The organism is Leisingera sp. G5_S3_59_S7 (genome assembly GCF_054968485.1).
This window is the reverse complement of the sequence record NZ_JBQKUH010000037.1, coordinates 1-44,063: the sequence shown is the minus strand read 5'-3', so window position 1 is coordinate 44,063 and position 44,063 is coordinate 1. Positions and strand designations below refer to the sequence as shown.

The window sequence follows — 44,063 nt, the reverse complement described above, 5'->3', positions numbered from 1 at the left end:
TGCTGCTTTATACCCCGATCACCGCCTGCACCGCGCGCTGCCAGCGGGCATATGCTGCCTCGCGCGCAGCGGGCTGCATCAGCGGCGCGAACTGGCGGTCGAGCTTCCAGGTGTCGGCAAAGCCGGTTTGATCCGGATAGATCCCGGCCCGCATCCCCGCCAGCCAGGCGGCGCCCAGCGCGGTGGTTTCCTGCATCACCGGGCGGTCGACGGCTGCGCCCAGCAGGTCCGACAGGCTTTGCATCGTCCAGTCGCTGGCGCTCATGCCGCCGTCGACGCGCAGGGTCACGGTGTGGTGGCTGTCGTCCTCCCAGTCGGAGCGCATCGCCTCGTACAGATCGCGGGTCTGGTAGGCAACGCTTTGCAGCGCGGCGCGGGCGAATTCCGCGGGGCCGGAGTTGCGGGTGAGGCCGAACATGCCGCCGCGGCATTCCGGCTCCCAATAGGGTGCGCCGAGGCCGGTGAAGGCGGGCACCAGGATCACGTCCTGGCCCGGGTCGGCGCGCAGGGCCAGTTCGCCGGACTCAGCAGCCTGTTCGATGATGCCCAGCCCGTCGCGCAGCCATTGCACCGCAGCGCCGGCGATGAAGATCGAGCCTTCCAGCGCATAGGTGGGCTTGCCGTCCAGCTGATAGGCGATGGTGGTCAGCATCCGGTTCTTGGACACAACCGGCTGATCGCCGGTATTCAACAGGGCAAAGCAGCCCGTGCCATAGGTGGATTTCATCATTCCCGGCTGGAAACAGGCCTGGCCGATGGTGGCCGCCTGCTGGTCGCCCGCCACGCCAAGGATCGGCACAGCGCCGCCCAGGATTTCCGGGTCGGTGGTGCCGAAGTCCGCGGCGCTGTCCTTCACCTCCGGCAGCATCTGCTGCGGCACGTCCAGAAGATCGCTGATGGTGCGGCTCCAGCGACCCTTGCGGATGTCATACATCAGCGTGCGCGCGGCATTGGTGGCGTCTGTCACGTGGGAGGCGCCGCCGGTCAGGCGCCAGATCAGAAAGCTGTCGACGGTGCCGAACAGCAGATCCCCCGCCGAGGCCCGGTCCCGCGCGCCCGGAACCGTGTCGAGGATCCATTTCACCTTGGTGCCGGAGAAATAAGGGTCCAGCAGCAGACCGGTGCGGTCAGCCACCATGTCAGCATGGCCCGCTGCGCGCAGTTCCTCGCAGATGGCGGCGGTGCGGCGGTCCTGCCAGACGATGGCGTTGTGGATGGCCTTGCCGCTGGATTTGTCCCAGACCACGGTGGTTTCGCGCTGGTTGGTGATGCCGATGCCGGCAATCTCCTTGGCCGAAACATCCAGGTCCGCCATCACCTTGCGGCAGACCGCGACGGTGGTCTCCCAGATCTCCTCCGGGTCATGCTCCACCCAGCCCGCCTGCGGGTAATGCTGGGTGAATTCCTGCTGTGCGGTGCCCGCGACCTGCATTCCCGCATCAAACAGGATTGCCCGGGTCGACGTGGTGCCCTGATCAATTGCCAGAATATAGGTCATCGGCTGCCCTCCAGTCTCCTCTGACCGGAGAGCATAAACGTAAAAGTGTTACCGCTGCCAGCCCCTACTAAGAATTTAGTTGAGGAACCGCGATATTGTCGATGAGACGGATGCCATCCAGCCAGGCGGCGGCCAGAAGACGGGCAGGACGGGAGGGGGTCTCCAGTGCCTCCAGCGTTTCGGCGCAGCGCAGGTCGAAGTATTCCACGTCGCCGAACCCTGCCTCAGCCAGCGCTTGGCGCGCGGCGGCTTCCAGCGGTTCCCAGGGTTCGCCGGCGGTGGCCTTGGCGGCCGCCTCGCGCATGGCCGCGTTCAGGGCCGCGGCCTTGGCCAGCGCCTCTTCCGGCAGCAGCAGGTTGCGCGAGGACATGGCAAGGCCCGACGGCTCGCGCACGGTCTCGCAGCCGATCACCTCGATCGGGATATCCAGATCGCGGGCCATGCGGGTCACCACCATCAGCTGCTGATAGTCCTTCTGGCCGAAAAACGCCTTGTCCGCGCTGGTCTGCAGGAACAGCTTGGCCACTACCGTCGCAACCCCGTCGAAATGGCCGGGGCGGAAGGGGCCCTCCATCACCGCGGTGATGCTGCCGCCGACGGAGACATTGGTGGCATAGCCATCGGGGTAGATCTGATCCGGGTCCGGCACATAGATCAGATCAACGCCATAGGGCGCGAGCTTTTCCGCATCTTCGTTTTCGGTGCGCGGGTAATTCGCCAGATCCTCGGCGTTGTTGAACTGCTTGGGGTTCACAAAGATGGTCACGATCACCCGGTCGCAGGCCTGTTTGGCGGCCTCCACCAGCGACAGGTGGCCTGCGTGCAGCGCCCCCATCGTCGGCACCAGGCCGATGGTTTCACCAGCGCGGCGCCAGTCCGCCGTCTTGGCGCGCAGATCAGCCAGGCGGCGCAGGATCGGGGCAGTCATGTCAGCAGTCATCCTTTGGAGGGCGCCTGATCGGCAAAGACGTGCTCTGCCGCGGGGAAGGTCCGCGCCCGCACTTCGGCGGCGTATTCGGAGATGCCGGCCTCTGCCAGCGGGCCAAGGTCGGCGTAGCGTTTCACGAACTTCGGCTTGAAGGCGGTGAAGAAGCCCAGCATGTCATCAACCACCAGGATCTGCCCGTCGCAGCCGGCGCTGGCGCCGATACCAATGGTGGGGATCGCGACCTCTGCGGTGATCTTGTCGGCCAGTTTCTGCGGCACCTTTTCCAGCACAACTGAGAAGGCCCCGGCGTCGGCGACCGCGCGGGCATCGGCCAGCACTGCCTCTGCCTGCGCGTCACGGCCCTGCACCTTGTAGCCGCCCAGGGTGTTGATCGACTGCGGCGTCAGGCCGATGTGGGCCATCACCGGGATGCCGCGTTTGACCAGGAAGCGGATGGTTTCGGCCATCTCCACGCCGCCTTCCAGCTTGACCGCGGCGCAGCCGGTTTCCGCCATCAGCCGGGCAGCGTTGCGGAACGCCTGCTGCGGGCCTTCCTCGTAACTGCCGAAGGGCATGTCGATCACCAGCATCGCCTGGCTGAGCCCCCGCGCGACCGCCTGGCCGTGCAGGATCATCATCTCCATCGTCACGCCCAGAGTGGAGGTGAGCCCATGCAGCACCATGCCGACGCTGTCGCCGACCAGCACGAAGTCGCAGTGCTTGTCCATCAGCCGCGCCATCGGCGTGGTGTAGGCCGTCAGGCTCACCAAAGGGGTTCCGCCCTTGCGGGCCCGGATGTCTTCGGCGTTGGGCGCCTGTTTCTTGGCTGTTGCGCTCATGGCTTCCTGTCCGCGGTTCAAGAGTGGGCACGGATTATCAATTTACGCCGCGTGCTTCCAGTGGGCGAAATGTCCCCCACCCTTGATTACGCTTGGGAAACAGGGAAACTCGTTTCCAATAGGCGCCGAACACGGCCCGCAGATTGTACACGGGGAGTTTTCCAATGGCATTGAAATCACTTGTTTTTGCGGCCGGTTCCGCATTGGCCCTGGCGGCGGGCGGCGCCTGGGCCAAGGACAGCGTCACCATCGCCATGCAGCTGGAGCCGCCGCATCTGGACCCGACCAGTGCTGCCGCGCAGGCCATCGACTCGGTTGTCTACAGCAACATTTTCGAGGGGCTGACCCGGTTCATGGGCGATGGCTCCGTGGTGCCGGGGCTGGCGGAAAGCTGGGAAATTTCCGGGGACGGCACCGTCTATACGTTCCGCTTGCGGGAGGGGGTGACCTTCCACGACGGCAGCGCGATGGATGCGGAAGACGTGAAATTCTCGCTCGACCGCGCCCGGGCCGAGGACAGCACCAATGCGCAGAAGGCGCTGTTTGAGGGGATTACAGCGGTCGAGGCGGTAGACCCGCAGACGGTGCGGATCACGCTAGAGGCGCCGAACGGCAGCCTGCTCTTCAACCTTGCCTGGGGCGACGCGGTGATCGTGGCACCCGAAAGCGTTGAGGACATCAAGACCAATCCGGTCGGCACCGGCGCCTTTACGTTCCAGGAATGGGTGCAGGGCGACCGTATCACGCTGGCGCGCAACCCGGACTATTGGGGGGAGCAGCCCGCGCTGGCCTCGGCCAAGTTCAAGTTCATCTCGGACCCGACCGCTGCGTTCGCCGCAATGATGGCGGAGGATATCGACGCCTTCGACAACTTCCCGGCGCCGGAGAATCTGCCGCAGTTCGAGGCCGATCCGCGGTTCCAGGTGCTGGTCGGCTCGACCGAGGGTGAGACGATCCTGTCGACCAACAACAAGCAGCCGCCGTTTGACGACATCCGGGTGCGCCAGGCGCTGGCCCATGCCATCGACCGGCAGGCGATCATCGACGGCGCCATGTTTGGTTACGGCACCCCGATCGGCACCCATTTTGCGCCGCACCATCCGGCCTACAAGGATTTGACCGGCATGTCCGCCTATGACCCGGAGCAGGCCAAGGCGCTGCTGGCGGAGGCCGGTTTCACGGAGGGGTTCGAGACCACCCTGCACCTGCCGCCGCCCTCCTATGCGCGGCGCGGCGGAGAGATCATCGCAGCACAGCTGGCTGCGGTGGGGATCAAGGCCGAGATCATCAACGTCGAATGGGCGCAATGGCTGGAGACCGTGTTCCGCGGCAAGACCTTTGGCCTCACCATCGTTAGCCATACCGAGCCGATGGACATCGGGATCTATGCCCGGCCCGAGTATTACTTTCAGTATGACAGCAAGGCGGTTCAGGAACTGATGGCCAAGCTGAACGCGACCACCGACCCGGACAGCCGCACCGCGCTGCTGCAGGAGGCGCAGGAGATGATCGCGGCGGATTATGTGAACGGCTACCTGTTCCAGCTGGCGAAACTGGGCGTGGCCAAAGCCGGACTGCAGGGGCTGTGGGAGAACGCGCCGACAGCGGCCATTGACCTGACGGCGATCAGCTGGGCGGAGTAGCGATCGCCCCTGTTCACGAAGGGCAGCGCCCGTCCCGGCGGGGTGGGAAGCGAAGCGCCCGCCCCGTGGGGGGCGGGACGGGCGCTGCCCGGCCTGCGGCCAGGCGGTGCTAACTTTGAAGCCTGCGTCTTGTTCGCAAGAACTGCACGCGTTCCCGGATTTCCTGCCGCACCTCTCCACCCCGCGGCTGATCGCGCAATGTAGTAAACCAATGCTCCGGCGGGTTGCGGCCCAGGCGGTTGCCGTTGAACTCCAGCCCGCGCAGGATCGCCTCGCCCGCCGCCGGCAGCCTTTTGGGCACCTCGAAGCCGTTCAGCGCGGCCCAGACCCCGGCCCAGAGCCGCCCGACCGACCACGGGTTATAGCCGCCGCCGCCCAGCACCAGATAGCGCGGCGCCATGCCCATCAGCGCCCGCACCACCGCCCAATGGGCGTTGTTCGAGAGGTCCAGATGCGGCAGCGGATCTTCGGTAACGGCATCCGCCCCGCATTGCAGCACGATGGCATCCGGCCGGAACGCCTCTACCGCCGGCAGGATCAGTGCATCGCGGATATGGGCCATCTCGTCGTCATTGAAACCGCGCGGCACTGGCAGGTTCAGGGCGGAACCGCCCGCGTCCTCCTCCAGCGTGCCGGTCTTCGGCCAGAGGTTTTCCTCATGCACCGAGATCATCAGCACATCCGCGTCGCCGGCAAAGCCGTGCTCCACCCCGTCGGAATGGTGCGCGTCGATGTCCACATAGGCGATCCGCTGCGCGCCGTGATGGCGCAGCGACAGCATCGCCAGAACCGGGTCGTTCAGATAGCAAAAGCCGTTGGCCCGGTCCGGCATCCCATGATGGGTGCCGCCCGCGGGGTTATAGACGATGCCGCCCTGCGCCAGCAGCTCCCCCGCCAGGATCGACCCGCCCGCAGCCGTGGCCGGGCGGCGGAAGATTTCCGGGAACACCGGGTTGGAGATGGTGCCAAGATGATGCCGCGCGCGCACCGCTTCGCTCACCGCCTGCGCCGCTTCTGCTGCCTGCAGTGCTGCGACGTAGTCCGGCGTATGCCAGACCGTCAGCGCCGCGGGCTTGGCGCGGGGTGAGTTCACATAGACCGCATCCGGCAGCCAGCCCAGCGCACGCGAGAGGTCCATCACGGTAGACACCCGAGGCACCCGCAAGGGATGGGTACGGCCATAGGACGAGGTGCGGTAGATTTCCGAACCGATGAACAGGGGGCGGGACAGCATGGCACAGTGATAGCCTGCTCCTGCCTGCATGCGGAAGCCCTGCTTGCCGCCATACCGCCCCGCACCGGCAGTTCCGCCCCAACCCTTTGACGCTGCGCCTTTATTACACTCCGCGGCTGTTTTGCCGCCGCGCCCCTCTGGACCGCACCGCCGCGCGCTCCTAACGTGGCGGCTATGCTGCGTTACGCCCTGAAACGCCTGTTATCGCTGATCCTCAGCCTGGCTGTTGCCTCGCTGGTGATTTTCCTTGTGGTGGAGGTGGCGCCCGGCGACCCCGCATCGTTCATGCTGGGCGTCAATGCGCAGGCGGACACGGTGGCGGCCCTGAGGGCGGAGCTGGGTCTGGATCAAAGCAAAGCCGCCCGTTACCTCAGTTGGGTGGCAGGGATGCTGGGCGGCGATTTCGGCACCTCTTACACCTACCGGACGCCGGTTGCGGGGATGATCGCCGACCGGCTGTGGGTGTCGCTGCCGCTGGCGCTTTTTGCGCTGACGCTGTCGACGCTGATCGCCTTTCCCGCGGGCATTTACGCCGCCGCCCGCCGCGGCAAGCCGGGCGACATGGCGGTGATGGGCGCGACCCAGCTGGGGGTGGCAGTCCCGAACTTCTGGTTTGCGATGATGCTGGTGCTGATCTTTGCCATCAACCTGCGCTGGTTCGGGGCCGGCGGGTTTCCGGGCTGGGAGGCGGGGATTTGGGCCGGGCTGCATGCCCTTACCCTGCCCGCCATTGCGCTGGCCCTGCCGCAGGCGGCGATTCTCACCCGCGTCATGCGCTCGGCGCTGCTGGATATCCTGGGTGAGGATTTCATGCGCACCGCCCGCGCCAAGGGTCTGACCCGGCGCCAAGCGCTGTGGCGGCACGGGGTGCGCAACGCCCTGATCCCGGTGCTGACGATCATCGGCCTGCAATTCTCCTTCCTGCTGGCGGGCGCCATCATCATCGAGCAGGTGTTCTTTCTGCCCGGCCTTGGACGGCTGGTGTTCCAGGCGATTTCCGCGCGCGATCTGATCGTGGTGGAATCGGTTGTGATGCTGCTGGTTTTTGCCGTCATCACGGTGAACTTCCTGGTCGATCTCGCCTATGCGCTGGTGGACCCGCGGCTGAGGAGCCGGGCATGACCCGCAACCTGATCCTTGGCGCTGTTCTCTCCTCGCTGGTGCTGCTGGCGGCGCTGGTGTCGTTTGTCTGGACGCCGTTTGACCACACTGCGATGAACATCCCGGCCAAGCTGCAAACCCCAAACGCGCAGCACTGGCTGGGCACCGATCATTTCGGGCGGGACCTGATGTCGATGATCATGGTGGGCGCGCGCACCTCCATCGCCGTCGCCCTGGTCGCGGTTGGCATCGGCATGGGCGCTGGCGTGCCGCTGGGGCTGACAGCGGCGGCGCGCAAAGGCTCCTGGCTGGATGAGATGATCATGCGCGGCAATGACTTGGTCTTTGCCTTCCCCTCGCTGGTGATTGCGATCCTGATCACTGCTGTTTTGGGGGCTGGCGCCATCAACGCAATTATCGCCATCGGGATCTTCAACATCCCCGTCTTTGCCCGCATCACCCGCGGCGCGGCACTAAGCCTTTGGGAGCGGGAATTCATCCTGGCCGCCCGCGTTGCCGGGAAAAGCGCGGCGCGGATCTCAGCGGAGCATATCCTGCCCAACGTCACTAATCTGCTGATCGTGCAGGGCACAATTCAGTTCTCGCTTGGCATTCTGGCCGAGGCGGGCCTGTCCTATGTCGGCTTGGGCGCGCAGCCGCCAACCCCCAGCTGGGGGCGGATGCTGGCCGATGCGCAGACCATGGTCAGCTTTGCGCCGCATCTGGCGCTGGTGCCGGGCACCGCGATCATCTTGACGGTGATGGGGCTGAACCTGCTGGGCGACGGGCTGCGCGACCATTTGGACCCGAAACTGCGGGTGGCGCGGACATGACCCTGCTGGATGTAACCCATCTGTCACTCGACATCGGCTGCTATCCGGTGCTGAAGGATGTCTCATTCCACATCGAGCCGGGCGAAATCGTCGCTGTCACCGGCGAAAGCGGCTCTGGCAAGTCGATGACCGCGCTGGCGGTGATGCAACTGCTGCCTGAGCGGGCCCGGGCCAAGGGCTATGTCACGCTGAACGGCACGCAGTTGCTGGACCAGTCCGAGACGCAGATGTGCGTCCTGCGCGGCCAGTCCATCGGCATGGTGTTTCAGGAGCCGATGACGGCGCTCAATCCGGTCAAGACCATCGGTGCGCAGGTGATGGAAACCATCCTGATCCACAAGGCGATGCCGCGCGAGCAAGCCGAGGCCCGCGCCCGCGAAGTGCTGGAGCGGGTCGGGCTGCCGGAGGACCGCTTCCCGCTCAGCCGTTATCCGCATGAGCTGTCGGGCGGCCAGCGCCAGCGGGTGGTGATCGCCATGGCTATCGCCCTGCGCCCCAAGCTGCTGATCGCGGATGAGCCGACGACGGCGCTGGACGTGACCACACAGGCGCAGATCCTCGGCCTGTTGAAGGATCTGGTGCAGGACTATGGCATGGGGCTGTTGATTATCACCCACGATCTGGCGGTGGTCGCGGATCTGGCCGACCGGATCGTCGTCATGCGCCATGGCGAGGTGGTGGAGACCGGCCACACCGGCTGGCTGCTGCGCAATATGCGCCACCCCTACACGCGGATGCTGTTCGCGGCCTCGAACCACAAGGTGGCCTTGCCCGATCCGCCCGCCCCGGCCCCGCTGCTGGAGGTCAAAGGGGCTGTCCGCGACTACAAAACCCCGCGCCCGTCGCTGTTTGCCAAACCCGGCACGTTCCGGGCGGTGAATGATGTCTCCTTTACCCTGAACCGCGGTGAACGGCTGGGACTGGTGGGTGAGTCCGGCTGCGGCAAGTCGACACTAACACGGGCAATTCTGGGTCTGGAGCCGCTGCAGGACGGGGAGATCCGGCTGGATGGCGCACCTGTGACGACTCAGCTGGATCCCGCGATCCGGCGCAAGATGCAGGTGGTGTTTCAGGATCCTTACGGCAGCTTCAACCCGCGCCACCGGGTGGACCGGCTGATCACCGAACCCTTCCATATGCTGCCCGATCCGCCCTCTGGCGCCGCGCGCAGGGATCTGATCGCCGAAACCCTGACTGCCGTCGGGATGAAACCGGAGGATGCCGGCAAATACATCCACCAGTTCTCCGGCGGGCAGCGCCAGCGCATCGCCATTGCCCGCGCCCTGATCACAAGGCCGGAGCTGATCATCTTTGACGAGGCGGTCTCGGCACTGGACGTCTCGGTGCGCGCCCGCATCCTCGACCTGCTGGCAGAGCTGTGCGCGGCCTACAGCCTCACCTATCTGTTCATCAGCCACGACCTGAGCGTGGTGCGCACGATCACAGACCGCTGCCTGGTGATGCAAAAGGGCGAAATCGTCGAACAGGGCGGGACTGAAGAGGTGTTTTCCAATCCCCAGCACCCCTACACGCGCCAATTGATCGCCGCCGCGCCGGTGCTGCCGGATCTGGATCAGGGGGCCGCATGAGCCTGGCGTTGTCGCTGATCGTGCCGCGGGAGCAGGCGCTGCTGGCAGCGGCGCTGGCGCCCTATTTTGCAGAGGTGGCGCCCGATGCCGCCATCGACCCGACGGTCCGCGCAGGCCAGATGCTGAACCGCAAGGACGTGACCGCCTTCTGGATCCGCAAGGACACCCAGCGCATCGGCTTTGCCATCGTGCTGAACCTGCCCGACGACCGGCGCGAGCTGTCGGAATTCTGCATCCTGCCGCAGCACCGCCGCCTGGGCTGGGGCCAGCAGGCTGCCCGGATCATCCTGCGCGAGTTTCCGGGCCGCTGGCGCATGGGGCTTTCGAAACACTCGCGTGAGGCGGTGGCCTTCTGGGGCACCAGCCTCAGCGCCATGCCCGGCATCCGGGACTTGCGCGAAGGCGCACCCTTCACCGAACATCAGATTAAAAGCTACAGCTTCGACATCGCAGGAGCGCATGATGACTGACACTTCCCCGCTATGGTTCGACCCCGCACTCTGCCTGATTGGCGGCAAGTGGATGCCCGCGGCCAGCGGCGGCACCCTGCCGCTGGTGAACCCTTCGGACGGCAGCGAAATCTGCCACATCGCCCGCGGCGGCGCGGCGGATATCGAGGCCGCGGTGCAGGAGGCACAGGCGGCGCTGGACGGCGGATGGGGCCGCATGACCGCGCTGGAGCGGGGCCGCATCCTGAACCGGATCGGCCAGTTCGTGCTGGAGCGGGTGGAGCTGCTGGCTGCGCTGGAGGCAATGGATGTGGGCAAGCCGCTGACCCAGGCCCGCGCCGATGCGGTGGCGCTGGCGCGCTACTGCGAGTTCTACGGCGGCGCGGCGGACAAGGTGATGGGGGAGACCATCCCCTATCTGGACGGCTACACCGTCTATACCCTGCGCGAGCCGCATGGGGCCACAGGCCATATCGTGCCCTGGAACTATCCGATGCAGATCATCGGCCGGTCCGTCGGCGCGGCCCTGGCGATGGGCAATGCCTGCGTGCTGAAACCGGCAGAGGAAGCCTGCCTGACCGCCTTGGCATTCGCCCATATCGCCATGGAGGCCGGGCTGCCCGCGGGTGCTCTGAACGTGGTGCCGGGATTGGGGGCTGAGGCCGGGGCGGCGCTGGCCGGGCATCCCGGCGTGCATCACATCTCATTCACCGGGTCGGTGCGCACAGGGGCGCTGGTGCAGCAGGCGGCGGGGGCCAATGTGGTGCCGGTCACGCTGGAGCTGGGCGGTAAATCCCCGCAGCTCGTGTTTGACGACGCCGATCTGGACGCTGCGCTGCCGTTCCTGGTCAATGCAGGCATCCAGAACGCGGGCCAGACCTGTTCGGCCTCCTCGCGCATTCTGGTCCAGCGCGGGGTGTATGAGGAGGTGAAGACGCGCATGGCGGAGGCCTATGGCGCGCTGACCGTGGGTCCGGCGGCAGAGGATCTGCGGGTCGGGCCGCTGATCTCTGCCCGGCAGAAGCAGATTGTCGAAGGGTATCTGAAACAGGGGGCAGACCTGCCCGTGGCGGCACAGGGGCAAATTGTGAGCCAGGCGCCGGAAAGCGGCGCCTATGTGCGCCCTACCCTGTTTGCGGACGTGCCGGAGGATCATGCGCTGGCGCGGGAGGAGATCTTTGGCCCGGTGCAGGTGCTGATCCCGTTCGACACAGAAGAGGACGCGCTGCGGGTTGCCAATGCCACTGACTACGGGCTGGTCGCCAGCGTCTGGACCCGCGACGGGGCGCGGCAGATGCGGCTGGCGAAGAAATTGCGGGCGGGCCAGGTCTTCCTCAACAACTACGGGGCCGGCGGCGGGGTGGAGCTGCCCTTTGGCGGGGTCGGGAAGTCCGGACACGGGCGCGAGAAAGGCTTTGAGGCGCTCTACGGGTTTTCGCAGCTCAAGACCGTGGCGGCGCATCACGGCTGAGGACACGCGCCTCTTTCATCTTTCCCAAGTACTCCGGGGGTGAGGCCGCCAGGCCGAGGGGGCAGCGCCCCCTCCTGTGCCCTCAGACGATAACGTCCTGCCGCTCCTGCTCTCCGACACCGAACACGCGCTTGTAGCGCGCGATTTCCTCCGGCGGGCCCATCGCCTTTTCCGGGTTGTCGGACAGTTTCACCGTCGGCCGGCCATTGGCGGCAACCGCCTTGCAGACCAGCGAGAAAGGCGCCAGCGCATCGTCCGGAACCAGGCCGCGGAAGTCGTTCGTCAGCAACGTGCCCCAGCCGAAAGAGACCTTGGTGCGGCCCGAAAACTGCGCGTGCAGGTCCTGGATCTGCGGCACGTCGAGGCCGTCGGAGAAGATCACCCGCTTTTCCGCCGGATCCTCGCCGCGCTCCTTCCACCAGTTGATCGCCACCTCGGCGCCCTTGGCCGGGTCGCCGCTGTCGATGCGGATGCCGGTCCAGCCCGCCAGCCAGTCCGGAGCGCGGTCCAGGAAGCCTTGGGTGCCATAGGTATCGGGCAGGATGATGCGCAGGTTGCCCTCGTGCTCATCATGCCAGTCGGACAGCACGTCATAGGGGGCCTGCGCCAGGTCCGCGTCGCTGTCCGCCAGCGCCGAATAAACCATCGGCAGCTCATGGGCATTGGTGCCGATCGCCTCCACCTCGCGGCGCATGGCGATGAGGCAGTTGGAGGTGCCGGTGAACTTCTCTCCCAGCCCCTCGATCATGGCCTGCACGCACCAGTCCTGCCACAGAAAGGAGTGGCGGCGGCGGGTGCCGAAATCGGCAATCGTCAAGCCGTCAATCTCGCGCAGGCGCTCAATCTTTTCCCAGACGCGGGTCATGGCGCGGGCATAGAGCACCTGCAGCTCAAACCGGCCCATCTTGTCCAGAACCGCGCGCGAGCGCAGCTCCATCAGCACCGCAAGCGCCGGGATTTCCCACAGCATGACCTCGTGCCATTTGCCCTCGAACGTCAGCTCATACTGATCGCCCTTGCGCTCCAGATGGTAGGGCGGCAGGCGCAGGCCCTCAAACCACTCCATGAAATCCGGGCGGAACATCTGGCGTTTGCCATAGAAGGTATTGCCGCGCAGCCAGGTGCTTTCGCCGCGGCTGAGCGACAGCGAGCGGATGTGGTCCAGCTGTTCGCGCAGCTCGCCCTCGTCTATCAGCCGGGCCAGCGGCACATGGGTGGAGCGGTTGATCAGCGAGAAAGTCACCGTGGTGTCCGGCTTGTTGCGGAACACCGACTGGCACATCAGCAGCTTGTAGAAATCGGTGTCGATCAGCGACCGGATGATCGGGTCGATCTTCCATTTGTGATTATAGACGCGGGTTGCAATATCCACCGGCGGCCTCGTGCTTAGGGAGTCATTGTTTGATAGGATAGCGCGCCTGCGGGGGCAAAGGAAATCAGCCCGCGCGGCGGGACTGCGCCTGCGGCGCCAATTGCACCAGCAGGTCCAGAAGCTTGCCGCGGTTGACGGGTTTGCTCATGAATTCGTCCATGCCGGCGGTCAGGCAGGCCTCGCGGTCGGAGTCGAAGGCGTTTGCCGTCAGCGCAACAATTGCGGGCTGCGGCCGCGCCAAGGCACGGATCGCGCGGGTGGCTTCCAGCCCGTCCATCTCCGGCATCGACATGTCCATCAGGATGATATCCGGGGCAAACGCCTCGAACTGCGCAACCGCTTCGCGCCCGTTTTCGGCGAAGACCACCTCCGCCGGGGTGGGCTGCAGAAATTTCTCCATCAGCACCCGGTTCACTGCGTTATCTTCCGCCACCAGTACCCGCAGCCCTTCCAGAGCGGCCATGCCGCCCGCCTGCGGCGCAGCGGCGGGCACTGCTGCCAGCTCTGCCCGGGGCGGATCCAATTGCAGCCGCACGGTAAAACAGGACCCCAGCCCCACTTCGGAATTCACCGTAATGCTGCCGCCCATCGCCTCTGCCAGACGGCGTGAAATGGCGAGCCCGAGACCAGTGCCGCCAAAGCGGCGGCTGATGGCGGCATCCGCCTGGGAGAAGCGTTCGAACACCTTGGAGAGCATATCCTTGGGGATACCGATCCCGGTGTCAGCAACGGAAAACACCAGATCGAAGCCCTGCTCTGCCGGTTCGGCATCCAGCGTCACCAGCACGCGGCCGTGTTCGGTGAACTTGATCGCGTTTCCGGCAAGGTTCAGCAGGATCTGGCGGATCCGCCGGTCATCGCCGTGCAGCTGTGCCGGCACGCGCTCCTTGATGTCCAGCAGAAGATCCAGCCCCTTGGCTTCCGCCTCAGCACCCAGCAGGCGCATGGTTTGCTCGAAACAGGCGCGCGGGTCAAAATCAGTGCGGCTGAGGGCGACCCCCTCGGCATCCATTTTGGAGAAATCCAGGACATCGTTGATCAGCATCAGCAGGGTATCCGCCGAGCTGAGAATGGCGCCGGCGTAAAGGTCCTGTTCTTCGTTCAGGCCGCTGTCGCGCAACAGTTGCGCCATGCCGATCACCCCGTTCATCGGGGTGCGGATCTCATGGCTCATCGTCGCCAGGAACTCCGCCTTGGCACGGGCGCCTTCCTCAGCCGCGATCCGCGCCTCTTCCAGCTGCCGGGCGTGTTCCTTGGCGGCAGATATATCACGTTCCACCGCGATCAGGGTTTCCAGTTCCCCGTCGCTGTTGCGCATTGCCACCTGGCTGGTCTCGATCCAGACGTGCTGCCCGTCCTTGCGCCGGTTGCAGATTTCCACCCGCACCGGACGGGCCTTGCGGACGCTGTCCTGCAGCAGCCTGATGGTGGCAGAATCGGTCTTGCCGCTGTTCAGCAAGTCGCCGGGCAGCCGGCCCAGCGCCTCGTCAAAGGAGTAGCCGGTGATGCGGGTGAAGCTCTCGTTGACCCAGGTGATCCGCCCCTCCCGGTCCATCAGCATCACGCTGTCATTGGCGTTTTCCGCGACCAGCGCCAGGCGTTTGGCCTGCATCTGCTGAGCGGAGAGTTCAGCATAGGCGGCTTCCAGTTCCTGCTGCTGCTGGGCCTGCGCCAGCATGTTGGCGCGCGTCCGGCTGAAGTTGCGCCTGACAAAGCCGAGGAACCATAAATAGGACGTATAAAACACCAGCAGACCGGCCAGATGCAGCTGGTAAGATGCCGCCATTTCCGGGGCCTCAAGGATCGGGAACATGAGGAAGGCAACCGGCAGAGCCGCATAGGTGACCAGTTTGGCGATGACGGCCTGCGGATGGTAGGGCAGCACCAGCCCGGCATTGATTGCCGAGCCCAGAAGCAGGCCGACCGTGAACAGCGGCTCTGCATGGGCCTCCGGCTGCAGGGACTGTAACTCAACCCAGAACGGAAGCGACGCAGCCGCGCTGAGCGCCAGCCCGTGCAGGAGGGCGGTCAGCGCTGTCAGCAGCCGCAAGACGCCCTCGCTCATCCCGCGGCTGGCCAGGTGTCCGGCCCGGCGCAGCAGCAAGCAATCCACCGCATCCCCGGCACAGGTCACGGCATAGGCCAGCAGCGCATAATGAAACGGGACGATCAGCCCCAGAACAAGAAACGCCATTCCCACGTAGAGCTGGCGGCCCCAGAACATCCGCACACGGCCGCGGGCGTAGCGCAGCAGCAGCTCCAGCGAGCCGTACCGCTTGTAGTAGCTGGCCAGCGGGCCGGTGGCGGCCCCGTCCGTAATATCCATCAAAACGCCTTGCCGTCGGTGAGTCCGCACAGCATAGGCCGGCTTTTGTTAATTTTCCGGCAAGTCAACTCAGGATTGAAGCGCAATGCCTGCCTCTTTCATCTGGTCCAGGGCCGCCTGCAGCGAGCCGTCCAGATCAATCGCCCGGCAGGCGGCCAGGTCAACCGTCACGTCAAACCCAAGCCGGGCGGCGTCCAGCGCCGTGAAGGCAACGCAAAAATCGGTGGCCAGTCCGGCCAGAGTCAGCCGGGTTATGCCCCGGCTGCGCAGGTAGCCCTCCAGCCCGGTGGGCGTGGCCTTGTCGTTCTCGAAAAAGCCGGAATAGCTGTCGATTGCGGGGCGGAAGCCCTTGCGGATGATCAGGTCGCCATCGGTGCGCAGATCCTTGTGGAAGGCCGCCCCCTCGGTGCCCTGCACGCAGTGATCGGGCCATAATACCTGGGTCCCATAGGGCATCTCCACTGTCTCGTACGGGGACTTGCCCGGATGCGCAGAGGCGAAAGAGGAATGCCCCGCCGGGTGCCAGTCCTGGGTCAGGATCACGGCGTCAAACCGGTCCATCATCGCGTTGATGGGGGCCACCACCTCATCCCCGCCAGGCACGGCCAATGCGCCGCCCGGGCAGAAGTCATTCTGCACATCCACAACGATCAGGGCCTGGGTCATCGGCAACTCCTTTGCTGGCTTGCACAATTTGTAACGGGACAAGTGCCGCTTGGGAACTCCCGCTGGCGGGCGGCGGGCCGGCGCAGGTGAAAACATACATGCAACGCCCTTGTTTTATTGGCCGCGCGCAGGTGGTTCTTGGTCTTGAAAACCGCGCGCCATGGTTCTAAGGCCGGGGCATGTACACGATTGCTGCCCTCTATCACTTCACCCGTTTTCCCGATCCCGCCGCCATCCGCCCGGCGCTGCTGGAGCTGTGCCAGGCGCAAGGCGTCAAGGGCTCGCTGCTGCTGGCGCAGGAGGGGATCAATGGCACCATCGCCGGCCCGCGCGCAGGCATTGATGCGGTGCTGGCCCATATCAAATCCCTGCCGGGCTGCGCGGCGCTGGACTGGAAGGAAGCCACCGCGGCCGAGCCGCCCTTTGGCAAGATGAAGGTGCGGCTGAAGAAAGAGATCGTCACCATGGGCCAGCCGGACGTGGATCCGCTGGCGTCTGTCGGGCATTACGTCGAGCCGGAGGAATGGAACGATCTGATCCGGCAGGACGATGTGGTGCTGATCGACACCCGCAACGATTACGAAGTAGCAATCGGCACCTTTGAGGGCGCGATTGACCCCAAGACCGAAAGTTTCCGCGACTTCCCCGCCTGGTGGGAGGAGAACAAGGACCGCTTTCACAACAAGCGGGTTGCGATGTTCTGCACCGGCGGCATCCGCTGCGAGAAATCGACCAACTACCTGCTGGGCCAGGGGGTGGAGGACGTCTATCACCTGAAGGGCGGCATCCTGCGGTATCTGGAGGAAATGCCCGCCGAGAACAGCACCTGGGAAGGCGAATGCTTTGTGTTCGACAACCGGGTGTCGGTCGGCCACGGGCTGGTGGAAGGCCCGCATGAGCTGTGCCACGGCTGCCGCCGCCCGATCCTGCCGGAGGACAAGGCGCGTCCCGAGTTTGAGCAGGGCGTCAGCTGCCACCTGTGCATTGATGAAACCTCGGAAGAGGACAAGGCGCGGTTCCGCGAGCGGCAGAAGCAGATGAAGCTGGCGCGCGAGCGCGGCGAGGATCACCTGGGCAGCATCCCGCTGTAAGCCGTGCGCGGAAACAGACAGGCAAGGGTGCTGCACCTGTTCGGCCACCTTACCGTATTGCGGTGAGCGTCTGCCCGGGCGGGGGCGGAACGCGCCCGCCGTGGGGCGGGCAGGCGCGTGCCCGCCGCTGGCGCGACGGGCCAGTGACTACAATTGCAAGGCATGAAAAAGGCCGCTGCCCGTCGGGACAGCGGCCTTTTTGTCTTCCGGTACTGCAGCGTCAGTCGCTGCTCAGGCCCAGATAACTGCGGGTGCTGGCCAGGAGGCCCGCTCCGTGGGCCGGGGCCAGCAGGCCCGCGTGGTCTTCGCCTTCGGCTGCGGCCATATCGGGCAGCTGGTGGGCGATGCCCTTGTGGCAGCTGATGCAGGTCTTTTCGCCGGTGAACAGGAAGCGCTCATGCGCGTCCGCCGCCCGCTTGGACTGGCGGGTGATGTCCATCGACTCGTCGGAGTGGCAGTTGCGGCATTCCAGCGAGTCGTTGGCCTCAAGCCGCGCCCATTCGTGCTGCGCCAGTTCCAGGCGGTGCTCCAGGAACTTCTCCCGCGTGTTGATGGTGCCGAAGATCTTGCCCCAGACCTCCTTGGAGGCCTGCATCTTGCGGGCGATCTTGTTGGTCCAGTTGTGCGGCACGTGGCAGTCCGGGCAGGAGGCCCGCACACCGGAGCGGTTGGAATAGTGGATCGTTGGCTTCAGCTCCTCGAACACGTTGTCGCGCATTTCGTGGCAGCTGGTGCAGAAGGCCTCAGTGTTGGTGACCTCAAGTGCGGTGTTGAAGCCGCCCCAGAAGATGATGCCCATCACAAAGCCGCCCATGGTCAGGAAACCGAGCGAGAAATAGGCGCTGGGACGCCTGATGATCCACCAGAGACGTTTCAGAAAACCCCACATCAGTCAGACCCGCCCTGTTTGGAATGGACGTAGTCCAGCACCTTGTCCACATCGACGAACTCATTCTCGACCAGCGGCCGGGCATTGGTCTGCACCACGTGGCACTGGGTGCAGAAATAGCGCCGCGGGCTGACCGCGCCGAGGGTCTGGCCCTCGCGGTTCATGAAGTGGGTGACCGAGATCATCGGCGCCTGGCTGACTTCCACAGCCGTGCGGCTGTGGCAGGTCAGGCATTTGTTGGAGTTCAGATCGACCTGGTAGTTGTCGGTCTTGTGCGGGATCAGCGGCGGCTGATCCGGGTAGTTGCGCACCTGGCGGATGTCGGTGTTGACGATGCCGGGGATCTGAGTGGCTTCGCCCTGCGCGTCCAGCGGCGCGGTGTTGCGCAGCGTGGCGACCTGGTTCTGGGCGAAGGCGGCCGAAGCCAGCAGGATCGGTGCGGCCAGGATGGCGAGACGGAGATGTTTCATGACGGGCCTCACACTGCTTCGATACGGACTGCGCATTTTTTGAAGTCCGTCTGTTTCGAGATCGGATCGGTGGCGTCCAGCGTGACCTTGTTGATCAGCCGGCGCGCATCGAACCAGGGCACAAAGACCAGGCCTTTGGGCGGCTTGTTGCGGCCGCGGGTTTCAATCCGGGTGCGGATTTCGCCGCGCCGCGAGATCACCCGCACCTCGGTGCCGCGCCGGAAGCCCTGGGCCTTGGCGTCATCCGGGTGCATATAGCAGAGCGCATCCGGCACCGCCTGATACAGCTCCGGCACCCGCTGGGTCATCGAGCCGGAGTGCCAGTGCTCCAGAACCCGGCCGGTGGTCAGCCACATCGGGTATTCCTCATCCGGGCTTTCCGCCGGCGGCTCATAGGGCAGTGCAAAGATCACCGCCTTGCCGTCGGGCTTGCCGTAGAACTCATAGTCCGAGCCGGGTTTGACGTAGGGGTCAGAGCCTTCTTTGAAGCGCCAGCGGGTTTCCTTGCCGTCCACAACGGGCCAGCGCAGGCCGCGCACCTCGTGGTAGGTGTCGAAGGGCGCCAGATCGTGCGCCTTGCCGCGGCCGAATTCGGCGTATTCCTCGAACAGGCCCTTCTGGATGTAAAAGCCGAAGTCCTCGGATTCGTGGTTGCCGTATTCGCGGGCCTTCTCGGACAGCTCGTATTTGTCGACCTTGCCGTTGGCGAACAGCACCTCGAACAGGGTCTTGCCCTTGTACTCGGGGTTGGCGTCCAGGATTTCGGCCGGCCAGACCTCATCCGTGGTGAAGCGCTTGGAGAATTCAGCCAGCTGCCACAGGTCGGACTTGGATTCGCCCGGTGCGTTGACCAGCTGATACCAGAACTGGGTGCGGCGTTCGGCGTTGCCGTAGGCGCCTTCCTTCTCCACCCACATGGCGGCGGGCAGGATCAGGTCGGCGGCTTCTGCCGTCACCGTCGGATAGGCGTCCGACACCACGATGAAGTTGTCGGGGTTGCGGTAGCCCGGCAGCCCTTCCTCCATCATGTTGGGGGCGGCCTGCATGTTGTTGTTCACCTGCACCCAGTAGCAGTTGATCTTGCCGTCCTTCAGGTCGCGGTTCTGCTTCACCGCGTGGGAGCCGACCCAGCCCGGAACGGTGCCTTCGGGCAGCTTCCAGATCTTTTCGGCATAAGCGCGGTGTTCGGGGTTCTTGACCACCATGTCAGCCGGCAGGCGGTGCGAGAAGGTGCCGACCTCACGCGCGGTGCCGCAGGCCGACGGCTGGCCGGTCAGCGAGAACGGCGAGTTGCCGGGGGTGGAGATTTTGCCGGTCAGCAGGTGGATGTTGTAGAGCAGGTTGTTCACCCAGACACCGCGGGTGTGCTGGTTGACGCCCATAGTCCAGAGCGACATCACCTTGGTGTCGGGATCGGCATAAAGCTTGGCGATCTTCTCCAGCGTCTCGGCCGGGACGCCGGACATTTCCGCCGCTTTTTCAAGCGTGTATTCGGAAACGAACTCGGCAAATTCCTCAAAGGTCATGTCCGAGGCACCGCCGGCCTTGCCGGCGTTCTCGGCTGCCTGTTCCAGCGGGTGCTCAGGACGCAGGCCATAGCCGATGTCCTGGTTGCCGCGCTTGAAGTTGACGTGCTTGCCGACAAAATCCTTATGCACCGCGTCGTTCTGGATGATGTAATTGGCGATGTAGTTCAGGATCACCAGATCAGAGTGCGGTGTGAACACCGCCGGAATGTCGGCCAGGTCAAAGCTGCGGTGGGTGAAGGTCGACAGCACCGCCACCTTGACGTGCGGGTGGCTGAAGCGGCGGTCGGTGATGCGGGTCCACAGGATCGGGTGCATCTCTGCCATGTTCGAGCCCCACAGCACAAAGGCGTCGGCGTTCTCGAAGTCGTCATAGCAGCCCATCGGCTCGTCGATGCCGAAGGTGCGCATGAAGCCGCCCACGGCAGAGGCCATGCAGTGGCGCGCGTTCGGGTCGATGTTGTTGGAGCGGAAGCCCGCCTTCATCAGCTTGGAGGCCGCATAGCCTTCCCAGACGGTCCACTGGCCGGAGCCGAACATGCCGATGCCCTCGGGGCCCTTTTCGGCCAGGGTCTTCTTCCACTTCTCAGCCATGACGTCGAAGGCTTCATCCCAGCTGACCGGGGTGAATTCGCCGTTCTTGTCGTATTCGCCGCCCGTCTTGCGCAGCAGCGGCGTGGTCAGGCGGTCGGCGCCGTACATGATCTTGGACAGGAAGTAGCCTTTGACACAGTTCAGGCCGCGGTTGACCTCTGCCTGGGTGTCGCCGTGGGTGGCAACCACCCGGCCCGCTTTGGTGGCCACCATGATCGAGCAGCCGGTGCCGCAGAAACGGCAGGCTGCCTTGGACCACTTCAGTTCGGTCAGGCTGGCGTCGGTAACAAGATTCTGCGCTGCCGCGGGGATCGGCAGCCCGGCGGCAAGAGCCGCGGCTGCCGCGGCCTGCGCCTTGATGGCGTCACGGCGTGTAATTCCGGTCATTGAGGGGTTCCTTCTTGAAGGGCGAGTTCCTGGGCATCGCAGGTCTGATGGAAGACAAGCGCCGCGCTGGCGACGCCGTCGAGAAGCTGGATTTTGGCCAGGGCATCGCCAATGGCGCGGTCACTGTCCGCTTCGAACAAAACGACGATTTTGCCCGAGGGGTCTGTTTGCGAGATTTCGGCGCGCGGCATGGATTTGATTTCGGCCAGAACGGCCTCCATCTGCTCCGGGTTGCTGCGCACCAGCAGGCTGGAGATATGCAGTTCTTCTGTCACCCGGGGCTCCTTTGCTGGCGGGGGTCGCGGATCGCGATTGCGTTGTTGGGACAGGTGGCAAGGCAGGCACCGCAGCCGGTGCAGGCACTGGCGTCCACCTGGATGGCGCCTGCCGGACGGACAGACAGATCCATCCGCAGGGCGCGGGGGTCGCAGATGTCGGTGCACAGCTGGCAGGTGATTCCCGCAGACAGCAGGCAGCTGCTGCCGATGTCCACGGTCACCGGCCAGGGCGCGGGCTGCTCCAGGTCGAACACAGGCTCCGGGCAGGCCTCGGCGCAGGCGGCACAGAAAGTGCATTCACCGCCGCGGAAACGGATCCGCGGGCGGCCCCGGCCGTCGATCTCGATAATCTCTTCCGGGCACGCCTCCGCGCAGGCATTGCAGCTGGTGCAATGCGCCTGCACCCGGGCCTCATCGGTCCAGGGCGGGCGGAACTCCGGCTCGGGCCGGGCGACCCGTCCGGTCAGGAAGGCGCGCCGGGAAGGGGCTGTGCTGGCATGGGCTGGCATCGGCCTGGCCTCTTAACCGGCGGGCGGGCCCAGGAAGATCTGGGAAATCCAGATGATCAGGCCGTAACCGCCGACAATCCCCACCGCCAGAACCGGCGCCAGAATGACGGCGAGAAACAGGAAAGTGTTCCGCTCTTCGGCTTTGGTTGGCTGTTCGGACATATGTGTCCTCCTTGGCTCTCACTTTCACAGCGGAGCAGGCCAGCCAGGAAACGGTCACATCAGATGCCGGTTTTCCAGGTCAGCTTCACTTCGCTGGACGGGAGAATGCGAAGGACCGGCGCCCGGCACTTTGATCTGAGTCATTTTCTACGTGGTTGATTTGGAAATTCAAAACATTCAAATAATCAAAAGTAAGAGTAAGTTGACCAAGCGCAAACTCTTCCGCCGGTGGTTGTTAAGAATTTCAAAAAGTAGCAACGCGGCTGCTGATCAAGCGGCCTGAAGCCTGCGGGCGGCCGCGATCACAGAAACGGGCAGAGCCGCAGCGGCGCCGCAAAGCCACCGCCGGGTCCGAGGCGCGCAGCCTTCACCCGCACGTTTGGCGGGCCCTTGCCCCGCAGCGGCAGGCGGCGGGGCAAAGGGCTTCAAGGGAGGTTTTAGAAGTCCAGGTTTTCGACGCTGAGGGCGTTTTTCTGGATGAACTCGCGGCGGGGTTCCACGACATCGCCCATCAGCTTGGTGAACAGGTCATCCGCCTCGACCATATCGTCGATGCGCACCTGAAGCAGCGTCCGCGCGTCCGGGTCCAGGGTGGTTTCCCACAGCTGGTCCGGATTCATTTCCCCCAGACCCTTGTAGCGCTGCAGGGTGAGGCCTTTTTCGCCTTCCTCCAGGATCGCTTGCAGCAGGCCGAGCGGCCCGTGAATGATCTGGCTGCGGTCGCGGCGCACCAGCTGGGCGGTGGTGCCATAGATTTCCTGCAAGCTTTGGGTGAAGCTGCCGGTCTTGCGGGCCTCGCCGGAGCGCAGCATCGGGCCGTCCAGGGTGCGCACTTCCTCCACCCCGCGCAGGATGCGGGCCAGGCGGATGCCGTGATCCTGGGTGATCCGGCCCTGCCAGCCGCGCTCATATTCCAGCGCGATGGCGTCGAGGCGGGCAGCAACCTTGTCGGCAACGCCTTGCAGGTCGGAATCCACAGCACCGGGCACAAAGGCACCAGCTACCGCGGCCTGCTCCAGGATGTGGCGCGGGTAGTGTGTCGGGAAAGCATCCAGTACGCGCTTGAGCTGGCGTGCCTCATCGACCACGCGGGTGAGGTCTGCACCAGCGATCTCGGAGCCGTCGCCCAGTTTCAGCAGCGCGCCATCGACGCCCTGGTTGATCAGATAGTCATCCAGCGCCGCCTGGTCCTTGAGGTAGACCTCCGACTTGCCGCGCGCGACCTTATAAAGCGGCGGCTGCGCGATATAGAGGTAGCCGCCCTCGATCAGCTCCGGCATCTGGCGGTAGAAGAAGGTCAGCAGCAGGGTGCGGATGTGGGCGCCGTCGACGTCGGCGTCGGTCATGATGACGATCTTGTGGTACCGCAGCTTGGAGATGTCGAACTCATCCCGGCCGATGCCGGTGCCCAGAGCCATCACCAGGTTGCCGATCTCCTGGCTCGACAGCATCCGGTCGAAACGTGCGCGTTCCACGTTCAGGATCTTGCCGCGCAGGGGCAGGATCGCCTGGGTCATCCGGTCCCGGCCCGTCTGGGCAGAACCGCCGGCCGAGTCACCCTCGACCAGGAAGACTTCGGTCTTGGACGGGTCCTTCTCGGAGCAGTCCTTGAGTTTGCCGGCCAGGTAGTTCACGTCCATCGCGGTCTTGCGGCGGGTCAGCTCGCGCGCCTTGCGCGCAGCCTCGCGCGCCAGTGCGGCCTCGATGATCTTGCCGACGATCTGCTTGGCCTCGTTCGGGTTTTCTTCGAACCATTCGGCCAGCTTTTCGCCGACCAGGCTTTCCACCACCGGGCGCACCTCGGAGGAGACCAGCTTGTCCTTGGTCTGGCTGGAGAATTTCGGGTCCGGCACCTTGACGGACAGAACGCAGGTCAGGCCCTCACGCGCGTCGTCGCCGGTAAAGGAAACCTTCTCCTTTTTGGCGATGCCGGAGGACTGGGCGTAGTTGTTGATGGTCCGGGTCAGGGCGCCGCGGAAACCGGCCACGTGGGTGCCGCCGTCCCGCTGCGGGATGTTGTTGGTGAAGGGCAGCACCGTCTCGTGGTAGCTGTCGTTCCACCACATGGCGATTTCAACGCCGATCTCGTCCTTTTCACCGATGATATATACCGGGGTGTCCATGACCGGCGCCTTGTGGCGGTCCAGGTATTTGACGAATTCCTTGACGCCGCCCTCATAGAACAGCTCAATTTCCAGCCGCTCAGCCGGGCGCTCATCGATCAGGATGATGCGCACGCCGGAGTTCAGGAAGGCCAGCTCGCGCAGGCGCTTTTCCAGGGTTTCAAACGAGTATTCCAGGTTCGAGAACGTGTCGGTCGACGCCAGGAAACGCACCTCGGTGCCGGTCCGGTCGCCGCAGTCGCCAACCACGGTCAGATGCTTGGCAGTCTCGCCGCGCTCGAACCGGGCGATGTGCTCCTTGCCGTCGCGCCAGATGCGCAGCTCCAGCCAGTCGGACAGCGCGTTCACCACGGACACGCCCACGCCGTGCAGACCGCCCGAAACCTTGTAGGAGTTGCTGTCGAACTTACCGCCCGCATGCAACTGGGTCATGATGACCTCGGCGGCAGAGACGCCTTCCTCCTCGTGGATGCCCACCGGGATCCCGCGGCCGTTGTCGCTGACAGAAACGCTGGAATCGGCGTGGATTTTCACCGTTACGTGGTCGGCATGACCCGCCAGCGCCTCGTCGATGCCGTTGTCCACCACCTCATAGACCATGTGGTGCAGGCCCGAGCCGTCATCCGTGTCCCCGATGTACATGCCGGGGCGTTTGCGAACCGCCTCCAACCCTTTGAGAACCTTGATGGAATCCGCGCCATATTCTGCGGGGGCCTGCTCGTTTCCGGACATTCACATCTTCCTGTCTTTGCTTCGGGATTTTATACGAAGTCTGACCGGGAATGTCACGCGCAAGCCCCCTTTTTTCTTGGCAGAATCAGGCCGCTTTGGCCCCCAGCCCGCCAGCTGTCGCAAGCCAGGTTTTAACCTTGGCTTCAGGCGCATCGGTGGCCGGCGCGAATGTGCTGAAACGCGTGGGCTTGATGCCGACAAAGCCGAGGATCTGGCGGCTGATGAATTTCTTCACCGCGTTGCCGTAGAACAGCCGCAGCCACAGCGCAGGCGTGTCCGAGGTCAGCAGCACCCGCGCGGTCTTGCCGGTCAGCATCGGCGCCGGGAGCCCCATGAAACTCACATTGCGGGTGTCAAAGGCGCGCCCCGGCAGCAAGGCCCGGTCAAACACCGCCTTCAGCTTGGCCGGCACCGCCCCCCACCACAGCGGCGCAGCCATCACCACGTGCTCTGCCCATTCCAGATCCTCCAGAAACTGCGCAAGATCCGGCTCCAACGGCTTCGGGTTCTCATACCCGCCCTGCCCATAGTCCATGTCGAACTGCATTTGTGAGATGTCATGGCAGCGCACTTGGTGGCCGGCTTCCTCAGCCGCGGCCTGATAGGCGGCGCAGAGCGATTTTGACAGCGAGGTTTGGCCGGGGTGGCCGTTCAGGATCAGAATTTTCCGGGCAGACATATCGGACTCCGCAAGTTAAGTTGACCGTGGTCACTTTATTGAATCAAAAATGACCATGGTCAATTATAAAATTGACCATGGTCAATAACGAGATCGTGAGGCTGAGACATGACACGCGCCCCTCAGAAACGGCGGCTGGAAACCCGGGCAAGGCTGCTGGAAGTGGCGGCCGCCATCGTGCAGGAGCAAGGCTACAGCGGATTGCGGGTGGAGGATGTGGTGGCCCGCGCCGGCGTGGCCAAGGGCACCCTGTTCTCCCACTTCAAGGACAAGGACGGGCTGCTGGCGGTGCTGATCGGAGAAGAGGTGACGCGCCTGCTGGACGCAATGGAAGCCGGCGGCACCCCTTCGGACGTTGCCGCCCTCACCGCCCGGCTGGCTCCGCATCTCGATTACGTTGCGCAGGACCGCGTGATCTTTGATCTGCTGCTGCGCTATTCAGGCACCACGGCAGCGGAACCGGACGAAGTGGTGGCGGCAAGCTTTATCCGCCAAGTAACCTTGCTGACAGGCTGGCTGCAAACGCTGCAGGCAGCGGGCAAGGCCCGCAAGGACCAGCCGCCGGAACTGCTGGCAGAAGGCATCCAGGGCTTTCTCAACCATGTGCTGGGGGTGTGGTTTTGCGCCGAGCACGCGAATGACGCTTCGCCCGCCCAGGCGCTTGCACCCTATCTGCAGGCCTGGCTGCAGCCGCCCGGGTAGGGCCGGCGCTCAGGTGAAGGGGATCACCAGCCCCACACCGATCAGCAGCCCGCCCGACACCAGGTTGATGCGCCGCCGGATCCGCGCCGAGGTGATTGCACGCCGCACCCGGTGCACCATGCCCGCCAGCGCCAGGTTGCCGGTCAGCGGGATCACAAAGGACAGCGCCACGATGGCGGCCACATCCGGCCAGGAGGTGCCCGACAGGTCAAAGAACCCCGGCAGAACGCCCATATAGAACAGGATCGCCTTGGGGTTTCCCAGGATCGCGGCAATCCCGGCCATGAACCCGGCCCAGATCCCTGGGCGGGTCAGGGCCCGGTTTTCCTCCACTGCGTCGCCGGCATGGCGGATCAGCAGATACCCCATGCCGAGAAACATCAGGCAGGCCACCCAGCGCAAAACGGTCATGATGCCGGTGAACTCGGACACCACCCAGGACATGCCCGCAACGGCGATCAGCGGCCACAGGATATCGCCGCAAGCCACGCCCAGCGCCAGCGGCCAGGCCGCTTGAAATCCGCCCGAGACCGACCGCGCCATCAGCGCCAACCAAACCGGGCCAGGGGTCAAGAACAGGATCAGCAGCGCCCCCGCATAGAGGGTCAGATCCCAGGCAGAGACAGTCATTTTTGCAAAACCTCCGACGTGCCGCCGCTGTCCGAGACTTCCAGCACTTGGGCACGGCCCTCCAGTTCGGCAAACAGCTCCGGCCCGGTGCCGGTCATCCAGGCCTGGGTGCCCAGCGCGCAGATCTCGTCATACAGCGCGGCCCGGCGGCCTGCATCCAGATGCGCGGCCACCTCGTCCAGCAGCAGGATCGGCGGCGCGCCCTCGCGCTGCGCCAGCGCCCTTGCATTGGCCAGGATCAAGGACACCAGCAGCGCCTTTTGCTCGCCGGTGGAGCAATCCTTGGCCGGGATGCCCTTGGCCCGGTAAGTGCCGATCAGGTCGGTGCGGTGCGGCCCCACCAGGGTGCGGCCTGCCGCGAGATCCCGGAACCGGCTTTCCTGCAGCGCCTCGCGGAAATCATCTTCTGTCGCAGGCATGCTGCCTTCGGACTGCAGCAATTCCAGCTCAGCCGCGGGAAAGGCGGTTTCCGCCTCAGCCTGCGCCACTTGCAGCAGATCCACCGCCTGCACCCGCGCGGCGTGGATCCGGTGCCCGGCGGCGGCCATGCGGTCCTCCAGCACCCGGTACCAGGCCGCATCGCGCACCTGCTCCTTCAACAGCCGGTTGCGCTCGCGCATCGCTTTCTCATAGGCCAGCGAGGCCTCGGCATGGCCGGGCTCGAAACTCAGCGCGATCCGGTCTAGGAACCGCCGCCGCCCTTCCGCCGCCTCGATCCACAGCCGGTCCATCGCCGGGATCAGCCAGACCACCCGCGCCACCTGACCCAGCGCCAGCTGGCTGGCGGATTTGTTGTCGATCTTCACCTGCCGGGCGGTGCCGCCCTCGGACCAGGTTTCGACTTCATAAGCCTGCGAAGGCGCCCGCAGCTCTCCCCTCAGTTTCCAGCCCAGCGCTTCGGGCTGGCGCGCCATCTCCGCAGCGCTGGCGCGGCGCAAACCGCGGCCCGGCGAAAACAGCGACACCGCCTCCAGGATGTTGGTCTTGCCCGCCCCGTTGTCCCCGTAGATCGCCACCGGACGCCCGTCCAAACGCAATTCCGCCCGCAAATGCGAGCGGAAATGGGACAGGGTCAAGGCAGTCAGGGCCAGCACGAGGCGCGCTCCCTTTTCATTTTTCTAAAAATACCCGCGTCCCCCTGCCCGGCAGGCGGCTTTGCCGCCGAGAGGGGAGGCAGCGCCGTCAGGCGCTTCAGACCCGCATCGGCATCACGACGTAAACGGCGCTTTCGTCGTTGCCTTCGCGCATCAGGGTCGGATCCCCGGAGGAGTTGAACATGAACACGGCGTTTTCGCGGTCCACCTGGTTGGCGATCTCCAGCAGGTATTTGGCGTTAAAGCCGATTTCCAGCCGCTCGTCGTTATAGGCAACCGCCAGCTCTTCCTCGGCGGCACCGCTGTCGGGCGCATTGACCGACAGGATCAGCCGGTCCTCTTCCAGCTGCAGCTTCACCGCACGGGAGCGTTCGGAGGACACGGTCGCAACCCGGTCAACGGCTTGGGCGAACTCGGCGGCGTCCACTTCCAGGCGGCGGGTGTTGCCGGCCGGGATCACGCGGGTGTAGTCGGGGAAGGTTCCGTCGATCACCTTGGAGGTCAGGGTGATGTTCGGGGTGGCAAAGCGCACCTTGGTTTCCGAGACAGACACGGCGATGTCCATGTCATCATCATCCAGCAGCTTACGCAGCTCGCCAACGGTCTTGCGCGGCACAATCACGCCCGGCATGTCCTCAGCCCCCAGCGGCAGCTCGGCGTCGATGCGGGCCAGGCGGTGGCCGTCGGTGGCCACGGCGCGCAGAACTTTGCCGCCATCGCCCGATGACACATGCAGATAGACACCGTTCAGGTAATAGCGGGTCTCCTCGGTAGAGATCGCGAATTTCGACTTGTCAAACAGGCGGCGCAGCACCGCGGCCTTAGCGGCGAAGTTCGAGTGGTACTCGGACGAGGCCATCACCGGGAAATCCTCGCGCGGCAGGGTCGCCAGCGAGAAGTTGGAGCGCCCGGCCTCAACGGTCAGACGCCCGGTTGCGGCATCAGCGGTCAGGGTGACCAGCGCGCCGTCGGGCAGCTTGCGGACGATCTCGTGCAAGGTGGTGGCGGCGACGGTGGTGGCCCCGGCGCGCTCCACCTGGGCGGGGGCTTTGTCGACCACCTCGATATCCAGATCGGTGGCGCGGAACTGGACGCTGTCGCCCTCGGCTTCGATCAGCACATTCGCCAGGATCGGAATGGTGTTGCGGCGCTCGACCACAGACTGCGCCTGAGCCACAGCCTTGAGAAGCGTGCCGCGTTCGATGCTGATCTTCATGTCCCAAATCCTCTTCGTCAGGCCCGTGTCTGGTGCCGGGACAAGCAACCTACCTGTTTACCCCTGCCGCACAAGGCTTTTTATGGATTTCTCCAAGGGATTTCCGGCGGGGTCAAGAGGCGGCGGGCGGCTTGGCTGCGAAACCGGTGGAAACGTTGCACCGGAACCCGAAACTGTCCTTGCCGGGGCACGGAATGAAGTACGCCCCAGCGCTGGGGCCGGGGCGTGATACGGGCAGGTGAAACGACTGGAGAGGGCTTAGGCCTTCACCCGCTCCGATTTCGGATCGTACATCGGCTTCAGCGAGGCCTCGGCCCTCACCTTCACCCCGCAGACGTCGATCTCGTAGGTGGAGCGCAGAACATCCGCGGTGCTTTCGCTTTCGCACGGCACATAACCCATGCCGATGGCACCGCCCAGCGTGTGGCCGTAGTTGCCGGAGCTGAGGTAGCCCACGTATTCGCCGTCGCGGATGATCGGCTCATTATGGAACAAGAGCGGCTCGGGGTCGGTCAGCTTGAACTGGACCATGCGGTTTTTGGGACCGGTTTCCTTGCGTTCCAGCACCGCAGCTTTGCCGATGAAATCGTCCTTGCCGGTGGCAACCGCAAAGCCCAGGCCCGCGTCGATCACATTGTCCTCGCAGGTGATGTCGTGGCCGAAGTGGCGGAACCCCTTCTCGATCCTGCAGCTGTCCATCATGTGCATGCCGCAGAGCTTGAGGCCCATGTCCTGGCCCGCTTCCCACAAGGTTTCGAAAGCGTGGCCCGCCATGTCGGCGCCGACATAGATCTCCCAGCCCAGTTCACCCACGTAGGTCACCCGGTGCACACGGGCGAGACCCATGCCCAGTTCGATCTCTTGCGCGGTGCCAAAGGGGTTCACCTCGTTGGAGAAGTCGTTTGGCGAGACCTTCTGCAGCAGCTTGCGCGCATTCGGCCCCATCACCGCCAGCACGCCCTCGCCTGCGGTCACATCGGTGATCACCACGCGGTGGTCGCCCGCGTGGCGCATCATCCAGGTCTGGTCGGCCAAGCGGGTCACTGCCGGGGTCACCACCAGATAGGCGGTCTCGCTCAGGCGGGTGACGGTCACATCCGCCTCGATCCCGCCGCGGGGGTTCAGGAACTGGGTGTAGACGATCTTGCCCGCGGGAACGGAGACATTGGCACCGCAGATGTAGTTCAGGAATTTCTCGGCATCCGGACCTTCGACGCGGATCTTGCCGAATGAGGACATGTCGTACATGCCGATATTTTCCCGCACGGCGCGGTGTTCGGCGGCGGAGTTCTCAAACCAGTTCTGGCGCTTCCAGCTGTACTGGTATTCGCGCTCCTGCCCCTCATTGGCAAACCAGTTGGCGCGCTCCCAGCCGCCGATTTCGCCCATCACAGCGCCCTGCTCCAGCAGGTGATGGTGGAACGGAGTGCGGCGCACGCCGCGGGCGGTGGCCTTCTGGCGGTAGGGGAAGTGGTCGGCGTAGAGGAGGCCCAGAGTCTCTTTGGAGCGCTCGAACAGGTAGTGCTTGTTGCCCTGGAAGGGGTGCATGCGGGAGATGTCCACGTCACCGAGGTCAAACGGCTTCTGGCCGTCTTCCATCCACTGCGCCAAGGCCATGCCAGCGCCGCCGGCCGACTGGATACCGATCGAGTTGAAGCCTGCCGCGACCCAGAAGTTGTCCATCTCCGGCGCCAAGCCGAGGTGGTATGCGTCATCCGGGGTAAAGGACTCGGGGCCGTTGAAGAACGTGTGGATACCCGCCTCTGCCAGCATCGGCATCCGGTTGCAGGCCGCTTCCAGGATCGGCTCGAAATGGTCGAAGTCCTCGGGCAGCTGATCGAATTCGAAGCTGTCGGGAATGCCGTTCATCGCCCAGGGCTTGGCGTTCGGCTCAAACGCACCCAGCAGGATCTTGCCCGCGTCTTCCTTGTAATAGGCGCATTCATCCGGGACGCGCAGCACCGGCATCTGGGTGAGGCCCGTGATCCCTTCGGTGACGATATAGAAGTGTTCGCAAGCATGAAGCGGGACGTTGACGCCCGCCATGCGGCCGACCTCGTGGCCCCACATACCCGCGCAGTTCACCACCATGTCGGCCTCGATATGACCCTGCGACTGGCCGTCATCGCTGGCCCAGTCGACGCCGGTGACGCGGCGGCCGTCCTTGGAGATGCCGGTGACCTTGATGCGTTCCTTGACCAATGCGCCGCGCTGGCGGGCGCCTTTGGCCAGGGCCAGCGCGATGTTGGCCGGGTCGCCCTGCCCGTCCTTGGGCAGCCACACGCCTGCGGTCACGTCGCCCACATTCAGGTGCTCGTAGCGGGCTTTGACTTCCTCGGGGGAGATTTCCTCAACCTCGACACCGAACGCGCGCGCCATTGCTGCCTGGCGGAAGATCTCTTCCTTGCGCTCTTCGCTCAGGGCAACGGTGATCGAGCCGCAGCGCTTGAAGCCGGTGGCGACACCGGTTTCCGTTTCCAGCGAGCCATAAAGTTCCTGGCTGTACTTCGCCAGCTTGGTCATGTTGGCGGTGGCGCGCAGCTGGGCGATCAGGCCCGCGGCGTGCCAGGTGGTGCCGGAGGTCAGCTGCTTGCGCTCCAGCAGCACGACATCTTTCCAGCCGAGCTTGGTCAGGTGATAGGCCACCGAGCAGCCGATCACGCCGCCGCCGATAATGACCACGCGGGCCTTGTTGGGAAGATCGCTCATGTCATCGCTCCACATTCAGTGTCCGGCCTCATTTATCACGGGCAGGCGGCGCAAAATGCATCAAAAACGTCAGACTCCCCAGGCTATTCTCCGGCTGTGAGGATATTTTCCGATCCGTCCTCGCCCAGTCTGCGGCGCTTGCGCAGGGCAAAGGGGGTGATGCCGAAGAAGCTTTTGTAGAGACTGGAAAACCCGTTCGGAAACCCGCAGGCGAGGCCGATTTCCCGCACGCTCATGGTGGTGTTGAGCAAGAGGTTGTTGGCCTTGGACAGGCGCATTTCCCGGTAAAAGCCGTTGGGAGTGGTGCCGAGGAAGGTCTTGAACTTGCGCTCCAGCGAGCGGGTGGAAATGCCAAGCTCGGCAACAATTTCGCTGATTGGCACCGGTTCTTCGATGTTGTCCTGCATGATGCGGATGCAGTGGTCCAGGTCGCTGTCGCCGGTGATCGTCGGCTTGGCGCCGGCGAAGGGCTGCAGCGAGGAGAAGTCGCGCACTTGTTCGTGCAGCATGATGTTGGCCACGGTCATCTGCGCCGCGGCAGAGGTCAGCCGCCCGACGAGTTCCAGCGCAATGTCGACAGTGGAGCCCATGCCGGCGCAGGTCACCACCATCCCGTCCTCGCTGGCCAGCGCGTGGCTGGAATCGTTCAGCCCCATGCGTTCGCGCAGCAAGGCGGAGTTTTCCCAGTGGGTGGTCAGCCGCCCGGACGCGCCGCCCTGGTCGCGGATATAGCGGGCCGCAGCCTCCGCCAGCAGGTAGACCTTGATGCCGCGGCAGGTGTAGCTGGAAATCACCCGGCCCAAGCTGAGACCCGGGTGGTCCGGGTCGGAGTTGCCAAGGAAAAAGGCGTAATCCGCGTCAGGCTTGACCGCAAAAGGTTCGGTATCGAGGCTGAGGCCCGCCCGGCAGCCGACGCGTCCGCCCTGCAGCGAGCGCACCGTCCATTTGAACGGCGGCTGGGCCAGCACCCGGTTGGCGATCCGCAGCACCTCGAGGATTGCCGACATTTCGACCAAGACAAAGCCTTCGGTGACGATGATGTCGATGGTCCAGACCCGGGCAGGGTCGGCTGCTTTGGATTTTTCCGGAATTGCCATGCTGATCCCCTCCCCTGGGCAGACGATGTCAGACAGTGTCAGACGATCCGATGCCCGGCAGCACGCAGCTGGCGGGCCAGTTCGGCAATGTGGTCCGGGCCGACTTCACAGCAGCCGCCGACGATGGTGGCGCCCTGGGCCACCCAGCCCATCGCAAATTCCGCGTAGGCCTTGGGGTCCAGATCCTGGCGCTGCTCCAAGGCGTCCACGGTCGGCGCATCCTTCAGAAAGCCTTCGGAAATACGGGTAAAGCCATTGGCATAGGCCCCGAACGGCTTGCCGAAGTTCCTCACGATGTTCAGCCCGTCGCCGATCACCTCCGGACGGGAACAGTTAAGCAGAACCGCATCGGGCTGGTACTCCCCGACGACCTGCGCAAGCGCCGAAAGCGGTTCGCCAGAGCGCAGCAGGGTGCCATCCTCGTCATTGACGGAAGCGGACAGCCAGACGGGCTTATCAGTGTCAGAACAGCCCAGAAGCGCGCCTTTGGCATGCTCCAGCGAGGAGACCGTCTCAATCAGGAAGAGATCCGCCTTCGGCTCCAGCAGCGTGACCAGCTCGGCATATACCTGTTTCGCTTCGTCCTGCGGCGGGCAAATGTCCGGGCGGTAGGAAGCAATCAGCGGGCCCAGCGCGGCAGCGATGCGGCCTGAGCCATGCGCATCCCGGGCCGCCGCCGCCTGTGCCGCGGCTTTTTCCAGCAGCTCTTCGAAATGGTCTTCGATACCTGCGCGCACCAGACGGTCACGCAGCACGGCATAGGTATTTGTGGTGGCAATGGTGGCGCCGGCGGCAAAGTAGTCGGCGTGAATCCCGCCCACCACATCCGGCCTGTCGATCATCACCGAGGTTGACCACAGGGGCGTTGCCCTGTCACCGGAGCGCTTGACAACCTCCTGCCCGATCGAGCCATCCAGAAGCGTGATTTCAGCCATACCGAACCGTCCTTTTCTACCGGTGCCTTGCGCCGCCAGGATACAGGAAACGGTCCGGCGGCGCAGGCTGTCTTGCAATAGGGCGTCAGCCCGGGCAGATCGCCGCCCGGGCTCATGCCGGCCGATCAGGCGCGCAGGCGTTCGTTCGCCGGATCCCACAACGGTTCGTCTTTCTGAACCACCGCGCGGCATTTCTCACCGTATATCTCAACCTCCAGCTCAGTGCCCGGCACCGCCAGATCGGCGCGCACCATGCCCAGCGCGATGGAGGCATTCACACGGTAGCCCCAATCGCCGGAGGTGGTTTCCCCCACGATCTCCCCGTCCTTCCAGATGCAGGACATGTAGGGCGCATCCGCATCGCCGGCCTCGACAATCAGGGTGACAAAGGACTTCTTCACGCCCTGCTGCTTTTCGGCCTGGATCGCGGCCTTGCCCGGGAAGTCCTGCGGCTTGTCCAGCTTGACGAACCGCTCAAGGCCCCCTTCGAGCAGCGAATAATCGGTGCTGAGGTCGCCCTTCCAGGTGCGGTAGCCTTTTTCAATACGCAGGGAATTCAGCGCATACATGCCAAACGGCTTGGCGCCGCCCGCCAGCAGGGCCTCGTAAATCTCAGGCTGATGCTGGTTGGCGCAATGCACTTCCCAGCCCAGTTCGCCCGCATAGGACACCCGTGCCAGGAAGGCGGGCTTGCCTGCAACGGTGGCTTCCTGATGGGTCAGCCAGCCGAGCGACAGGTCAGCATCCGAGATGCCTGCCAGCAGCTCCCGCGATTTCGGGCCCGTGACGATCATGGTCGCGAAATCTGTGGTGCGGTCAGTCAAGGTCAGGCCCTCGGGCAGCGCCTTGCGTAGAATCTCGAAGTCGTGCCACTGGGCCGAGCCCGCAGTGATCATTGTGAAGTGGTCTTCGCCATGACGGATGCAGGACATCTCGGTCAGGATGCGGCCGCGGTCGTCAGAGAAGTAGACGAGGTTCATCCGCCCCGCCTTGGGCAGACCGCCGGTAATCATGCCGCGCAGAAACTCGGCTGCGCCCTCGCCGTCCAGGTTGAAGCGGGAAAAGCCCGGCAGATCCAGCACGCCGACGCTGTCGCGCACCGCTTCGCATTCTTCCTTGATCCGCTGCTGCCACGGTCCGGAGCGGCCCCAGGTATGGGTCGCTTCCTCGGAGGTGTCATCACCATCCTTGGCAAACCAGTTGGCGCGCTCCCAGCCGTTGTAGGCGCCCATCTGGCCGCCCAGTCCGATGATCCTGTCATGCACCTGGCTGACCTTCTTGCCGCGCGCAGCGGGCCATTCGTGGTGCGGGAAGTGCATGGCGTATTCGTTGCCGTAAACCTCCATGCCTTTCTGGTCGCAATAATCCTGATCGGTGTAGTCGGTGTAGCGGCGCGGATCGACCGACCACATGTCCCATTCGGTCTGGCCATCAACGATCCACTCCGCCAGCACCTTGCCGGCGCCGCCGCCCTGGGCGATGCCAAAGGTGAAAACGCAAGCCTCAAACGCGTTGTCGACACCCGGCATCGGGCCGATCAGCGGCAAACCGTCGGGCGCATAGGGGATCGGGCCGTTGATCACGCTGGACACACCCGATGAGGCCATCAGCGGCACCCGCTCCATCGCATCGGTCACGATGTCCTCGATCCGGTCCAGATCGTCCGACCACAGCTGGAACGAGAAATCGTCCGGCATCTGGTCCTCCTCGGTCATCCAGTGGCCTTTGCAGTTCGGTTCGTAGGGGCCGAGGTTGTAACCGTTTTTCTCCTGACGCAGGTAATAGGAGACATCCACGTCGCGGATCAGCGGCAGCTTTTTTCCGTGCTCCTTACTCCAGGCTTCCACTTCAGGGATTTGCTCAGTCAGCAGGTACTGGTGGCTCATCACCATCATCGGCACAGTGCGGCCGCCGTACTCCTTGAACCACTCACCCACACGCTGAGCATAATAGCCGGCGGCGTTCACCACATAATCGCATTCGATGTCGCCCTTGTCAGTGTGCACGATCCAGGTTTTGTCTTCCTTCTGCGTCACACCAGTGGCCGGGCAGAAGCGGATGATCCTCGCGCCCATGTCACGGGCGCCCTTGGCCAGTGCCTGTGTCACCTGCGCCGGGTCGATGTCGCCATCCGACGGATCCCACAGCACACCTTCCAGATCATGGGTTTCCAGGAACGGATAGTTTTCCTTGGCTTGCTCCGGGGTCCAGATTTCCATCCCGATGCCCTGGTAACGGCCCATGGAGCAGGCGCGCTCGAACTCCTGCATCCGCTCCTTGGTGTGCGCCAGGCGGATCGAACCGGTCTGGTGATAGTTCATCGGATAGTCGACCTCCTCGCCAAGGCGCGAATAGAGCTCGGTCGAATAGCGCTGCATGTTCATGATCGACCAGGAGGTCGAGAAGGTCGGGACGTTGCCCGCGGCGTGCCAGGTCGAGCCGGCCGTCAGCTCGTTCTTTTCCAAGAGCACGCAATCGGTCCAGCCCTTCTTGGCCAGATGATAAAGCGACGAGCAGCCGATGACGCCGCCGCCGATGATGACCACACGGGCCTTGGATGGAAAATCAGACATGTTCGCTCCCTAGTCTCAGTCTTCTTGCGGCACGCCGTCCGCAATCTGGTAGTAGTCGCCCTTGGAGGCGGTAAAGATGTGCTTTTCGACGCTGAGACCGGTGTTCCCGTCGACGGCGCCTAAAGCAAAGCTGGTGGTGTCTTCGCCCGCCCCCTTCCAGAACAGGAAAGAACCGCAGCGCGGGCAGCTACCGCGCTTGGCCTGTGGCGTTGCCTCGAACCAGCTCACCGGACCGGTGATGGCGAGGTCCTCATCGCGCACCTGAGCCGACGCCCAGATGCCGCCGGATTGCTTGCGGCACTGGCTGCAATGGCACATCGAGGCACCCTGCGGCCGGGCCGCAGTTTCAAACCGGATGTCGCCGCAAAGGCAGGATCCCTTGATCATTTTTCCCTCCTAATAAACCGGCGGCGCGATCACCCAGACAGCCACGGCGGGCTCGTCGTAGGGGTTCGACCACTGATAGGGCTCATGCTTGATCCGGAAGCTGTCACCGGGACCGACGGTAAAGCTGCGGCCGCCGATCAGCAGGTCCAGCCTGCCCGAGATCATGTAGCCGACCTCCTGTGTCGGCCGGTTGGCCGGCGTCTGCATCCGCGAGCGCGGCTGGAAGGTGGAATGCACCATCTCGAAATCGTCGGTCAGGTCGGGCGACAGCAGCTCTTCGATCAGCCCTTCCTCGCCAGACCCCATCGGCCGGCGGGAGCCTGCGCGCACGATATACCCATGTTCCTCCGCCGGGGCGCCGGAATGGGCAAACAGCATCGACATCGGCACGCCCAGCGCCTCGGCAATCTGGCGCAGGTCCGAGATCGAGGGTTCGGACATGTCGCGTTCAACCTGGCTCAGCCAGCCGACCGAGCGGTTCAGAACCGCAGCGATATCCGACAGCGTCAGCCCCCGCGCCTTGCGCAGGGCCCGGATATCGGCCCCCAGTGTCGCTGCTGCCAGGGTCTGGTCGTTCACAGCCTCTCTCCTCGTTCGTGAAAAAATCCTCTTGTTTTTCACGATGCCCCGAGTCCGTGAAATTTCCAAGCATTTTTTCACGTGAGGCTTTCCCCCATAAAAAACCCGGCGCACAAAGGCGCCGGGCTCTTTCATCTTTCAAAATACACTCTGGGGTGAGGCCGCAAGGCCGAGGGGCAAAGCCCCTTCGGGCGAATCAGCTTTGCCCGAACACCTGCCGCAGGATCGCGGCTAGCTGGTCAGCATCTTCCTGGGTGAAGGCATCGGGCTGGTCGCTGTCGATGTCAAAAACCCCGATCAGATCGCCCGCCGCATTCCAGACCGGCAGCACCAGCTCCGACCGCGTCGACGAGGCGCAGGCGATATGGCCGGGAAAAGCCTCCACGTCCGGGACCAGCTGCACCTCGCCGCTGCGTGCGGCTGCGCCGCATACGCCGCGCGAGAACGGGATTTGCAGGCAGCCATGGCCACCCTGATAAGGACCGATCTTCAGCAGCTCCGGCGCAACGGCGCGGTAAAAGCCGGTCCAGTCGAACCGGCCGTCGGCGTGATGCACCTCGCAGGCGACGGTGGCCATAAGCGCCACTTCATCCGTCTCGCCTTCGGTCAGCGAAGCGATGGTTTTGGCCAGGGTTTCATAATCGGCCCGCATGAACAGCCCTCCTTAAACGCAGCAGAGGGGGCTGTCTGCCCCCTCTTGACCTGACGGTCAATTCACCCCCGAGGATACTTCGGGCCAGATGAAGGGATCACACCCGCTCGATTGCGATCGCGGTGCCTTCGCCGCCGCCGATGCAGATGGCTGCGACGCCGCGCTTGAGGCCGCGCTTTTCCAGCGCGTTCAGCAAGGTGACCATGATCCGCGCGCCGGAGGCGCCAATGGGGTGGCCCAGCGCACAGGCGCCGCCGTTCACATTCACCTTGTCGCGGGGCAGGCCCATTTCGTGCATGAAGGCCATCGGCACCACGGCGAAGGCCTCATTGACCTCCCACAGATCGACATCCTCAACCTTCCAGCCGATGTTCTTGAGCAGTTTCTGCGCAGCCGGAACCGGCGCGGTGGTGAACCAGCCCGGCGCCTGGGCGTGGCTGGCATGGCCCAGAATGCGGGCGCGCACATTCAGGCCCTGCGCCTCGGCAGCCTCGGCGGAAGCCATCAGCAGCGCCGCGGCGCCATCCGAAATGGAAGAGGCATTGGCCGCGGTCACGGTGCCATCCTTGCGGAACGCCGGTTTCAGAGTCGGGATCTTTTCCGGGCGCGCCGATTTCGGCTGCTCATCGGCATCCGTGACCACTTCGCCCTTACGGGTTTTCACGGTCACAGGCGCGATTTCACCATCGAAGGCACCGCTTTCCTGTGCATCCAGCGCATTGGACAGCGATTTCAGCGCATATTCGTCCTGGGCTTCGCGGGTGAACTGGTATTTTTCCGCGCAGTCCTCGGCAAAGGTGCCCATCAGCCGGCCCTTGTCATAGGCGTCCTCCAGCCCGTCCAGGAACATGTGGTCGATCACCTGGCCATGGCCGATGCGGGCGCCGCCGCGCATTTTCGGCAGAATGTAGGGGGCATTGGTCATGCTCTCCATACCGCCGGCAATCATCGTGTCCGCGTGGCCCAGCGCGATCTGGTCAAAGGCGATCATCGCCGCCTTCATGCCGGAGCCGCACATCTTATTGAGCGTGGTGGCCGGCACCTCTTCGCCCAGGCCCGCCGCAAACCCGGCCTGGCGCGCCGGCGCCTGACCCTGGCCCGCGGGCAGCACACAGCCCATCAGCACCTCATCGGCAGTGGCCGCGCCGGCCCCTTCGAGGGCCGCCCGGATGGCCGCGCCGCCCAGCTCCGAAGCCGTCACCCCGTCGTACATTCCCTGGAACCCGCCCATCGGCGTCCGGGCTGCTCCGGCGATAACAACATCTTTCATGCAATTTTCCTCCAATCGTCAAAATTATACCTACAGAAAAGTAAGCTTTGCGGTCTAGAGTGCAGCCAAATGACGTTACATCCCGGGGGAAGAAATGAGCCTGACGACCACCATGACGGACGATGCCCAGATCGTCAAAGTCAATGCCGAACGTATTGACGCCGCCATGGCCATCCAATTCAAAGAGGACATGCGGACGGAAACCGAAAGCGGCCCGGAGCGTGTGATTTTGGATCTGTCCGAGGTCCAGTTTATCGATTCCAGCGGGCTTGGCGCAATTGTCGCGGCGATGAAGCAGCTGGGCGGCAGCCGCAAGCTGGATCTCGCCGGTCTGACCCCGATGGTGGAAAAGGTTTTCCGGCTCACCCGGATGGACACGGTCTTTGACCTTTATGGTTCGCTGAGCGAAGCAACCGCGCCTGCTGACGCAAATTCCTGAAGACGATGCGCTGGCGGCGCAAAGCGAGAAATTGATGGTAAAAACCTTTGCCTGCTCGTTCACGGCCACAAATCTGGATGCCCGCCAGGGGATCCAGTCCGTGGTCAGCAAACTGCGGTCCCTCGGGGTTCCGGGTGCCCGCGTGGACGAGGTGCAAATTGCCCTGACCGAAGCCGTGAACAACGTGGTCGAACACGCCTATGAGGACAGACCGCCTGGCGATGTCCGGATCCGGGGGGAGCTGTTCCCGGAGCGGTTGTGGATCAGCATTCAGGATGCCGGCAGCCCGTTCCCCAAGGGTGAGCTGCCCGAGGGCAAACCCGCCGACATCAGCGGCCCCGCAGACAGCCTGCCCGAAGGCGGCTTTGGCTGGTTCCTGATCCGGGAACTGGCAAGCCAGGTCCAGTACGAGCGGTCGGAGGGAAACAACAACCTGTCGCTCTGCTTTGAAATCCAGGTCACCAGCCCTTCTGAAAACTCCTGAACCAGGTCCCGCCCCGGCCCGCAGGCAAGCCGTCGGTTAGCTGCATTTTTAACGCTCCGCCACACCGGCGCCGCATTCCCGGCAAACCGCAGCCCAATACATATGCGAAACCTTACCTGTAGCTGAAACGAGCTTCCCCTGGTGCCGCGTATCCTAGCCCCCACCAGTGCACGGCACCGGGGACATCTCTTTCAAACCGCTCTCCCGCCATTTGATCCGTAACGTTCCGTCCCGCCGCAGCGGACCGGGAATTTTATTGCCTTCCTGCACCGCCTGCCTAGGCTCTGTCCGGCAACAGCAGGGAGCCGGAGCATGCGCGACTTTCATCTTCCCGGGCGGTCAGCCGTTTTCGCAGGCAACGGCCTGTGCGCTACTTCTCACCCGCTGGCGGCCGGCGTGGCGGTGGATATCCTCAAGCGCGGTGGCAATGCGATGGATGCGGCCCTGGCCGGGGCGGTGCTGCTGGGCATTTGCGAACCGCAGATGACCGGGATCGGCGGCGACTGCTTTGTGCTCTTTTCGCGGCCGGGCAGCGGGGTTCAGGCGCTGAACGGATCGGGCTGCGCGCCTGCGGCCGCCAGTGCCGGCGCCATGCGGGAACGGGGCCTGCACGCGGTGCCGCTGGGCAGCCCCGAGTCTGTTACAATCCCTTGCGCAATCGATGCCTTCTGCCGCCTTGCCGAACGCGAGGGCCGGCTGGGGCTCGATACGCTGCTTCAGCCCGCGATACATTATGCAGAGGAAGGCGTGCCGGTGGCGCCGCGCACGGCCTTTGATTGGAAGAACGGCGCCGGCACGCTGCAAGGCGCGGCCCGGCGCCATTATTTGAGGGACGGGAACCCCCTGCGCAGCGGCGAGGTTTTCCGGGCGCCCGGTCAGGCCGAAGTCCTGCGCCGCATCGCCAAACACGGGCGGGATGCGTTTTATACTGGCGACGTGGCTGAGGACATGGTCCAGGCGCTGGCCGCACTAGGCGGCGTTCACACGCTGGAGGATTTCGCCGGCGCAACCAGTTTTGCAACACAGCCGGTAAGCGGACAGTACAAGGCGCATGAACTGGCCGAGCATCCGCCCAACGGTCAGGGCGCGACGGCAATTCTTCTGCTGAATATCCTCAAGCACTTTGACCTTGCCCGGATGGACCCGTTCGGGGCCGAACGGGCGCATATCGAGGCTGAAGCCGCCAAGCTTGCTTATGATGCGCGCAACCGGTTTCTGGCTGATCCGGACCACACCTCGCGGCTGGCGCATATGCTGGCCCCGGAAACTGCCGCCAGCCTTGCCACGCTGATCGACCCCAAACGCGCGATGTCGGCTGCCGCGCCGCTGAGCGAGGCCGTGCACAAGGATACGGTCTACATCACCGTGGTGGACAAAGACCGGATGGCCGTGTCGCTGATCTATTCGATTTTCCACGGCTTCGGGTCCGGCATCGCGTCAGAGAAGTTCGGCATCCTGCTGCAGAACCGCGGTGCGGGTTTCACCCTGGAGGAAGGCCACCCGAATGAGCTTGGCCCCGGCAAGCGGCCGATGCACACGATCATCCCCGCCATGCTGCAGCAGGACGGAGAGGTGATCATGCCCTTCGGTGTGATGGGCGGCGGCTATCAGCCCGCGGGTCACGCCCGGCTTGTCACAAACCTGCTGGATTTCGGCATGGATCTGCAATCCGCCGTCGACGCCCCGCGCTGCTTTGCCGACGGCGGCGTGCTGAAGGTCGAGCGCGGGTATGCGGCGCCGGTTCATCAGGCCCTTGCGGATCTGGGGCATAAGATAGAGGTGCCGGACACACCGCTGGGCGGTGCGCAGGCTGTCAGGATCCATGCCTCGGGCGTTCTGGAGGGCGCCAGCGATCCGCGCAAAGACGGCTGTGCGCTGGGGTATTGATGGGCAAATCTGCCACTGTTTCGATCAGCGGCCGGTCTCGTGCGGCTCTCAGTTCAACTGGTAGTGCAGCGCATAGGCGCCGCCATCGAAATTGCCGAACATCTCAGGCACGTCCGGGTGGCCGACCGGCTCCCCGGAGTAATCCGCCACCAGGTTCTGCTCCGAGACATAGGCCACATAGTAGCTTTGGTCGTTCTCCGCCAGCAGGTGGTAGAAAGGCTGGTCCTTCACCGGACGGCTGTCCTCGGGGATTGCCTCGTACCACTCCTCGGTGTTGGAGAATTCCGGATCAACGTCGAAAACCACCCCGCGGAAGGGGTGCTTCCGGTGGCGGACGACCTGCCCAAGGTTGTATTTCGCTCGTGTTCTTAACATGGTCATGCTAGCCCCCGTTCTTTGTAAATAGCGCGCTCGCGCAGCAATTGTCCAACTCTTGGCGCAAATTTTCGGGGAAACAGATTGTGAACCTGGCTCTGACAGTGCTCGAAATCACCGCTCCGGTGTTCCTCCTGGCCCTGGCCGGGTTCCTCTGGGTGAAACTTGGTTTTGAGTTCCGGACCCAGTTTGTCACCCGGCTGGCAATGACGCTGGCGGTGCCCTGCCTGATCTTCACCGCGCTGATGAACACCAGCCTGGACAAGGCGGCGCTGGGGACATTCGTGCTGGCCGCGCTGGCAGGACATGCGGTGATGGCAGTAGCGGGCGAGATCCTCTGCCGCACCGGCGGGCTGGAGCGGCGGACCTATCTGGCGCCGTTTATCTTTGGCAACACCGGCAACCTGGGCATTCCGCTGGCGATGTTTGCCTTTGGCGAGGCCGGGCTTGGCTATGCCGTCGTCATGCTCGCCGTGTCTGCCATCCTGTCTTTCACTTATGGCATCTACCTGGTGGCCGGGCACAGTGCGGGCAGCAAGGCCATCCGGGAGCCTATGGTCTGGGCCACACTGCTGGGCGCGCTGTTCCTGTGGCAGGACTGGGAAACCCCGCGTTTCCTGACCAACGCGCTGGAGCTGACCGGGCAGATGGCGGTGCCGCTGATGCTGATCACCCTCGGGACCGCCGTGGCCCGGCTGACGCCCGGCGAAACCGGCAAGGCGGTTGCGCTGTCACTGGTGAAGTTCCTGGTCAGCGCCGCCGCGGGCTGGGGCCTTGCGGTGGCGTTCGGACTGGATCCGACGGCTTCGGGCGTGCTGATCCTCCAGCTGGCCACCCCCGTCGCCGTCACCGCCTATCTGCTGGCAGAGAAATTCGAGGCAGATTCCAGCGCCGTGGCGGGGCTTGTGGTGGTTTCGACCCTGATGTCGGCGCTGCTGCTGCCGCTGCTGCTGAGCCAGGTGCTGGAAATTTGATTTTCACACCGGCCGCAATCCGCTAGAGTTGCCGAAAACATACCCAATACAAAAATGGGCTGAGGCAATGAGCAGATTCCTGAGCGCCCTTGTACTCCTGATGGCGGTCGCGTCATGCGGAGGCGGGCACAAAGCGCCGCCGCGCAACCTGGATAACGCGTGCAGCATCATCCAGCAGCGCCCCGAATACCTGAAGGCGTTCCGCGCCACCCAGCGCCGCTGGGGCGTGCCGGTGCATGTGCAGATGGCAACCATCTATCACGAAAGCCGGTTCCGCGGCGACGCCCGCACGCCGCACCAGTTCCTGCTGGGCGTGATCCCGGTCGGGCGGCAATCCAGCGCCTATGGCTACAGCCAGGCCCTGGACGGCACCTGGGACGATTACCGCCGCGATACCGGCCGGCGCCGGGCCAAGCGCGACCGGATCAGCGATGCCGCTGATTTCATGGGCTGGTACATGCGCAAGAGCTACGAGAAAAACGGCATCCCGCTCTATGATGCGCGCAATCAGTACCTGGCCTATCACGAGGGCCATTACGGTTATGCCCGCGGCAGCTACCGGTCGAAATCCTGGCTGATGCGGGTGGCCGGCAAGGTCGAATCCCGCGCTCAGACCTATCAGGCGCAGCTCGCCACCTGCCGCAAGTTCCGCTGAGGCCCAGCAGGCGCGG

At 64.3% G+C, this 44,063-nt stretch carries 40 protein-coding genes; 13 read left to right on the top strand and 27 right to left on the bottom strand.

What is annotated here, in order from left to right; translation table 11 throughout:
• Positions 1-7 precede the first annotated feature (7 nt).
• The 3 genes from glpK to panB form a co-directional block, all read right to left on the bottom strand.
• Positions 8-1,498, bottom strand: coding sequence for a glycerol kinase GlpK (gene glpK, locus ACTRWG_RS15800; RefSeq protein WP_027236095.1), 1,491 nt, complete (start codon positions 1,496-1,498; stop codon positions 8-10).
• Positions 1,499-1,565: 67 nt separating this feature from the next.
• Positions 1,566-2,426 (bottom strand): pantoate--beta-alanine ligase, encoded by an 861-nt coding sequence (panC, locus tag ACTRWG_RS15795; protein ID WP_027236094.1) that lies wholly within the window; start codon positions 2,424-2,426, stop codon positions 1,566-1,568.
• Positions 2,427-2,434: 8 nt separating this feature from the next.
• Entirely contained in the window at positions 2,435-3,265 is an 831-nt protein-coding gene (gene panB, locus ACTRWG_RS15790) for a 3-methyl-2-oxobutanoate hydroxymethyltransferase (protein ID WP_027236093.1), read from the bottom strand.
• A 164-nt stretch (positions 3,266-3,429) separates the two neighbouring features.
• Between panB and ACTRWG_RS15785 the strand changes: the two genes are divergently transcribed.
• Positions 3,430-4,908 carry an ABC transporter substrate-binding protein gene (locus ACTRWG_RS15785; RefSeq protein ID WP_027236092.1) on the top strand — a complete coding sequence of 493 codons (1,479 nt, stop codon included), beginning with the start codon at positions 3,430-3,432 and terminating at the stop codon, positions 4,906-4,908.
• A 109-nt stretch (positions 4,909-5,017) separates the two neighbouring features.
• Here ACTRWG_RS15785 and ACTRWG_RS15780 read toward each other — a convergent pair whose 3' ends face one another.
• Entirely contained in the window at positions 5,018-6,142 is a 1,125-nt protein-coding gene (locus tag ACTRWG_RS15780) for an acetoin utilization protein AcuC (RefSeq protein WP_462829576.1), read from the bottom strand.
• A gap of 174 nt (positions 6,143-6,316) precedes the next feature.
• On the opposite strand from ACTRWG_RS15780, the gene ACTRWG_RS15775 reads away from it, so the two are divergent.
• From ACTRWG_RS15775 to ACTRWG_RS15755, 5 genes are read left to right on the top strand one after another with little or no spacing between them, the layout of a single operon-like run.
• On the top strand, positions 6,317-7,264 hold the full coding sequence (locus tag ACTRWG_RS15775; protein ID WP_027236091.1) for an ABC transporter permease: 948 nt from the start codon (positions 6,317-6,319) through the stop codon (positions 7,262-7,264).
• Positions 7,261-8,076 carry an ABC transporter permease gene (locus tag ACTRWG_RS15770; RefSeq protein WP_027236090.1) on the top strand — a complete coding sequence of 272 codons (816 nt, stop codon included), beginning with the start codon at positions 7,261-7,263 and terminating at the stop codon, positions 8,074-8,076. The genes ACTRWG_RS15775 and ACTRWG_RS15770 overlap by 4 nt, the downstream gene beginning before the upstream one ends.
• The gene (locus ACTRWG_RS15765) at positions 8,073-9,665 is read left to right on the top strand and encodes an ABC transporter ATP-binding protein (RefSeq protein WP_027236089.1); all 1,593 of its coding nucleotides are present in this window, start codon (positions 8,073-8,075) and stop codon (positions 9,663-9,665) included. Before ACTRWG_RS15770 ends, ACTRWG_RS15765 begins: the two co-directional genes overlap by 4 nt.
• Positions 9,662-10,135: a GNAT family N-acetyltransferase gene (locus tag ACTRWG_RS15760; RefSeq protein WP_027236088.1), complete on the top strand. Its 474-nt coding sequence runs from the start codon at positions 9,662-9,664 to the stop codon at positions 10,133-10,135. Before ACTRWG_RS15765 ends, ACTRWG_RS15760 begins: the two co-directional genes overlap by 4 nt.
• A complete protein-coding gene (locus tag ACTRWG_RS15755) occupies positions 10,128-11,585 on the top strand; it encodes an aldehyde dehydrogenase family protein (protein WP_462829574.1) in 1,458 nt (485 codons plus the stop codon). Before ACTRWG_RS15760 ends, ACTRWG_RS15755 begins: the two co-directional genes overlap by 8 nt.
• Before the next feature lie 82 nt (positions 11,586-11,667).
• Here ACTRWG_RS15755 and pncB read toward each other — a convergent pair whose 3' ends face one another.
• From pncB to pncA, 3 genes are all read right to left on the bottom strand, one after another.
• Positions 11,668-12,957 (bottom strand): nicotinate phosphoribosyltransferase, encoded by a 1,290-nt coding sequence (gene pncB / locus ACTRWG_RS15750; RefSeq protein WP_027236086.1) that lies wholly within the window; start codon positions 12,955-12,957, stop codon positions 11,668-11,670.
• A gap of 64 nt (positions 12,958-13,021) precedes the next feature.
• Complete coding sequence (locus ACTRWG_RS15745; RefSeq protein ID WP_462829573.1) at positions 13,022-15,283, bottom strand: PAS domain-containing hybrid sensor histidine kinase/response regulator; 2,262 nt, start codon at positions 15,281-15,283, stop codon at positions 13,022-13,024.
• A gap of 69 nt (positions 15,284-15,352) precedes the next feature.
• Positions 15,353-15,949 (bottom strand): bifunctional nicotinamidase/pyrazinamidase, encoded by a 597-nt coding sequence (pncA, locus tag ACTRWG_RS15740; protein WP_260028767.1) that lies wholly within the window; start codon positions 15,947-15,949, stop codon positions 15,353-15,355.
• Positions 15,950-16,128: 179 nt separating this feature from the next.
• Here pncA and trhO point away from each other — a divergent pair, with 179 nt between their 5' ends.
• Positions 16,129-17,040 (top strand): oxygen-dependent tRNA uridine(34) hydroxylase TrhO, encoded by a 912-nt coding sequence (gene trhO / locus ACTRWG_RS15735; RefSeq protein WP_462829571.1) that lies wholly within the window; start codon positions 16,129-16,131, stop codon positions 17,038-17,040.
• A gap of 220 nt (positions 17,041-17,260) precedes the next feature.
• Here trhO and ACTRWG_RS15730 read toward each other — a convergent pair whose 3' ends face one another.
• The 8 genes from ACTRWG_RS15730 to ACTRWG_RS15695 all read right to left on the bottom strand — a co-directional run bounded on the left by ACTRWG_RS15730 (position 17,261) and on the right by ACTRWG_RS15695 (position 25,389).
• Complete coding sequence (locus ACTRWG_RS15730; protein ID WP_027236082.1) at positions 17,261-17,929, bottom strand: NapC/NirT family cytochrome c; 669 nt, start codon at positions 17,927-17,929, stop codon at positions 17,261-17,263.
• Positions 17,929-18,399 (bottom strand): nitrate reductase cytochrome c-type subunit, encoded by a 471-nt coding sequence (locus ACTRWG_RS15725; RefSeq protein ID WP_027236081.1) that lies wholly within the window; start codon positions 18,397-18,399, stop codon positions 17,929-17,931. The genes ACTRWG_RS15730 and ACTRWG_RS15725 overlap by 1 nt, the downstream gene beginning before the upstream one ends.
• An 8-nt stretch (positions 18,400-18,407) precedes the next feature.
• Positions 18,408-20,906, bottom strand: a complete 2,499-nt coding sequence (gene napA, locus ACTRWG_RS15720) for a nitrate reductase catalytic subunit NapA (RefSeq protein ID WP_260028769.1) — start codon at positions 20,904-20,906, stop codon at positions 18,408-18,410.
• Positions 20,903-21,181, bottom strand: a complete 279-nt coding sequence (locus tag ACTRWG_RS15715; RefSeq protein WP_027236079.1) for a chaperone NapD — start codon at positions 21,179-21,181, stop codon at positions 20,903-20,905. The genes napA and ACTRWG_RS15715 overlap by 4 nt, the downstream gene beginning before the upstream one ends.
• Complete coding sequence (napF, locus tag ACTRWG_RS15710) at positions 21,178-21,693, bottom strand: ferredoxin-type protein NapF (RefSeq protein ID WP_027236078.1); 516 nt, start codon at positions 21,691-21,693, stop codon at positions 21,178-21,180. The genes ACTRWG_RS15715 and napF overlap by 4 nt, the downstream gene beginning before the upstream one ends.
• Before the next feature lie 12 nt (positions 21,694-21,705).
• Complete coding sequence (napE, locus tag ACTRWG_RS15705; RefSeq protein ID WP_008553292.1) at positions 21,706-21,855, bottom strand: periplasmic nitrate reductase, NapE protein; 150 nt, start codon at positions 21,853-21,855, stop codon at positions 21,706-21,708.
• 437 nt (positions 21,856-22,292) lie between these two features.
• On the bottom strand, positions 22,293-24,710 hold the full coding sequence (gyrB, locus tag ACTRWG_RS15700; RefSeq protein ID WP_027236077.1) for a DNA topoisomerase (ATP-hydrolyzing) subunit B: 2,418 nt from the start codon (positions 24,708-24,710) through the stop codon (positions 22,293-22,295).
• 85 nt (positions 24,711-24,795) lie between these two features.
• On the bottom strand, positions 24,796-25,389 hold the full coding sequence (locus tag ACTRWG_RS15695) for an NAD(P)H-dependent oxidoreductase (RefSeq protein WP_027236076.1): 594 nt from the start codon (positions 25,387-25,389) through the stop codon (positions 24,796-24,798).
• Between the two features lie 108 nt (positions 25,390-25,497).
• Between ACTRWG_RS15695 and ACTRWG_RS15690 the strand changes: the two genes are divergently transcribed.
• On the top strand, positions 25,498-26,091 hold the full coding sequence (locus ACTRWG_RS15690; protein WP_027236075.1) for a TetR/AcrR family transcriptional regulator: 594 nt from the start codon (positions 25,498-25,500) through the stop codon (positions 26,089-26,091).
• Between the two features lie 9 nt (positions 26,092-26,100).
• On the opposite strand, the gene ACTRWG_RS15685 is transcribed toward ACTRWG_RS15690, so the two are convergent.
• From ACTRWG_RS15685 to ACTRWG_RS15635, 11 genes are all read right to left on the bottom strand, one after another.
• Positions 26,101-26,721: a LysE family translocator gene (locus tag ACTRWG_RS15685; RefSeq protein ID WP_027236074.1), complete on the bottom strand. Its 621-nt coding sequence runs from the start codon at positions 26,719-26,721 to the stop codon at positions 26,101-26,103.
• Complete coding sequence (gene recF, locus ACTRWG_RS15680; protein ID WP_027236073.1) at positions 26,718-27,815, bottom strand: DNA replication/repair protein RecF; 1,098 nt, start codon at positions 27,813-27,815, stop codon at positions 26,718-26,720. Before recF ends, ACTRWG_RS15685 begins: the two co-directional genes overlap by 4 nt.
• 97 nt (positions 27,816-27,912) lie before the next feature.
• Positions 27,913-29,031, bottom strand: coding sequence for a DNA polymerase III subunit beta (gene dnaN / locus ACTRWG_RS15675; protein WP_027236072.1), 1,119 nt, complete (start codon positions 29,029-29,031; stop codon positions 27,913-27,915).
• 258 nt (positions 29,032-29,289) lie between these two features.
• On the bottom strand, positions 29,290-31,740 hold the full coding sequence (locus ACTRWG_RS15670; protein ID WP_027236071.1) for a GcvT family protein: 2,451 nt from the start codon (positions 31,738-31,740) through the stop codon (positions 29,290-29,292).
• Positions 31,741-31,823: 83 nt separating this feature from the next.
• On the bottom strand, positions 31,824-32,837 hold the full coding sequence (locus ACTRWG_RS15665) for a GlxA family transcriptional regulator (RefSeq protein ID WP_051357781.1): 1,014 nt from the start codon (positions 32,835-32,837) through the stop codon (positions 31,824-31,826).
• A 38-nt stretch (positions 32,838-32,875) separates the two neighbouring features.
• A complete protein-coding gene (locus ACTRWG_RS15660) occupies positions 32,876-33,772 on the bottom strand; it encodes a homocysteine S-methyltransferase family protein (RefSeq protein ID WP_027236069.1) in 897 nt (298 codons plus the stop codon).
• A 125-nt stretch (positions 33,773-33,897) separates the two neighbouring features.
• A complete protein-coding gene (locus tag ACTRWG_RS15655; RefSeq protein ID WP_027236068.1) occupies positions 33,898-36,345 on the bottom strand; it encodes a GcvT family protein in 2,448 nt (815 codons plus the stop codon).
• Between the two features lie 15 nt (positions 36,346-36,360).
• Positions 36,361-36,732 (bottom strand): GFA family protein, encoded by a 372-nt coding sequence (locus ACTRWG_RS15650; protein ID WP_027236067.1) that lies wholly within the window; start codon positions 36,730-36,732, stop codon positions 36,361-36,363.
• Between the two features lie 9 nt (positions 36,733-36,741).
• Entirely contained in the window at positions 36,742-37,311 is a 570-nt protein-coding gene (locus ACTRWG_RS15645; protein WP_027236066.1) for a helix-turn-helix domain-containing protein, read from the bottom strand.
• A 196-nt stretch (positions 37,312-37,507) separates the two neighbouring features.
• Positions 37,508-37,963: a GAF domain-containing protein gene (locus ACTRWG_RS15640; RefSeq protein ID WP_259957652.1), complete on the bottom strand. Its 456-nt coding sequence runs from the start codon at positions 37,961-37,963 to the stop codon at positions 37,508-37,510.
• Positions 37,964-38,060: 97 nt separating this feature from the next.
• Positions 38,061-39,233 (bottom strand): thiolase family protein, encoded by a 1,173-nt coding sequence (locus tag ACTRWG_RS15635; protein ID WP_462829567.1) that lies wholly within the window; start codon positions 39,231-39,233, stop codon positions 38,061-38,063.
• Positions 39,234-39,327: 94 nt separating this feature from the next.
• Here ACTRWG_RS15635 and ACTRWG_RS15630 point away from each other — a divergent pair, with 94 nt between their 5' ends.
• The 3 genes from ACTRWG_RS15630 (at position 39,328) to ACTRWG_RS15620 (ending at position 42,043) form a co-directional block, all read left to right on the top strand.
• Complete coding sequence (locus tag ACTRWG_RS15630) at positions 39,328-39,672, top strand: STAS domain-containing protein (protein WP_027236063.1); 345 nt, start codon at positions 39,328-39,330, stop codon at positions 39,670-39,672.
• A 34-nt stretch (positions 39,673-39,706) separates the two neighbouring features.
• Positions 39,707-40,156: an ATP-binding protein gene (locus ACTRWG_RS15625; protein ID WP_027236062.1), complete on the top strand. Its 450-nt coding sequence runs from the start codon at positions 39,707-39,709 to the stop codon at positions 40,154-40,156.
• Between the two features lie 312 nt (positions 40,157-40,468).
• On the top strand, positions 40,469-42,043 hold the full coding sequence (locus ACTRWG_RS15620; RefSeq protein ID WP_027236061.1) for a gamma-glutamyltransferase family protein: 1,575 nt from the start codon (positions 40,469-40,471) through the stop codon (positions 42,041-42,043).
• A gap of 48 nt (positions 42,044-42,091) precedes the next feature.
• On the opposite strand, the gene hspQ is transcribed toward ACTRWG_RS15620, so the two are convergent.
• A complete protein-coding gene (gene hspQ, locus ACTRWG_RS15615; RefSeq protein WP_027236060.1) occupies positions 42,092-42,418 on the bottom strand; it encodes a heat shock protein HspQ in 327 nt (108 codons plus the stop codon).
• Between the two features lie 86 nt (positions 42,419-42,504).
• Here hspQ and ACTRWG_RS15610 point away from each other — a divergent pair, with 86 nt between their 5' ends.
• Both ACTRWG_RS15610 and ACTRWG_RS15605 read left to right on the top strand, forming a co-directional pair.
• Positions 42,505-43,392, top strand: coding sequence for an AEC family transporter (locus tag ACTRWG_RS15610; RefSeq protein WP_027236059.1), 888 nt, complete (start codon positions 42,505-42,507; stop codon positions 43,390-43,392).
• A gap of 67 nt (positions 43,393-43,459) precedes the next feature.
• Positions 43,460-44,047 carry a transglycosylase SLT domain-containing protein gene (locus ACTRWG_RS15605; RefSeq protein WP_027236058.1) on the top strand — a complete coding sequence of 196 codons (588 nt, stop codon included), beginning with the start codon at positions 43,460-43,462 and terminating at the stop codon, positions 44,045-44,047.
• Positions 44,048-44,063 lie beyond the last annotated feature (16 nt).

What these genes read in the sequence shown, in the direction of transcription:
- glpK (WP_027236095.1), bottom strand. Translation starts at nt 1,498, where the DNA reads ATGACCTATATTCTGGCAATTGATCAGGGCACCACGTCGACCCGGGCA.
- panC (WP_027236094.1), bottom strand. Translation starts at nt 2,426, where the DNA reads ATGACTGCCCCGATCCTGCGCCGCCTGGCTGATCTGCGCGCCAAGACG.
- panB (WP_027236093.1), bottom strand. Translation starts at nt 3,265, where the DNA reads ATGAGCGCAACAGCCAAGAAACAGGCGCCCAACGCCGAAGACATCCGG.
- ACTRWG_RS15785 (WP_027236092.1), top strand. Translation starts at nt 3,430, where the DNA reads ATGGCATTGAAATCACTTGTTTTTGCGGCCGGTTCCGCATTGGCCCTG.
- ACTRWG_RS15780 (WP_462829576.1), bottom strand. Translation starts at nt 6,142, where the DNA reads ATGCTGTCCCGCCCCCTGTTCATCGGTTCGGAAATCTACCGCACCTCG.
- ACTRWG_RS15775 (WP_027236091.1), top strand. Translation starts at nt 6,317, where the DNA reads ATGCTGCGTTACGCCCTGAAACGCCTGTTATCGCTGATCCTCAGCCTG.
- ACTRWG_RS15770 (WP_027236090.1), top strand. Translation starts at nt 7,261, where the DNA reads ATGACCCGCAACCTGATCCTTGGCGCTGTTCTCTCCTCGCTGGTGCTG.
- ACTRWG_RS15765 (WP_027236089.1), top strand. Translation starts at nt 8,073, where the DNA reads ATGACCCTGCTGGATGTAACCCATCTGTCACTCGACATCGGCTGCTAT.
- ACTRWG_RS15760 (WP_027236088.1), top strand. Translation starts at nt 9,662, where the DNA reads ATGAGCCTGGCGTTGTCGCTGATCGTGCCGCGGGAGCAGGCGCTGCTG.
- ACTRWG_RS15755 (WP_462829574.1), top strand. Translation starts at nt 10,128, where the DNA reads ATGACTGACACTTCCCCGCTATGGTTCGACCCCGCACTCTGCCTGATT.
- ACTRWG_RS15745 (WP_462829573.1), bottom strand. Translation starts at nt 15,283, where the DNA reads ATGGATATTACGGACGGGGCCGCCACCGGCCCGCTGGCCAGCTACTAC.
- pncA (WP_260028767.1), bottom strand. Translation starts at nt 15,949, where the DNA reads ATGACCCAGGCCCTGATCGTTGTGGATGTGCAGAATGACTTCTGCCCG.
- trhO (WP_462829571.1), top strand. Translation starts at nt 16,129, where the DNA reads ATGTACACGATTGCTGCCCTCTATCACTTCACCCGTTTTCCCGATCCC.
- ACTRWG_RS15730 (WP_027236082.1), bottom strand. Translation starts at nt 17,929, where the DNA reads ATGTGGGGTTTTCTGAAACGTCTCTGGTGGATCATCAGGCGTCCCAGC.
- ACTRWG_RS15725 (WP_027236081.1), bottom strand. Translation starts at nt 18,399, where the DNA reads ATGAAACATCTCCGTCTCGCCATCCTGGCCGCACCGATCCTGCTGGCT.
- napA (WP_260028769.1), bottom strand. Translation starts at nt 20,906, where the DNA reads ATGACCGGAATTACACGCCGTGACGCCATCAAGGCGCAGGCCGCGGCA.
- napF (WP_027236078.1), bottom strand. Translation starts at nt 21,693, where the DNA reads ATGCCAGCCCATGCCAGCACAGCCCCTTCCCGGCGCGCCTTCCTGACC.
- napE (WP_008553292.1), bottom strand. Translation starts at nt 21,855, where the DNA reads ATGTCCGAACAGCCAACCAAAGCCGAAGAGCGGAACACTTTCCTGTTT.
- gyrB (WP_027236077.1), bottom strand. Translation starts at nt 24,710, where the DNA reads ATGTCCGGAAACGAGCAGGCCCCCGCAGAATATGGCGCGGATTCCATC.
- ACTRWG_RS15695 (WP_027236076.1), bottom strand. Translation starts at nt 25,389, where the DNA reads ATGTCTGCCCGGAAAATTCTGATCCTGAACGGCCACCCCGGCCAAACC.
- ACTRWG_RS15690 (WP_027236075.1), top strand. Translation starts at nt 25,498, where the DNA reads ATGACACGCGCCCCTCAGAAACGGCGGCTGGAAACCCGGGCAAGGCTG.
- ACTRWG_RS15685 (WP_027236074.1), bottom strand. Translation starts at nt 26,721, where the DNA reads ATGACTGTCTCTGCCTGGGATCTGACCCTCTATGCGGGGGCGCTGCTG.
- dnaN (WP_027236072.1), bottom strand. Translation starts at nt 29,031, where the DNA reads ATGAAGATCAGCATCGAACGCGGCACGCTTCTCAAGGCTGTGGCTCAG.
- ACTRWG_RS15670 (WP_027236071.1), bottom strand. Translation starts at nt 31,740, where the DNA reads ATGAGCGATCTTCCCAACAAGGCCCGCGTGGTCATTATCGGCGGCGGC.
- ACTRWG_RS15665 (WP_051357781.1), bottom strand. Translation starts at nt 32,837, where the DNA reads ATGGCAATTCCGGAAAAATCCAAAGCAGCCGACCCTGCCCGGGTCTGG.
- ACTRWG_RS15660 (WP_027236069.1), bottom strand. Translation starts at nt 33,772, where the DNA reads ATGGCTGAAATCACGCTTCTGGATGGCTCGATCGGGCAGGAGGTTGTC.
- ACTRWG_RS15655 (WP_027236068.1), bottom strand. Translation starts at nt 36,345, where the DNA reads ATGTCTGATTTTCCATCCAAGGCCCGTGTGGTCATCATCGGCGGCGGC.
- ACTRWG_RS15650 (WP_027236067.1), bottom strand. Translation starts at nt 36,732, where the DNA reads ATGATCAAGGGATCCTGCCTTTGCGGCGACATCCGGTTTGAAACTGCG.
- ACTRWG_RS15640 (WP_259957652.1), bottom strand. Translation starts at nt 37,963, where the DNA reads ATGCGGGCCGATTATGAAACCCTGGCCAAAACCATCGCTTCGCTGACC.
- ACTRWG_RS15635 (WP_462829567.1), bottom strand. Translation starts at nt 39,233, where the DNA reads ATGAAAGATGTTGTTATCGCCGGAGCAGCCCGGACGCCGATGGGCGGG.
- ACTRWG_RS15630 (WP_027236063.1), top strand. Translation starts at nt 39,328, where the DNA reads ATGAGCCTGACGACCACCATGACGGACGATGCCCAGATCGTCAAAGTC.
- ACTRWG_RS15625 (WP_027236062.1), top strand. Translation starts at nt 39,707, where the DNA reads ATGGTAAAAACCTTTGCCTGCTCGTTCACGGCCACAAATCTGGATGCC.
- ACTRWG_RS15620 (WP_027236061.1), top strand. Translation starts at nt 40,469, where the DNA reads ATGCGCGACTTTCATCTTCCCGGGCGGTCAGCCGTTTTCGCAGGCAAC.
- hspQ (WP_027236060.1), bottom strand. Translation starts at nt 42,418, where the DNA reads ATGTTAAGAACACGAGCGAAATACAACCTTGGGCAGGTCGTCCGCCAC.
- ACTRWG_RS15605 (WP_027236058.1), top strand. Translation starts at nt 43,460, where the DNA reads ATGAGCAGATTCCTGAGCGCCCTTGTACTCCTGATGGCGGTCGCGTCA.